The organism is Streptomyces sp. NBC_01381 (assembly GCF_026340305.1).
Taxonomy (GTDB): Bacteria; Actinomycetota; Actinomycetes; order Streptomycetales; family Streptomycetaceae; genus Streptomyces.
Genome location: NZ_JAPEPI010000003.1, coordinates 163916 through 218820, shown reverse-complemented (window position 1 = coordinate 218820; position 54905 = coordinate 163916). Strand labels below are relative to the sequence as shown.

56 protein-coding genes and 2 pseudogenes (1 of these 58 cut by a window edge) are annotated in these 54905 nt (G+C 70.4%); 29 read left to right on the top strand and 29 right to left on the bottom strand.

What is annotated here, in order from left to right:
* Positions 1 to 62: 62 nt before the first annotated feature.
* The 4 genes from OG453_RS39195 to OG453_RS39180 all read left to right on the top strand — a co-directional run bounded on the left by OG453_RS39195 (position 63) and on the right by OG453_RS39180 (position 2682).
* The gene (locus OG453_RS39195) at positions 63 to 398 is read left to right on the top strand and encodes a helix-turn-helix transcriptional regulator (protein ID WP_266873494.1); all 336 of its coding nucleotides are present in this window, start codon (positions 63 to 65) and stop codon (positions 396 to 398) included.
* Positions 398 to 1111, top strand: a complete 714-nt coding sequence (locus OG453_RS39190; RefSeq protein ID WP_266873493.1) for a cation transporter — start codon at positions 398 to 400, stop codon at positions 1109 to 1111. Before OG453_RS39195 ends, OG453_RS39190 begins: the two co-directional genes overlap by 1 nt.
* A 69-nt stretch (positions 1112 to 1180) precedes the next feature.
* Positions 1181 to 1831, top strand: a complete 651-nt coding sequence (locus OG453_RS39185; RefSeq protein ID WP_266873492.1) for a class I SAM-dependent methyltransferase — start codon at positions 1181 to 1183, stop codon at positions 1829 to 1831.
* A gap of 86 nt (positions 1832 to 1917) precedes the next feature.
* Complete coding sequence (locus tag OG453_RS39180) at positions 1918 to 2682, top strand: class I SAM-dependent methyltransferase (RefSeq protein WP_266873491.1); 765 nt, start codon at positions 1918 to 1920, stop codon at positions 2680 to 2682.
* Between the two features lie 35 nt (positions 2683 to 2717).
* Here OG453_RS39180 and OG453_RS39175 read toward each other — a convergent pair whose 3' ends face one another.
* On the bottom strand, positions 2718 to 3539 hold the full coding sequence (locus OG453_RS39175) for an inositol monophosphatase family protein (protein WP_266873490.1): 822 nt from the start codon (positions 3537 to 3539) through the stop codon (positions 2718 to 2720).
* Positions 3540 to 3843: 304 nt separating this feature from the next.
* On the opposite strand from OG453_RS39175, the pseudogene OG453_RS39170 reads away from it, so the two are divergent.
* Positions 3844 to 4767: pseudogene (locus OG453_RS39170) on the top strand (PHB depolymerase family esterase); the annotation flags it as partial.
* A gap of 84 nt (positions 4768 to 4851) precedes the next feature.
* On the top strand, positions 4852 to 6303 hold the full coding sequence (locus OG453_RS39165; protein ID WP_266873489.1) for a 3-hydroxybutyrate oligomer hydrolase family protein: 1452 nt from the start codon (positions 4852 to 4854) through the stop codon (positions 6301 to 6303).
* Between the two features lie 31 nt (positions 6304 to 6334).
* Here OG453_RS39165 and OG453_RS39160 read toward each other — a convergent pair whose 3' ends face one another.
* The 3 genes from OG453_RS39160 to OG453_RS39150 form a co-directional block, all read right to left on the bottom strand.
* Entirely contained in the window at positions 6335 to 7114 is a 780-nt protein-coding gene (locus OG453_RS39160) for a hypothetical protein (RefSeq protein WP_266873488.1), read from the bottom strand.
* A gap of 131 nt (positions 7115 to 7245) precedes the next feature.
* On the bottom strand, positions 7246 to 8406 hold the full coding sequence (locus OG453_RS39155) for a serine hydrolase (RefSeq protein ID WP_266873487.1): 1161 nt from the start codon (positions 8404 to 8406) through the stop codon (positions 7246 to 7248).
* A gap of 173 nt (positions 8407 to 8579) precedes the next feature.
* Entirely contained in the window at positions 8580 to 9095 is a 516-nt protein-coding gene (locus tag OG453_RS39150) for a lytic polysaccharide monooxygenase auxiliary activity family 9 protein (RefSeq protein ID WP_266873486.1), read from the bottom strand.
* A gap of 291 nt (positions 9096 to 9386) precedes the next feature.
* Here OG453_RS39150 and OG453_RS39145 point away from each other — a divergent pair, with 291 nt between their 5' ends.
* On the top strand, positions 9387 to 9956 hold the full coding sequence (locus OG453_RS39145) for a DUF4158 domain-containing protein (protein WP_266873485.1): 570 nt from the start codon (positions 9387 to 9389) through the stop codon (positions 9954 to 9956).
* A gap of 301 nt (positions 9957 to 10257) precedes the next feature.
* Positions 10258 to 10437 (top strand): annotated as a pseudogene (locus OG453_RS39140) (aminotransferase); the annotation flags it as partial.
* Positions 10438 to 10506: 69 nt separating this feature from the next.
* Here OG453_RS39140 and OG453_RS39135 read toward each other — a convergent pair.
* The gene (locus OG453_RS39135; protein ID WP_266873484.1) at positions 10507 to 12672 is read right to left on the bottom strand and encodes a hypothetical protein; all 2166 of its coding nucleotides are present in this window, start codon (positions 12670 to 12672) and stop codon (positions 10507 to 10509) included.
* 185 nt (positions 12673 to 12857) lie between these two features.
* On the opposite strand from OG453_RS39135, the gene OG453_RS39130 reads away from it, so the two are divergent.
* A complete protein-coding gene (locus OG453_RS39130) occupies positions 12858 to 13049 on the top strand; it encodes a hypothetical protein (RefSeq protein WP_266873483.1) in 192 nt (63 codons plus the stop codon).
* 234 nt (positions 13050 to 13283) lie between these two features.
* Positions 13284 to 14846, top strand: coding sequence for an MFS transporter (locus tag OG453_RS39125; RefSeq protein ID WP_266873482.1), 1563 nt, complete (start codon positions 13284 to 13286; stop codon positions 14844 to 14846).
* 55 nt (positions 14847 to 14901) lie between these two features.
* Here the strand turns inward: OG453_RS39125 and OG453_RS39120 are convergent, their stop codons facing one another.
* Complete coding sequence (locus OG453_RS39120; protein ID WP_266873481.1) at positions 14902 to 15882, bottom strand: LLM class flavin-dependent oxidoreductase; 981 nt, start codon at positions 15880 to 15882, stop codon at positions 14902 to 14904.
* A gap of 41 nt (positions 15883 to 15923) precedes the next feature.
* Positions 15924 to 16688: a YqjF family protein gene (locus OG453_RS39115; RefSeq protein ID WP_266873480.1), complete on the bottom strand. Its 765-nt coding sequence runs from the start codon at positions 16686 to 16688 to the stop codon at positions 15924 to 15926.
* 185 nt (positions 16689 to 16873) lie between these two features.
* On the opposite strand from OG453_RS39115, the gene OG453_RS39110 reads away from it, so the two are divergent.
* Entirely contained in the window at positions 16874 to 17686 is an 813-nt protein-coding gene (locus tag OG453_RS39110) for an amidohydrolase family protein (RefSeq protein WP_266873479.1), read from the top strand.
* 36 nt (positions 17687 to 17722) lie between these two features.
* Here the strand turns inward: OG453_RS39110 and OG453_RS39105 are convergent, their stop codons facing one another.
* Positions 17723 to 18139, bottom strand: coding sequence for a DUF5997 family protein (locus OG453_RS39105; RefSeq protein WP_266873478.1), 417 nt, complete (start codon positions 18137 to 18139; stop codon positions 17723 to 17725).
* 58 nt (positions 18140 to 18197) lie between these two features.
* Here OG453_RS39105 and OG453_RS39100 point away from each other — a divergent pair, with 58 nt between their 5' ends.
* Complete coding sequence (locus tag OG453_RS39100) at positions 18198 to 18965, top strand: LysR substrate-binding domain-containing protein (protein ID WP_266873477.1); 768 nt, start codon at positions 18198 to 18200, stop codon at positions 18963 to 18965.
* Between the two features lie 14 nt (positions 18966 to 18979).
* Here OG453_RS39100 and OG453_RS39095 read toward each other — a convergent pair whose 3' ends face one another.
* A complete protein-coding gene (locus tag OG453_RS39095; protein WP_266873476.1) occupies positions 18980 to 19321 on the bottom strand; it encodes a hypothetical protein in 342 nt (113 codons plus the stop codon).
* 37 nt (positions 19322 to 19358) lie between these two features.
* Entirely contained in the window at positions 19359 to 20813 is a 1455-nt protein-coding gene (locus tag OG453_RS39090) for a serine/threonine-protein kinase (protein WP_266873475.1), read from the bottom strand.
* Positions 20814 to 20962: 149 nt separating this feature from the next.
* Here OG453_RS39090 and OG453_RS39085 point away from each other — a divergent pair, with 149 nt between their 5' ends.
* The gene (locus OG453_RS39085; protein ID WP_266873474.1) at positions 20963 to 22654 is read left to right on the top strand and encodes a VCBS repeat-containing protein; all 1692 of its coding nucleotides are present in this window, start codon (positions 20963 to 20965) and stop codon (positions 22652 to 22654) included.
* A 3-nt stretch (positions 22655 to 22657) separates the two neighbouring features.
* Here the strand turns inward: OG453_RS39085 and OG453_RS39080 are convergent, their stop codons facing one another.
* Positions 22658 to 23266, bottom strand: coding sequence for a hypothetical protein (locus OG453_RS39080; protein ID WP_266873473.1), 609 nt, complete (start codon positions 23264 to 23266; stop codon positions 22658 to 22660).
* 76 nt (positions 23267 to 23342) lie between these two features.
* Positions 23343 to 24284: an RNA polymerase sigma factor SigJ gene (gene sigJ / locus OG453_RS39075; protein WP_266873472.1), complete on the bottom strand. Its 942-nt coding sequence runs from the start codon at positions 24282 to 24284 to the stop codon at positions 23343 to 23345.
* A 187-nt stretch (positions 24285 to 24471) separates the two neighbouring features.
* On the opposite strand from sigJ, the gene OG453_RS39070 reads away from it, so the two are divergent.
* Positions 24472 to 24945, top strand: a complete 474-nt coding sequence (locus OG453_RS39070) for a carboxymuconolactone decarboxylase family protein (protein WP_266873471.1) — start codon at positions 24472 to 24474, stop codon at positions 24943 to 24945.
* A gap of 51 nt (positions 24946 to 24996) precedes the next feature.
* Here the strand turns inward: OG453_RS39070 and OG453_RS39065 are convergent, their stop codons facing one another.
* Positions 24997 to 25407 (bottom strand): nuclear transport factor 2 family protein, encoded by a 411-nt coding sequence (locus OG453_RS39065; RefSeq protein ID WP_266873470.1) that lies wholly within the window; start codon positions 25405 to 25407, stop codon positions 24997 to 24999.
* A 254-nt stretch (positions 25408 to 25661) separates the two neighbouring features.
* Here OG453_RS39065 and OG453_RS39060 point away from each other — a divergent pair, with 254 nt between their 5' ends.
* A complete protein-coding gene (locus OG453_RS39060; RefSeq protein ID WP_266873469.1) occupies positions 25662 to 26126 on the top strand; it encodes a phospholipase in 465 nt (154 codons plus the stop codon).
* 73 nt (positions 26127 to 26199) lie between these two features.
* Here the strand turns inward: OG453_RS39060 and OG453_RS39055 are convergent, their stop codons facing one another.
* Entirely contained in the window at positions 26200 to 26607 is a 408-nt protein-coding gene (locus OG453_RS39055; protein ID WP_266873468.1) for a RidA family protein, read from the bottom strand.
* Positions 26608 to 26713: 106 nt separating this feature from the next.
* Between OG453_RS39055 and OG453_RS39050 the strand changes: the two genes are divergently transcribed.
* Both OG453_RS39050 and OG453_RS39045 read left to right on the top strand, forming a co-directional pair.
* A complete protein-coding gene (locus OG453_RS39050) occupies positions 26714 to 27094 on the top strand; it encodes a helix-turn-helix domain-containing protein (RefSeq protein ID WP_266873467.1) in 381 nt (126 codons plus the stop codon).
* A 41-nt stretch (positions 27095 to 27135) separates the two neighbouring features.
* Complete coding sequence (locus tag OG453_RS39045; protein WP_266873466.1) at positions 27136 to 27984, top strand: alpha/beta fold hydrolase; 849 nt, start codon at positions 27136 to 27138, stop codon at positions 27982 to 27984.
* A 100-nt stretch (positions 27985 to 28084) separates the two neighbouring features.
* On the opposite strand, the gene OG453_RS39040 is transcribed toward OG453_RS39045, so the two are convergent.
* Both OG453_RS39040 and helR read right to left on the bottom strand, forming a co-directional pair.
* Entirely contained in the window at positions 28085 to 28642 is a 558-nt protein-coding gene (locus tag OG453_RS39040) for a DinB family protein (protein ID WP_266873465.1), read from the bottom strand.
* Positions 28643 to 28809: 167 nt separating this feature from the next.
* Positions 28810 to 30999: an RNA polymerase recycling motor ATPase HelR gene (gene helR, locus OG453_RS39035; RefSeq protein WP_266873464.1), complete on the bottom strand. Its 2190-nt coding sequence runs from the start codon at positions 30997 to 30999 to the stop codon at positions 28810 to 28812.
* A 250-nt stretch (positions 31000 to 31249) separates the two neighbouring features.
* Here helR and OG453_RS39030 point away from each other — a divergent pair, with 250 nt between their 5' ends.
* Both OG453_RS39030 and OG453_RS39025 read left to right on the top strand, forming a co-directional pair.
* Complete coding sequence (locus OG453_RS39030) at positions 31250 to 32221, top strand: ATP-binding cassette domain-containing protein (protein WP_266873463.1); 972 nt, start codon at positions 31250 to 31252, stop codon at positions 32219 to 32221.
* Complete coding sequence (locus OG453_RS39025; RefSeq protein WP_266873462.1) at positions 32218 to 33009, top strand: ABC transporter permease; 792 nt, start codon at positions 32218 to 32220, stop codon at positions 33007 to 33009. Before OG453_RS39030 ends, OG453_RS39025 begins: the two co-directional genes overlap by 4 nt.
* On the opposite strand, the gene OG453_RS39020 is transcribed toward OG453_RS39025, so the two are convergent.
* Together OG453_RS39020 and OG453_RS39015 are read right to left on the bottom strand one after the other, a co-directional pair.
* Complete coding sequence (locus tag OG453_RS39020) at positions 32990 to 36154, bottom strand: BTAD domain-containing putative transcriptional regulator (protein ID WP_266873461.1); 3165 nt, start codon at positions 36152 to 36154, stop codon at positions 32990 to 32992. The genes OG453_RS39025 and OG453_RS39020 overlap by 20 nt on opposite strands.
* Before the next feature lie 24 nt (positions 36155 to 36178).
* Entirely contained in the window at positions 36179 to 36652 is a 474-nt protein-coding gene (locus tag OG453_RS39015) for a Rid family hydrolase (RefSeq protein ID WP_266873460.1), read from the bottom strand.
* A 96-nt stretch (positions 36653 to 36748) separates the two neighbouring features.
* Between OG453_RS39015 and OG453_RS39010 the strand changes: the two genes are divergently transcribed.
* The 3 genes from OG453_RS39010 (at position 36749) to OG453_RS39000 (ending at position 39567) form a co-directional block, all read left to right on the top strand.
* Positions 36749 to 37939, top strand: a complete 1191-nt coding sequence (locus OG453_RS39010) for a GlxA family transcriptional regulator (RefSeq protein WP_266873459.1) — start codon at positions 36749 to 36751, stop codon at positions 37937 to 37939.
* A gap of 63 nt (positions 37940 to 38002) precedes the next feature.
* The gene (locus tag OG453_RS39005; RefSeq protein ID WP_266873458.1) at positions 38003 to 38410 is read left to right on the top strand and encodes a YciI family protein; all 408 of its coding nucleotides are present in this window, start codon (positions 38003 to 38005) and stop codon (positions 38408 to 38410) included.
* A gap of 17 nt (positions 38411 to 38427) precedes the next feature.
* Positions 38428 to 39567 (top strand): RNA polymerase sigma factor, encoded by a 1140-nt coding sequence (locus OG453_RS39000; RefSeq protein WP_266873869.1) that lies wholly within the window; start codon positions 38428 to 38430, stop codon positions 39565 to 39567.
* Between the two features lie 61 nt (positions 39568 to 39628).
* On the opposite strand, the gene OG453_RS38995 is transcribed toward OG453_RS39000, so the two are convergent.
* Together OG453_RS38995 and OG453_RS38990 are read right to left on the bottom strand one after the other, a co-directional pair.
* Positions 39629 to 40006, bottom strand: a complete 378-nt coding sequence (locus OG453_RS38995; RefSeq protein ID WP_266873457.1) for a toxin Doc — start codon at positions 40004 to 40006, stop codon at positions 39629 to 39631.
* Complete coding sequence (locus OG453_RS38990) at positions 40006 to 40245, bottom strand: hypothetical protein (RefSeq protein ID WP_135331575.1); 240 nt, start codon at positions 40243 to 40245, stop codon at positions 40006 to 40008. The genes OG453_RS38995 and OG453_RS38990 overlap by 1 nt, the downstream gene beginning before the upstream one ends.
* A gap of 56 nt (positions 40246 to 40301) precedes the next feature.
* Here OG453_RS38990 and OG453_RS38985 point away from each other — a divergent pair, with 56 nt between their 5' ends.
* Positions 40302 to 40745 (top strand): hypothetical protein, encoded by a 444-nt coding sequence (locus OG453_RS38985; protein ID WP_266873456.1) that lies wholly within the window; start codon positions 40302 to 40304, stop codon positions 40743 to 40745.
* Between the two features lie 44 nt (positions 40746 to 40789).
* Here the strand turns inward: OG453_RS38985 and OG453_RS38980 are convergent, their stop codons facing one another.
* From OG453_RS38980 to OG453_RS38960, 5 genes are all read right to left on the bottom strand, one after another.
* On the bottom strand, positions 40790 to 41359 hold the full coding sequence (locus OG453_RS38980; RefSeq protein WP_266873455.1) for a DUF664 domain-containing protein: 570 nt from the start codon (positions 41357 to 41359) through the stop codon (positions 40790 to 40792).
* Positions 41360 to 41629: 270 nt separating this feature from the next.
* Positions 41630 to 42289, bottom strand: coding sequence for an MSMEG_1061 family FMN-dependent PPOX-type flavoprotein (locus tag OG453_RS38975; RefSeq protein ID WP_266873454.1), 660 nt, complete (start codon positions 42287 to 42289; stop codon positions 41630 to 41632).
* A 130-nt stretch (positions 42290 to 42419) separates the two neighbouring features.
* A complete protein-coding gene (locus OG453_RS38970) occupies positions 42420 to 43826 on the bottom strand; it encodes a carboxyl transferase domain-containing protein (RefSeq protein WP_266873453.1) in 1407 nt (468 codons plus the stop codon).
* A complete protein-coding gene (locus OG453_RS38965) occupies positions 43819 to 45303 on the bottom strand; it encodes an acyl-CoA synthetase (protein WP_266873452.1) in 1485 nt (494 codons plus the stop codon). Before OG453_RS38965 ends, OG453_RS38970 begins: the two co-directional genes overlap by 8 nt.
* Before the next feature lie 119 nt (positions 45304 to 45422).
* Entirely contained in the window at positions 45423 to 46715 is a 1293-nt protein-coding gene (locus OG453_RS38960) for an SLC13 family permease (protein ID WP_266873451.1), read from the bottom strand.
* A 313-nt stretch (positions 46716 to 47028) separates the two neighbouring features.
* On the opposite strand from OG453_RS38960, the gene OG453_RS38955 reads away from it, so the two are divergent.
* Positions 47029 to 47742, top strand: coding sequence for a FadR/GntR family transcriptional regulator (locus tag OG453_RS38955; RefSeq protein WP_266873450.1), 714 nt, complete (start codon positions 47029 to 47031; stop codon positions 47740 to 47742).
* Positions 47743 to 47875: 133 nt separating this feature from the next.
* The gene (locus tag OG453_RS38950; protein ID WP_266873449.1) at positions 47876 to 48337 is read left to right on the top strand and encodes a pyridoxamine 5'-phosphate oxidase family protein; all 462 of its coding nucleotides are present in this window, start codon (positions 47876 to 47878) and stop codon (positions 48335 to 48337) included.
* Positions 48338 to 48380: 43 nt separating this feature from the next.
* Here OG453_RS38950 and OG453_RS38945 read toward each other — a convergent pair whose 3' ends face one another.
* Complete coding sequence (locus tag OG453_RS38945; protein WP_266873448.1) at positions 48381 to 49028, bottom strand: dihydrofolate reductase family protein; 648 nt, start codon at positions 49026 to 49028, stop codon at positions 48381 to 48383.
* Between the two features lie 317 nt (positions 49029 to 49345).
* On the opposite strand from OG453_RS38945, the gene OG453_RS38940 reads away from it, so the two are divergent.
* Positions 49346 to 49504: a hypothetical protein gene (locus OG453_RS38940; protein ID WP_266873868.1), complete on the top strand. Its 159-nt coding sequence runs from the start codon at positions 49346 to 49348 to the stop codon at positions 49502 to 49504.
* A 45-nt stretch (positions 49505 to 49549) separates the two neighbouring features.
* Here OG453_RS38940 and OG453_RS38935 read toward each other — a convergent pair whose 3' ends face one another.
* Both OG453_RS38935 and OG453_RS38930 read right to left on the bottom strand, forming a co-directional pair.
* Positions 49550 to 49846, bottom strand: coding sequence for a hypothetical protein (locus tag OG453_RS38935; RefSeq protein ID WP_266873447.1), 297 nt, complete (start codon positions 49844 to 49846; stop codon positions 49550 to 49552).
* Between the two features lie 177 nt (positions 49847 to 50023).
* Positions 50024 to 50455 (bottom strand): PPOX class F420-dependent oxidoreductase, encoded by a 432-nt coding sequence (locus OG453_RS38930; RefSeq protein WP_266873446.1) that lies wholly within the window; start codon positions 50453 to 50455, stop codon positions 50024 to 50026.
* 285 nt (positions 50456 to 50740) lie between these two features.
* Here OG453_RS38930 and OG453_RS38925 point away from each other — a divergent pair, with 285 nt between their 5' ends.
* The 3 genes from OG453_RS38925 to OG453_RS38915 all read left to right on the top strand — a co-directional run bounded on the left by OG453_RS38925 (position 50741) and on the right by OG453_RS38915 (position 54052).
* Positions 50741 to 51070, top strand: coding sequence for a hypothetical protein (locus tag OG453_RS38925; protein ID WP_266873445.1), 330 nt, complete (start codon positions 50741 to 50743; stop codon positions 51068 to 51070).
* Positions 51071 to 51567: 497 nt separating this feature from the next.
* Entirely contained in the window at positions 51568 to 53667 is a 2100-nt protein-coding gene (locus tag OG453_RS38920; RefSeq protein ID WP_266873444.1) for a SpoIIE family protein phosphatase, read from the top strand.
* A 196-nt stretch (positions 53668 to 53863) separates the two neighbouring features.
* Complete coding sequence (locus OG453_RS38915; RefSeq protein WP_266873443.1) at positions 53864 to 54052, top strand: DUF1272 domain-containing protein; 189 nt, start codon at positions 53864 to 53866, stop codon at positions 54050 to 54052.
* Between the two features lie 254 nt (positions 54053 to 54306).
* On the opposite strand, the gene OG453_RS38910 is transcribed toward OG453_RS38915, so the two are convergent.
* A protein-coding gene (locus OG453_RS38910; RefSeq protein ID WP_266873442.1) for a helix-turn-helix transcriptional regulator crosses the window boundary here: on the bottom strand, positions 54307 to 54905 show its 3' portion. The gene runs 208 nt beyond the window's last position; only the last 599 of its 807 coding nucleotides appear in the window; its start codon lies off the right edge, out of view; it ends in the stop codon at positions 54307 to 54309.

Sequence of the window (54905 nt, the reverse complement as noted above, 5' to 3'; positions counted from 1 at the left end):
CTGGGTGGGCCGATGTGAGTACACGATTGGCTGAATTCAGCAAACTGTGTACTGTCGAGGGTGTGCTGACTGTTGCCTCCGACATCGAGGTCCTTGCCAGGTTCGGCCGCGCGCTCGCCGATCCGATCCGCTGCCGCATCCTGCTCGCCCTGCGTGAAGCGCCCGCCTACCCCGCCGACCTCGCCGATGCTCTGGGTGTCTCGCGCACCCGGCTCTCCAACCATCTGGCATGCCTGCGCGACTGCGGCCTTGTCGTCACCGTTCCGCACGGCCGCCGGACCCGATACGAGCTCGCCGACGCGCGCCTCGGTCATGCCCTGGACGCGCTGCGCACCGCCGTGGTCGCCGTCGAGAGTGACCGAACGTGCCCCGATGCCGACGAGAAGGGCTGCTGCTGATGGCCGCGACATCCCTCGGCCCATCCCCGGTCCGTCGCCAGGCGCTGACTCGGCGGATACGCCTGCTGGTCGGCGCGACCATCACGTACAACGTCATCGAGGCGATCGTCGCCATCACGGCAGGCTCGATCGCCTCCTCCACGGCCCTGATCGGCTTCGGTCTGGACTCGGTCATCGAGGTCTCATCCGCCGCCGCGGTCGCCTGGCAGTTCTCCGCTCGCGAGCACTCCGTACGCGAGGCCCGTGAGAAGACCACCTTGCGCATCATCGCCCTCTCCTTCTTCGCGCTCGCGGCCTATGTCGGCGTCGATGCCATCCGTGCGCTGACCGGCACGGGCGAGGCCGAGCGTTCCGTCCCGGGCATCGTGATCGCCGCACTGTCGCTCGCGGTCATGCCGTTCCTGTCCGCCGCGCAGCGCAAGGCCGGGCGTGAGCTCGGTTCCGCGAGCGCGGTGGCCGACTCCAAACAGACGCTGCTGTGTACGTACTTGTCCGCGGTGCTCCTGCTCGGCCTGGTCCTCAACGCCACCCTGGGCTGGCGCTGGGCCGACCCGATCGCCGGTCTGGTCATCGCCGCCATGGCTCTCAAGGAGGGCCGCGAAGCATGGCTGGGCAGAGGCTGCTGCGTCGCCCCGACGGCCGCGGTGCTCCCGTCCGCCGATGGCGAGACCGGCGCCTGCGGGTGCCGTGCCGGATGCGGCTGCGATACCTGACTCGGGCGAAGCCGGCACAGGAGGGGCGGCCACCGGACCGATCGGGCAGGCCCCCTAGGATCCGCGCTTGTGACTCAACCTTCCTCCTACCTCAGTGCAACAGCGGACGCCTACGACGCCATGGCCTTGATCTACGCGGAGTTCGCCCGCAACTCGCTGGACGCGCTTCCGCTGGATCGCGCGGTGCTGACCGCGTTCGCCGACCTTGTGCGGAGCTCCGATGCGGGGCTCGTCGCCGAGCTGGGCTGCGGTCCGGGACAGACGACCGCGTATCTGCGGGACTTGGGGCTCGACGTCTTCGGCGTCGACCTCTCGCCGGTGATGATCGATCTCGCCCGCGCGGCCTACCAGGACCTGCGCTTCGAGGTCGGTTCCATGGACGCCTTGGACCTCGCCGACGGTGGTCTTGGCGGCATCGTGTCCTGGTACTCGGTCATTCACACCCCACCGCAGGAACTGCCCCCGTACTTCGCCGAGTTCCAGCGCGTACTCGCACCCGGAGGACACCTCCTGCTCGGCTTCTTCGAGTCGGAGGGGGAGCCGGTCGCGCCGTTCGACCACAAGGTGGCGACTGCCTACCGGTGGCCGATCGATGAGCTCGCGGGGCTGGCAGATGCGGCCGGATTCGTAGAGGTCGGCCGGATGTTGCGTGAGCCGGGCGAGGGGGAGCGGTTCCGCCGGGGTCATCTGCTGATGCGTAAGGCTGACGCGCAGGGCTGAGGTGTAAGGCTGAGGCGTAAGGCCGCGCGTACTTGAACGCGCGGGCGGTCTTGCCCTGCAATGTCAGAGCCGTAAGCATGATCGGCATGGGCAGGGTCTATGACGATGAGCGGCTGGCGGGCGTATATCAGGGCGGCAACGAGATGCCCGATGCGTCTCTCCACGACTGGACACACTTGATCGGTTCCTTCGTGGGCCGGCCTTCGCCTGCGGTGGTGGAAATCGGGGCGGGCACAGGTATGTTCTGCGCTTCGATGGCGCGGCGGCTCGACCCCTCGCGCGTGGTCGGGGTCGACGCCTCCGTGCCCATGCTCGCTGAAGCTCAGCGGCACAACTCCCATGCCGCGGTCCAGTACTTGGCCGGCACTGCCGAAGCCGTGCCCACCCGCTCCGACCTGTTCGACCTGGCCCTGCTGTCGCGCGTGATCCACCATCTGCCGGACCGCGTGCGGGTCGCCCACGAGCTGGCCCGTATCCTCCGGCCCGGCGGAACGACCGTCATCCGCACGACATTTCGCGAGCGGCTCGACGCCCTGGTCTACGACTACTGGCCCGACCTCCGCGAGTTGGACGAGCAGCGCTTTCCCTCCAGGTCCGATGTGCTCGAGGACTTCGCCCTGGCCGGGTTCACGGTCCGGACCGTCATCTCCTTCGCCCGCCCGGTCACCACCAGCCTCCGCGACTACCACGCCCGCATGGCCTCGCGGCCCCAGTCGAAGTTCGCCCAGCTCACCGCCGCGGAGTTCGAGGAGGGGCTTGGGCGGCTGCGGGCCGACGCCGAGAACGAGCCGACGACCCGACCGGTTCCTGTGCGGGAGCGGTACGACGTGGCCGTGCTGTCCCTCGACTGAGCACGGGCAACGGGCAACGGGCGACTGCCGCCGAGCTAGCGATCCGACGGCTCCTGGCGGCCGATCATGTCCAGTAGCGCGGCATGGGTCTGCCGATCGGCTGCCACGATCAGGCCGCCCGCGCCCGCGCCCGTGTGCAGCGGCCGGCCGTCGATGCCGGTCACCGTGCAGCCGGCGGCTCGGCACAGGGCGATGCCGGCGGAGAAGTGCACGCTGTCGCGGAGATCTCCGTCGGTGATGTAGGCGGCCCGGCGGCCGGCCGCGACCCAGGCCACCGCCAGAGTGGTGGAGACGACGCGGGGCCGGAACTCCTGGACGAAGTCCGGGTCGGCGAGCAGCCGAACCGCCCGGAAGGAAGGGGCGTTCGGGAACGGCGGGTCCAGGTTGACGTCCACAAGGCGGGAATCGGGGGAGGGCGCCAGTTCCTCGTCCACGCCACCTCGGCGCAGGCAGGCGCGTTCCCCGTCGGTCCAGAACACCTCTTCGGTGAACGGATCGGCTGACGCGGCGGCCGTGATGTCCGTTCGGACGCGCAGGGCGACGTTCACCGCGACCAGCATGGTGTGCGCGGCGTAGTTGAGCGTGCCGCACAGGGGATCGACCAGCCATCGGCGCGCAGCGTCGCCCGCGCCCTGCTGACCGCCCTCCTCGCCGGTGACGGCATCATCGGGCCTGGCCGTACGCAGGACGTCGCAGATGGCCTTCTCCGCCGCGAGGTCCGCGGCCGTCGCGAAGTCGCCGGCCGTCTTCTCGAACCGGGGCAGTGAATCCCCGTACATGGTGCGCACGACAGCGGCTCCGGCTTGGGCCGCCTCCACCGCCAGTTCGGCATCGGATTCTGTCTTCAGTGTCAGCACGCTCGCACAGTAGTCAAGGAAGACGCTCACGACTTCACCCGGCCTGCCGCTTGTGATTGCACAACAGGGCGAACGCCCCTTCCGCACACGGTGGTTGTGGCGTCCGTAGCCATGTCGCGGCGACCGGGCCGCCTCCTAGGGTGACCGGCACCTCGGCTGCCCTTAGGAGGCTTCCATGCCGGACGGAACCGCCCAACCCCCCACCCCGACAGCCCTGTTGGCCCGTCGCGCGGCACCGCTAAGACGCCGGCTGCGCAGGATCGGCCTGCCCGCCGCCGCGCTCGCCCTCGCCGCCGGGGTCTCCCTGTTCGCCCCGGCGCCCCAGGCCCGCGCGGCGGTCGCCCTGGAGCGGGTTACCGACTTCGGGGCCAACCCGGGCGCCCTGAACATGTACGTGTACCGGCCGCAGTCGCTGCCCGCCCATCCGGCGGTCGTGGTGGCCCTGCACGGCTGCACGCAGAGCGCCCAGATCTATGCCGACAACTCGGGGCTGACGAAGTTCGCCGATCAGTACGGATTCCTGTTGGTCTTCGCCGAGACGACCTCGTCGAACAACATCAACAAGTGCTTCAACTGGTTCCAGGCCGGGGACACACAGCGCGGTCAGGGCGAGGCCGCGTCGATCCGGCAGATGGTCGCCAAGGCCGGATCCGCCTACGGCGGCGATCCCGCCCGGACGTACGTGACGGGCCTCTCGGCGGGCGGTGCGATGACCGCGGCCATGCTCGCCACCTACCCGGACGTCTTCCAGGCCGGGGCGGTGGTCGCGGGCGTGCCCTACCGTTGCGCCACCGACGTCGTCTCCGCGTACACCTGTATGAACCCCGGAGTGAACCGGACCCCCGCGGCCTGGGCGAAGAACGTGACGGACGCCGCCCCCGGCCACACCGGCCCCTGGCCGAGGGTGGCCATCTGGCACGGCGACCGGGACGCCACCGTCGTACCCAAGAATGCGGACGCCCTGCGCGATCAGTGGACGGCCGTGCACGGCCTGGGGCAGAGCCCGGACCGTACGTCCACCATCGGGCCGAACGGCACGCGACGGGAGCAGTATCTGGCCGCCGACGGCAGTGTCGCGGTCGAGGTCGACCGGGTGCCGAACATCGGCCATGGCACACCCGTGGAACCCGGCACCGCTGCCCAGCAATGCGGCGCCACCGGGACCGCCCACTTCATCGGCTCGATCTGCTCCAGCCACTGGATCACCGACTTCTTCGGGCTCGACGGCTGACCACCGGCCATCCGCGTCCGGCAGGTCGTCGCCCCCCCCCGCTCGTCCCTTCCGTTCCCGTACACGGAGTCAGACATCCGCATGCGCCCGCATAGAGCCCACGCCAACACACCACCTGGACAGGGCAGTTCACGCCGCCTCCGCATCCGCCCGCTGCGCCGCATCGCCACCGGAGCGGCCCTGCTCCTCGCGCTCACCGCCGCCCCGAGCGTGGCCGTCCCAACCACGGCAGCGGAGGGGAGCTGCGCCCGCATCGGCCACCTGGACGTGCCGGGTGCGACACGCCAACAGGCCGCCTGTCTCAATGAGTTGACCACCGCCGGAACCGTCGGCTCGGGTCATACCGACCCGGCCGACTGGGCGGGCCTGACCCCCAAGGACCTGTCCACGCCCGCCGGCGTACCGGGCATCCAGATCGACGGCCACTTCCCCGACACCTCCACCACCAACACCCACCACGGCTGGAACCACGACGCCCAGTTCGTCATCCGGCTGCCCGACCGGTGGAACGGCGGCCTGGTGATCGCCGGCACTCCGGGCAACCGGGCGCAGTACGCCAACGACCGGGCCATCGGCGACTGGGTGCTGGCTCGCGGGTACGCCTACGCCGCCACCGACAAGGGCAACACCGGACCCCACTTCCACCGCGACGGCCGGCGGCCGGGCGACGCCGTCGCCGAATGGAACCGGCGCGTCACCCAACTCACCAGGGCCACCCGCACGGTGGTCGCCCAGCGCTACGGCAGGCAGCCCACCCGCACCCTGGCCACGGGCATCTCCAACGGCGGCTATCTGGTGCGCTGGCAGCTGGAGAACCATCCCGAGCTCTATGACGCCGGTGTGGACTGGGAAGGCACCCTCTGGCGCGCGGACGGACCGAACCTGCTGACCTTCCTGCCGACCGCCCTGGCTGCGTACCCCACCTACGCGGCGGGCGGCGCGGGTGCCGCCCGCGCCCACCGGCAGCTGCTCGCGGCCGGCTTCCCCGCGGGCTCGGAGTTCCTGTGGCCCTACCACCACCGCTCGTACTGGGACTTGACCCAGCGTGTGTACCGCGAGGAGTTCGACCCCGCCTTCGACGGCTCCACGGAGGCAGGCACTCCCTACTGCGCACCCGGCACGCCCGCCTGCGACGCGGACTACGACTACGCGTCCCGTCCGGCGGAGGTCCACCGAGCCGTGCAGCGGGTCGCGCTGACCGGCAGGATCGGAAAACCGCTGATCACGGTGCAGGGCACCCTCGATGTGCTGCTGCCCATCAGCCGCGACGCGGACGTGTACGCCCGCATGGTCCACGACGCGGGCCGCGGCGACCTGTTCCGCTCCTACCGCATCGAGGGCGGCACACACACCGACTCGCTGTACGACACCTTCCCGGACAGGATCCGCCCGCTGGTGCCCTGCCACCGCTCGGCGTTCACCGCCACCGAACACTGGCTCCGCACCGGCCACGCCCCACCGCCAAGCCGCACGATCCCGCGCCCCACTGAGGCGGACCCGACCACCTTGCTGACCGGCTGCCCGCTGTCCTGACGACTGCGTACGTCCCCGGGGCTCGGCCGCCTCAGCCGTTCGGAAAGGCCTCGTCCTCCCTCACGAGCTTCTCGCGCAGGACCGCCCACTGCGCGGCCATGTCGTGCACCAGGTACAGATCGCGGCGGCGCGTCCAGGGCTGGCCGGACTCGGTGTCGTAGGTGCCGGGCATGTCGACGCCGTGGGGTGCGTACGCGGTCATGCCGCGGTCGCGTGTGGTCTGTACGCAGCGCTTCACGTGGTCGCGGAAGCCGATCACGCCTGCGGTGCCGATGCCGCCGGGCAGGTTCTCACGGAGCCCGGCCACCTGGGCGGCGACGCCGTCGGTGCTGAGATAGGTGATCGTGCCGTCGGGTGCGACGACCGGTTCGATCGACGTCACGTCCGTCATCTGGTGCTTCGACTCGAGGAAATGGGCGATTTCCCACTGGGCGTACACGGGAAGGTCCCGCCGGCCGCGGACGCGGGCCACGGTGTCGGCAAGCTCCTCGTTGACCGGGCCCGGCTCGGGGCGGACCTTGGTGGGGTCGCCGCCGTCGGCCGGGGGCCGGTTGCCGAAGCCGTACGCGACGATGAAGTCCAGGTCCTGCAACGCGGCGGTCTCCGGGTGCCAGTCGAAGCCCACGTCGTGCAGGTGCGGGACGAGCGCGCGGGCGGCGCCCCGGTCGTCGAGCTCCGCGGTGAGCGCCGCGTGCATGTGCCGGGCGAGCCCGCCGCCCGAGCGGTCGGCCGCGGCGGCCGGTGCCGCGCCGATGACGGCCGGGCTGGCGAGCGCGGCGGTCAGGGCGGCTGCGAAGTCACGTCGTTGCACGGGAGGGCCTCTCTGCTGCGGGCGGTACCCGGCGCATGATCGACGCCGTGCGGAAATGCCACCCGAACACGGAGGGGCCGGCCGGCGGCACGGGCATGGCGGGGGAGCGGCTCCGCCGCCGTGGCGGCCCGTCACACGTCCGCGGCGTACCGCCAGAAGTCCCGCATCAGCTCGGGGAAGCTCGGCCCGCCCATCTGCAGCTGGCTGAGCATGATGGTGACCGTGCCGGTGGCCGGAATGATGTGCGCGGTCGTGCCGGTGCCGCCGACCCAGCCATAGCGCCCCGGCACGCTCCACGGCTCCGCACGCTCGACGTCGACCGCGGCGCCGAAGCCCCAGCCCATGCCTTCGAGGAACAGACCGCCAGCTTTCCGCTCGGCCACGGTCAGCTGATTGGTCGTCATCTGCCGCACTGACGTGGGGGAGAGCAACTGCCGCCCGCCTGCCGCCCCTTGGGACACACCTTGGGCCAGCAGCATCCGGCCGAAGGCGAGCCAGTCGTCGGCGGTGGAGACCAGGCCGCCGGCGCCGGAGGGAAACGCGGGCGGCCGGCTCCACTGCCCGTCGGCGGCGTCGAGGCGGGCGAGGCCTCCCTCGGGGGCGGCCCCGTAATAGGCGGTGAACCGGTCGAGCTTGGCGGGCGGCACGGCGAAGGCGGTGTCGGTCATCCCGAGCGGTTCGAAGATCCGCTCGGCGAGGAAGTCGGGCAGCGGTCGGCCCGTGACCCGGGAGATGAGCACGCCCTGCAGGTCGGAGCTGAGGTTGTACAGCCAGCCGTCGCCCGGCTGGTGCAGCAGCGGAATCCGCCCCAGGGCGGCCATCCAGTCGTCGGGCGCCGGCACGGCCTGTGGCGCGGTAGGGCCCTGCTTTAGCGCGGTGGCCAGCGCCGCGACCGCGGGCAGCGAGAAGTCGGAGGCGAAGCCGTATCCGGTGCGGGAGCTCAGCAGATGGAAGACGGTGATGGGCCGCACCGCGGGGACCACGTCGTCCACCGGCGAGGCCGGCGTGCGGACGACGCTCGGTGACGCCAGCTCGGGCAGCCACCGGGCGACCGGGTCGTCCAGCGCGATCCGCCCGTCCTCGACCAGCATCATGACGGCCGCGGCGACGACGGGTTTGGTGATCGAGGCGATACGGAAGATGGAGTCCCTGGCCATCGGGGCGCTGCCCTCGACGTCGACGGACCCGACGGCCGCCACCTCGATGCGGTCACCGCGCGCCACCAGGCCCACCGCTCCGGGCACGGAGCCCTTGTCCACGTGTGCTTCCAGCGTTTCGCGCAGATCGGCCATGCGTCCACCTTCGCAGCCGGTGACGGGGATGTGCTCGAAGGTGGGACTCCCGCCGCGCCTCGAAGTCATCGGAATCGTCAAAAGTCATCGGTGCCGGTTGCGGCTGCGGCTGCGGCGGCCCGGCGGACCGCGCGGGATGGTGTGGGGGAACCACCCCGCGCGGATTGGCCTCCTCAGCCCGTGATGTTCACATCGATGCAGGCGTAGAAGGCGTTGGAGGTGTCGGCGATGTTCCACACCGCGAGCACCTTCTGCTTGCCGCTGAGCCCGCCGAAGTCGACGGTGTGGGTGACGGTGTCGCCCGGCTTGGCGCCGCCGTCGTCGACCTCGGCGATCTTGTTGCCGCCGACGAAGTACTGCCAGGTGCTGGTGGCGTGAGCCGCCGTCAGCTTCCAGCTGAACTCCTGGGACGAGCCGACGTCGGTCGTCTGCCAGCCCTTGCCGTCGTCGTCCAGCTCGGCGAACCGCGCATTGCCGCCGCTGCACGTCGTCTGCCCCTTGGGGCCTTCGACGCTCTGCGGCTCGTGGGTGATCTCGCCGCAGCTCACCGTGCCGGCCGCGCACTGGGCCTGCCGGCTCGGGGGCGCGTTGACATATCCGTGCGCGCCGGCCGGGGTGACGGAGGCCAGCACGATTACGGGCGCGAAGGCAGCGCCCAGGGCGGCCGCCAGCTTCTGCTTCTTGTTCATCTCTGCTCCCTCGGAGGTGGGGGGATGAGGGGGACGGAGACAACCGGGCGCCTCGGTCGACTCATTGGCCTAGACCATACTGATTGTCAGGCTCCCGTCAACCCTTCAACTGTTCCTCCAGGGACGGAAGTTGCCGCCGACCTGCGTCGTCCCACGCGGCGTGATCCCCCTGCGGAGGAGACGAGCCTCATCGGCCGCCGTCACGAGCTGTCTGTGCTGCGCAAGGCTCGAACCCGTTCCCGGCTGGTAACCCTCACGGGGACCGGAGGGGTCGGCAAGACCCGTATCGCCGTGCGCTCAGCCACAGAAGCGGCGAACGAGTTCGACGACGGGGTGTGCTTCATCGACCTTTCAGAACCCATCTTTGAACCTTGCATCGGGCACACCTCAAGGGCTCCGTCGCCGGCCGCCGCGGTGGAGTATGTCGCCCAGCAGGTCGATGTGCCTGCGGAGGCGTGGGCGGACTACGACTGGCAGAGCAAGGCGATCCAGCGGCATCGGGGCGAGATCCGGGCGGCGTACGGCTTCCGGGCGAACACCGAGGAGGACCAGGACCGGCTGGCCGGGTGGCCGGCGACTGAGCTGTGCCCGGTGGAGTTGTCGCGTGACCGGCTTGCGGCCGCGGTCGTGGCTCGGTGCCGCAACGACCAAATCGAGCCACCGGCGCCCGGGCAGGTGCGGCGGCTGGTGGGCAAGGCGGTCAAGGACTTCGAGAAGCGGTTCTGTCGCAGCACTGTGGACCGGCTCAGCCACGCGACCCGCTCGCGGCTGGAGGACCTGATCGGGGGCGACGGAACCGAGCAGGGCACCGACAGCGACGGCGTGGCGGCCGGGGCGGTCGGTCGCACTTCACCGAGCTGAAGACCGACCCCGGCGCTCCGGGCCTGGAGAGCCTGCTGGCCGAGGTGAACAAGCTGGAGCGCTACATGTCCGTTCGCCGTAGTCATACGAGAACAGGGCCGGCTCCATGGTGGTGACCTTCGTGGCCCAGGCGCGGCGACGCGGGTAGCCGGTCGTGTGCCATTCCTTGATCGGACCACCGAGCAGGCGTAGCGCAGCAAGATCGAGGAGGTGCATCAGCCTGTCGACCGCGGGCAGGCCGTCGGCTTCCACCGCAGTGCGCGGCCGGTGCGGGTCGGGTGCCAGTTCCGGCTGTTCGTCCGCGGCCGCCGTACGCCGGCATCTGCGCGACCTCGGTTTCGCGGTGCGGCGCGGGGACACGTTCCCGGGGCTCGACGAGGAGTTGCTGCGACTGGCGGTGCGGAACCGGGCGACGGTCAACACGTTCCTCCAGGTGCTGGATCAGGCGCTGGATCAGGCGCTGGTCCTGGCGAGCCGGTGAGGGCGGCCGGGGCCTGAGAGAGCACGGTCGGCGTGGTGTCGTGCCCGCCGACCGTGCTCTCCCTGGATGTCAGCTGCTCGGCAGACCGTCCGAGGCGGCCCGTACCGAACTCACCACCGAGGGCAGGACGTTGCGGGCGTCCAGGGTGTCGGCCACGGCGTTGGTCAGGCGGACGGCCTCCTGGGTAGTCCGGTCCCCGGTCGCGGCGAGGGCGATCGCCACCTGTTCGACCTGTTGGGCCAGCCCGATGTGGCCGAGGGTGTCGGCTGCGGCGCCCGGGTCGCCGTACGCCTTCTCGATCAGGGGCAGGGCCTGCTCCGGATCGGGGGCGACGGTCCTGAACTCCTTGATGTGCGGGTCCTCGGGGTCCTCGAAGAGAATCTGGCCCGGCACGGTCGCCGTGCAGCTGAGGGCCGCGGCGGCGTGGACGGCCAGGGCGCTGTCCGGGAGTCGCGCCACGGTCTCGCGCAGGACATCGTTGGCGTGGTCGAGGGCGGGTGTGTTGCCTCGGCTGCCGCCGAAGGCGAGCACCCGGCCGACCTCGTCCGTGTACACGTCCGGGGCCAGCAACTCCTCGTCGCGGCTCCTGGGTGGCCTGACGTCGATGTGCAGGGGTGCGGAGAGGATCTCGCCGGACTCGGTGTCGAGCATCACGCGGATCCGGTACCGCCCGGGCTCGGCCAGGTCGAACCCGTTGAGTCCGGCGCTGAGGAACAGCGGCGCGTAGAGCGATTCGCCGGGCTGCAGGACGTACGGGTCGGCCAGATAGCAGTGCCGGGCGTACGGCAGCCACTGGCGGGCGTCCCGGCCGTCGGCCGCGATGATCACGGTCAGCCGTTCGCCGAGCAGGGCGTTGCGGTCCACCGCGACCGGCGCGATCGAGGTGTTCGTGAGTTTCACCTCGGCGACCACGGGCTCCAGTGCCTCGAAGCGCGGAGCATCCCTGTGGACCCGCACGGTGAGCTCCAGGACGTTCGGCCTGGCCTGCCGCACCTGCTCGAAGCCGTGCTCGTCGAACCAGGGAGCGGCGCCCTGCTTGACCACCCGTTCCGGTGCGTGGCGCAGGAAGAGGAGTTCGTTCTCGCTGAACCCGTAGCGGAATCCGGCGAAGAAGGCGGGCTCCCCGCCGGGGTACGTGAACGGGTAGTTCATGTAACTGAAGGCGAGGGGCTCGTTCGCCAACGAGACCCACGGGGAGCCGGAGCTGTGGTCCTTCTGCCAGGAGTGCGCGAGGTTGAAGGTGTGCCCGATCTCGTGCACGGCCGTCCAGAAGCGCAGTCGCCGCACGGCCTGGTCCGACTGCGGGTCGCCCGGGCGCGGGGTGGAGATGAAGGAGTTGCTGAAGACCGCGCAGCCCTGGCGCTGGGCCGTGCCGATGGCGTCGAACATGATCCCGCCGAGGCCGGAGCCCCGAATGTGCCGGCCGGCGAACAGCGTCCACACCTGCCACTGGGGTGTGTCGGCCCACTTGGACCAGTGCGCCTGCATGGCGTCGTGCATCTCGATGTCGGTCCACAGGCTGTCGGCGCCCGCCTTGATGACCGGGACCACGTCGTCGCCGCCCGTCTTGGTGACGGCGATACCCAGCCGGGTGAAGGCGTCCTGGACGGTCAGGGTGGCGTTCGGCAGGTCGGCGGGCCGGTTCGGGTGCGCGTGCAGGGGGTAGTCGATGACCGCGGTGGCGTCGTCGACGCGGTCGTACTCGATGCCCACCTGCCGGAAGGCGGCCCGTCGGAAGACGTAGGTGCGGGTCGCGTCGGGATGGCCGCCGCCGGTGAACTTCACCCGTGCCTTGCGCTGCCCGCCGAACGGCAGGCCGCCCGACAGTTTCACCAGTACGTGCGTGTGCGGTTCCAGGGACGCGTTGCCGTCGCGGTAGCTGATCGTTCCCGTGTACCCCTGCTGTACGGCGCTCCAGCTCACCCGTGCGATCCAGGTGATCCTGCCGCCGAAGAGCTGGGCCCTGGCGCCGCTGACGGTCATGGTCGGCATCAGGCCGTCCACGTCGACACGGAGCTCCTCCACCACCAGCGCCGCGTCGGCGTCGGCGTCGGCGGACGCGACCTCGCCGTTCTCGGACGCGGTCGGGTCGCTGTCCGCCGCCGACGGCTCCGAGTCCGAGGCGGTCCCGAACAGTTGGAGTGCGTAGAGCCCGCTGCGTCGCAGGAGCGGGAACGCGGCCGCGGAGGGCTCCGTCTCGGCCGACGGAACGCGCTCCAGGTCGTCGATGCTCATGTGGTCCTCCCCCGAGGGTCCTGGTCTCCGGGCACGCCCCGGAGTCCGGATGCGCTCACCGTCCTGCCGCCCTGAGTGTCCGTCAATGCGCAGATTGACGCATTGCGCGTCTGAGCAGTAGGAACAGACACAACCCATGCAACCGCACGGTTGATCAGGTTGCAGTGCGGCACAGCGAGTTGTTGGTGCACGCGGTTGCCGCGGCGACCGGTGTCACCGACCACACGACACGGTCCCAGGAGGAGGCACTGGCCGATCGCCTGGAGGACAAACGCCTGCTGCTGGTCCTCGACAGCATGGCCTTCACCCGCGGCACCCAGCTCAGCGTCGACCAAGCCGTCGCCTTGGCACTGGACCCGGCGCCGAAGCCGCTCTGAGCCATGCCAGTGGAGGGCATGAAATCCGCTCAGTCGCAACTCTCCGGGACATGAAATCCCTCAACTCGCAAATCCGCCAGGGGCACAAAATTGTTCAGCCCGCAAATCCGGCGGAGGGCATATCGTCCGTTCCGTCGCAACGGTATTGGCAATAAATTCTAAGCTTGACGGCGTCGTGGAGTTTGCTTATCGTCCAGTCGTTCAGTTCCCGCCGATCGACATCCGAAGGTGTTCATGACCGCGCCTCCAACGTTGCCGAAGTCCAGGCAGCAGTTGATTCTTGCCGTTCTTATGCTTTGTTCGCTGCTGATTTGGCTAGAGAATACCGTCCTGAGTACTACGCTCGAGACCCTTGCAGACCCGGTCCATGGACTGGGGGCCGATCCCGGTCAGCTGCAATGGGCGACCGGTTCGTACACCCTTGCCTTCGCCACATTGATGTTTACTGCAGGCGCATTGGGTGATCGGTTCGGTCACCGGACCGTTTTTTCCAGTGGCATGGTGATCTTCACCGGGTCCTCGCTGTGGGCGGCGTACGCAAGCGATACGGGCCAGCTCATTGCGGCTCGAGCCGCGATGGGTGTGGGCAGCGCGCTGATCACGCCCGCCATGATGGCCATCCTCATGTGGACCTTCACCGGCCCCGCGCGGGCCGCCGCGATCGGCATTTTCTCGACGTCGGCCGGTGTCGGAATGGCTGCCGGCCCGGTCCTTGCGGGGTTCCTGCTCGACCATTTCTGGTGGGGCTCGGTATTTCTCATCAATGTCCCGGTCGCGGCATTGGCGTTGGTCGGGCTCGCCGTGCTGGTTCCGAATTTCCGCAGCCCCACTCCGCGGCCACTGGACCCCGCTGGAATGTTGCTGTCGATCAGTGGGCTCGTGGCGTTGGCCTACGGGCTGATCCGGGCGGGGCAGGTGGCGGCGTGGAGTCGTACCGACGTCTGGGCGCCGATCGTTGTCGGTCTCATTCTGCTGGCCGTTTTCGTACTCGTCGAACTGCGTGTCAAGGTGCCCAGCTTTGATCCCCGACTGTTCGCGCAACGCACATTCGGTGGCGGCAATGTGGCGCTCGGATTGCTGCTCTTCGGTGTGGCCGCCATCACCTTCTATAACGCGTTTTACCTGCAAGGTGCGCTCGGATTTTCACCGATGAAGGCGGGGCTGGCCAATATCCCGACCGCTTTCGGCGCGCTCGTCGGAGCGCCCCTTGCCTCGCGCCTGGTTCGCCGCCTTCCACTACGCCTTGTCACGGTGCCGGCGCTAACCGTGGCTGCGCTCACCATGGGCGGGTACGGCTTTCTCGGACTCCAAACTCCACTCGTCTGGATCGAGATCTTGCTGCTGATTCAGGGTCTGTCGATCGGCATGGTGATCGGCCCCGTTACGGCCGCATTGATCAGCGACCTTCCGTTGGAACAGGCCGGTGCGGGATCGGCCGTCACCAACACCGTGCGACAGACCGGCAGCGTGATCGGAATCGCCGTAGGCGGCACGATCATGTCGATCATGTACCGACGTGCGATCGAACCTTCGCTGGAGGGTGCACCCGGTCCGGTGCAGGATCAGGCGCGAGTCTCCGCCGAACAGGCCCGCCACGTCGCCGCCACCATCCACCGGCCCACTCTTGCTCAGGCTGCTGACGATGCGTTCATCCATGCCATGCACGTCGGCGCGGGCTGGATCGCGGTCATCGCACTCCTCGGAGCAGCCGTGCTGCTGATCACCTTGCCTGCTGCCGGAAAGAAGAAGGGTCCGATACCGGAGCCTGACTACGAAGAGGCCCGCAGCTCCGTCTGAGAGTGTGCTGGCAGGCCCCCAGTCCCCGGCTCACGTACCAAGCGGAGTCGCGAGTTCACGTACCAAGCGGAGTCGCGAGTTCGCGTACCAACTGGAAGGACCGGACGCGGTCGGCGAGGTCGTAGACGGGCGTCACCAGCATCAGCTCGTCGGCCTCGGTGGTCTCCGCGAGACGCGTCAGGCGCTTCTCGACCAACTCCGGTGTCCCATGGGCCTGGTGGGAGGCGAACGCGGCCAGCGCCGCCTCCTCCCGGGCGTCGAACCGGTGCGCCGCCGCCGTCGCCGGGCTGGGGAAGGGGACATCGCTGTGCCCCTGGAGCAGGCCCGCCTTCACCACGGCCATGGGGCGCGTCAGCTCCTCGGCCCGCTCCTGGGTGTCCGCGCAGACCACCTCCACGCACACCAGGACGCGCGGCTTCTCGCACCAGGCGGAGGGCCGGAACGCCTCCCGGTAGTGCGCGAGCGCCTCGACGGTGTTCTCGGGGCGGATGTGGTGGGCGAACGCGACCGGCAGGCCCAGTTCGGCGGCAAGTGCCGCCCCCGCGCGGCTCGATGCCAGCAACCAGGGCTCGGGCAGTTCGCCGAGGCCGACCTCGGTGAGGAACTCCAGCGTCGCGGCGACATCGCGGCCGTACTCCTCGTCCGTGGCCGGATCCGCCCCACGGCGCAGCGCACGCGCCGTCCCCTCGTCGAAGGTCCCGGGCCCGCGCCCGATCCCGAGGTCGATCCGGTCGGGATGCAGCGCGGCCAGCGTCGCGAACTGCTCGGCCACAGTGAAGGGCGCGTGATTGGGGGCGAGTACGCCGCCCGAGCCGACCCGCAGGCGCGACGTCGTGGCGGCGATGCGTGCCGTCATGATCGGCGGCGGGAAGGCGCCGATGGCGGGGGAGCGGTGATGCTCGGCGAACCACAGCCGGTGGTAGCCGAGACGGTCGAGTTCCTGGGCGGCACCGTCGCAGTTGCGCAGCGCGTCGGCGGCCGACGTACCGGCCTCGACCATGGCAACTTCCAGTGCGGAGAGGGGGAGTTCGATCATGCGCCCAGCATAGGACCGGCCGGGTCGAGGCTTCCGGCCGGTCAGGGAGTGGGGATGCCGCCGGGGCGTGCGGGACGTCCGAAGCGCACCGGGACACCCGGCGAATAGAGCACGCTCACCGGGTCGCCCACCGGCCGGGGAAGCCCCGCCGCGACGACCAAGTCCTCGTCGCAGGCCAGCAGTTCAGCGCGGTGCAGCGGCCAGCGCGGGTGCACGTTCGGCAGGAACATCTGCCGCCCGAAGAAAGTGTTGTGCATGCCCCACCGCGCCGTCAGGAAATGCTCGAACTCGGTGGGCTCCGCCACCCGTTCGCCCACCCGCACCGCGATCCGGCTCTGCGCGCCGCGCGGACCCGGCCAGCGCCTGCTGCTCGTGTACGTGACGATGTCGCCGCTGTGCCGGATGCTCATCCGGGACCACTGGTAGGGCAGCCGGAAGGCGCCGCGCGCGACCGCCACCGGTATCAGTCGCGAGGCGTCGAGGGAACGGAAGACGACGCCGCGGCGGCCGTGGCCGTCCACCGAGTACAGCCGCACATTCGTCTCGGGGAACGTGCCCAGGTACGGAATGCCGGGGAGCCGGAACCAGCCGACCCGGTGCATCCGAAACGCGACGAGCCCCACATAGGTGACCCCTTCATGCACATCGGGCACAGTCCCGGCGGGCAGCAGCGGCGCCACGTCGGCCGGATCCACGGCCCAGTGCAGAAACGCCAGATCCAGCCACGACTGCGTGAGCAGCGGGTTCACGGTGCAGGAGGGCGGATCGGCGGTGATGGGTTCCGGGGCGGAGGAGGTGAGGGCCACGGGATCAGAATTGCAGGGGCCTTGCACCGGCAGATCGGTGGGGTGGCTTCGGAGCGGACCAGGGGGAGTGCGGTTTCCGAGGGTGGCCCTCCGGCGGGCCGTGGGACTAGGGTCTCCCCTAAGCGGACGCTTAGCGCCTCCCTGCAGGACGGCAGGCCGCGTCACGAGAGAGAGGCAGGCAGCCCGTGCCGGTCATCGACGCGTGGATGCAGCACCCCACGCTCCGCCACTCCAACCACGAGATGTTCGAGTCGCTGCGCCGCTGGACGGGGCAGGAGCTCCTCGAGGAACCACTGCCGGTCAAGACCACGGTCGCCGCGCTGGCCGCCGCCGACGTCGAGATCGGGCTCGCGGCTGCCTGGTACGGCCCTCAGGGGCCGCTGATCAGCAACGATGAGGTCGCGGACTTCGTCGCCCAGTCCCACGGACGGCTGCGCGGAGTCGCGGGAGCCGACCTCACCCGGCCGGTCGAGGCCGTGCGCGAACTGCGCCGCGCGGTGCGGGAACTCGACTTCGTGGCCCTGCGGATCGTGCCCTGGCTGTGGCAGCTCCCGCCCACCGACCGGCTCTACTACCCGCTGTACGCGGCCTGCGTCGACCTCGGCATCCCCTTCTGCACCCAGGTCGGGCACACCGGCCCGCTGCGCCCGTCCGAGACCGGCCGCCCCATCCCGTACATCGACCAGGTCGCCCTCGATTTCCCCGAGCTGACCATCGTGTGCGGACACATCGGCTACCCGTGGACGACAGAGATGATCGCCGTGGCCGACAAGCACGCCAACGTCTACATCGACACCAGCGCCTACACCGCGCGCCGCTACCCGCGCGAACTCGTCGACTACGTACGCGGTCGGGGCCGCGGGAAGGTGCTGTTCGGCTCGAACTACCCCATGATCACGCCCAGCCAGGCCCTTGAGCACCTGGGTGATCTTGATCTGGACGAGGAGGCCACCGACCTGTTCCTGTCCGGCAACGCCCGGCGGGTCTTCAGGCTCTGACCGCGCCGGGAGCGTCTGACCTCACTGGGCCAGGGGTCAGGAACGCGGGCCGCGGGACTGGTCGGCCCGCTGCGCTTCCTTCTCCTTCTGCTTCTCCTTGATCCGCACCGTTTCCTTGCGGACCTCGGCCTGCGTGGCGCGCTCCTTCTGCAGCCACTCCGGGTTCTCCGTCTTCAGCGCCTCGATCTGCTCCGTGGTGAGCGCCTCGGTGACCCCGCCGCGCGCGAGACCGGCGATGGAGACGCCCAGCTTCGACGCGACCACCGGCCGGGGGTGCGGGCCGTTGGCGCGCAGCTCCTGCAGCCACGCGGGCGGATCGGTCTGCAGGGAGGTCAGCTCGGTGCGCGAGACGACACCCTCCTGGAACTCGGCGGGGGTGGCCTCGAGGTACACACCCAGCTTCTTCGCCGCGGTCGCGGGCTTCATGGTCTGGGCGGTCTGGTGCGACGTCATGGTGCCAAGGGTATCGAGCATGTGAGCTACCGCTGACCACGCCGGGTAATCTGGCGGAGTGACAGACTCGCAGGTAGCCCCTTCCTTCAGGCTCGCGTACGTCCCGGGGGTGACGCCCACCAAGTGGGTGCGGATCTGGAACGAGCGGCTTCCCGACATCCCGCTGACCCTCGTCGCGGTGTCCGCCGCCGAAGCGTTCGACCTGCTGCGCGGCCCTGACGCCGACGCCGGTTTCGTACGTCTGCCCGTCGACCGCACGGACCTCAGCGCGATCCCCCTCTACACCGAGACGACCGTGGTCGTGATCCCCAAGGACCACGTCGTGGCAGCCGTCGAGGAGGCGTCCTGCGAGGACCTCGCCGACGAGATCGTGCTGCACCCTCTCGACGACACCCTCGACTGGGAGCAGCTGCCGGGACGGCCCGCCGATGAGCGCCCGGCCACCACCGCCGACGCCATCGAACTGGTCGCGGCCGGCGTGGGCGTCCTTGTCGTCCCGCAGTCCCTGGCCCGCCTGCACCACCGCAAGGACCTCACCTACCGGCCGCTGACCGGCGCCCCCGAGTCACGCATCGCCCTGTCCTGGCCGGAGGAGGAGACCACCGATCTGGTGGAGGACTTCATCGGCATCGTGCGCGGACGGACGGTCAACAGCTCCCGCGGCCGTACGCAGCCGGCCCCGGCCAAGCAGACCAAGACCAAGCGCCCCGACACGGGCGGCGCCCGCCGCAAGCCCACGGCGGGCAAGCCGGCCGGCAAGGGTTCCCGCGGCGGCTCAGGCGCCGCCAAGGGCGGCAAGCGCGGAAAGCCGCGCCGCGGCAAGTAGCGGCCCCGGCGGTGTCAGGGGCGCCGGCCCTCCGGGTCCGCCCCGTTCAGCGCCAGGACCCCGGACCGCAAGCTGCCTCCGTCGAAGCGCTCGACGGCGTACGACACCCAGGTCGCCGACCGGGTGACGTAGAGATGGGGAATCCGGACGGCCACCGCCCCGCCCACCCACGTGCCCGCGATCCGCAGCCGCGACTCCCAGCGATGGCTCCACGTCACCCAGCTAACGGTGACGACGTCGTTGGCGGCCATGCCGGAATACGCGCCGACCCGGACGGTGGCGGGCCCCACGAAGTCCATTTCCAGATAGCCGTCGACGGCCTCGTCGACGCTCGGCGGCGCAAGGAGCACGCCCATCACATCCCCCCGGGTCAGGCCCACCCCGCCGATGCCGTCAGCGGGCGTCGTCGAAGCCGAGGTGCGTGATGCTGGCGGCTATGCCCGCCACCTTCACGTCGACCACGACCTTGCCCCTCGTCCATTTCGTCGTCGAGCCGTCGGGCGCGCCCATCGTCGTCAGCACGGCCACTGGCAGCCTCTCCCGGTCCTCGGCCTCGGGGTAGAAGACCACCAGATACAGCCGGCCGCGGGCGTTGAAGCCGTACTGCGTATTCATCACGACGTCGCAGAACGTCTCCGGGCCTTGGCCCGTGACCCACCACTCGCCGTTCTCCTGCGTGGCGGCGGAGAACCGCGCCCGGAAATCGGCGACCGTCGCACCCCACGGCAGACCGTTCCAGCCCCATTCGACCGAGCCGGGCTCCGCGACGGCAGGCGAGGTGCCGGCCGCCGCCCGCCGACGGCCCGGCACGAACCGGGAGAGACCGCGGCGGGGTGGGGAGTCCGGGGCGGTCGTGTCGCGGCGGGTCGCACCGTCACGGCTCGCGCGAGCACCGAGACCGCCGAGACCGTCGAGATCGCCGTCTTCGATCGAGCCGCCTTCAGCGTCATAGAAGTCGTCACCGTCATCGGCGTCATTGCCGATCTCGGCCTCGACGTCGCCGATCAAGGTGGTGACCCGCTGCGGCAGCCAGTCGTCGCTCGCGTCGGCGCCCGCGAAGGCGCGCAGTATCTCGGCCATCTCCGGCCGGGCGGCCGGATCCTTGGCCAGGCAGGCGGCCACAAGACCGCGCAACTCGTTGTCGACCAGCGACAGATCGGGCTCCTCCTGGACGATCCGGTAGAGCACGGCCGCCGGATGCCCGACGCCGAAGGGAGAGGCGCCGGTCGAGGCGAAGGCCAGCACGGAGCCGAGCGAGAAGACGTCGCTGGCGGGAGTGATGTCGGTGTCGCCGCGGGCCTGCTCCGGCGACATGTAGGCGGGCGTGCCGGAGATGACGCCGGTCGCCGTGTGGGTGGTGGCCTCCAGGGCGCGGGCGATCCCGAAGTCGATGACGCGCGGCCCGTCGGAGGCCAGGATGACGTTGCCCGGCTTCAGATCGCGGTGCACCAGGGCGCAGTTGTGTACGGCGCCGAGCCCTTCGGCAAGTCCCGCCGCCAGTACGCGCAGTGTCTTGGCCGGCAGCGTGCCGTGCTCGGAGACCGCCGTCTGCAGCGAAGGCCCCGGTACGTACGCGCTGACGAGCCAGGGGCGCTCCGCGTGCGGATCGGCGTCGATGACCTGGGCGGTGTAGAAGCCGCCCACCCGCCGGGCCGCCTCCACCTCCCGGGCGAAGCTGCGACGGAACCCCGCGTCGGTCCCGTACTCCGGGCGGACCAGCTTGACCGCCACCGGGCGGCCGCCCGCGGAACGGCCGAGGAAGACCTGCCCCATGCCGCCTGCGCCAAGCCGCCCCACCAGCCGGTAGCCGCCCACCCGGTCCGGGTCACCCGCCTGCAGAGCTTCCATCGACACTCCCCGTCTTCGGCCAACTGCCCCTGGAGGCAGATCTTTTCAGAGGCGGACGCGTGGTGTGGGGAATCAGGGGTGGCAGTGATGGAAGTGATGGGGGTGATTGAGGTGCAACCTTTGGTGCCGCTGAACGGTCAGTCAAGCCTGTGAGCACACCTTCGCCGCACGGCCTCCGTCCCAAGGCGCCGACTCGGGCCGGGGCCGGGGCCGGGGCCGGGGCCGGGGCCGGGGCCGGGGCCGGGGCCGGTCGCCGTATCGCCGTCATCGCCCTCGTCGTCCTTGCGCTGACTCTCGCGAGCGTGGTGGCGTACGTCCATTTCTCCGGTTCCTCCAGTGGGCACAGCAACCCGGGCGTACCGCAGCCCACGCCGCCCGTCGAGTCGGACGGCAAGGCGCCGGCCGTCGCCCCGGCCGAGTGCGCCGCACCGCCCGCCGCCTCGGAGCGCACCGCACCGGCAGCCCCGCGACAGCAGGCCAATCGCGCGGACTTCAACGGCGACGGCTTCCCCGACCTCCACCTCAACGCCTGGTACCGCCCCAAGGAAGGCGGCGGCTGGCTGCACCACCGCGCCCTCGTGGCCGGCTCGGCGCGAGGCATCGCACCGGCCGCCGCCGTCCCGCTGAGCCTTCCCGGACTCGACCCGGCCACCAGCACCCGCCCGCTGGTCATGAACAGCGCCGCCCACCTCATGGGGGACCTGGACGGCGACGGCCTTGCGGACCTCGTCGTCCAGAACCTGTTCCGCAACCGCGAACACAACTGGACCGGACAGAGCATCGTCTGGGGCACCAAGAAAGGCACCCCGCGTGCGGCGCGACTCCCCGCCGACGACCCGCTGTTCGCGTCGGCCGGCGACTTCGACGGAGACGAGGCCCTTGACCTGATCGGGCTGCCGGAGGGCCGCGACATGGAGCCCGCAGGTTTCCACGTGCCGCGTCCAACGGCCTGCCTCACCATCCTCTACGGGCCGTTCACCCGCGCCGGCGCACCCCGAAGGACCGCAGCCGTCGAGGCCACCCAGGGTGGATACGTGGGTGTGTCCACCTTCGTCACCGGCGACTTCGACGGAGACGGCCGCGACGACGTGGTCACCCGCGGCGGGCTGCCCCTGCCGGCGGAGGACCAGGACGTGTCCGACTGGTACGACGAGGACCGCCTGCCCCGCGGCCTCACCGACACCCGCTTCTACCGTGGTACGCCCGCAGGTCCAGCCGTCGCCGCCCTGCCCGCCGACGTGGGGAGCACTCTGCCGCTGCCGGACCGCGACGGGACGAGCACGCCGCTGCTCACCGTCGGACAACTGGACGGCGACCGGTTCACGGACATCCTCCAGACCGACGGGACGATCCTGCACGGAGGACCGCACGGCCCCGGCGCCCGCACCAGCCGCCTTCCCGCCCCCTACGACACCGGGGGCGAGGACCCGCCCGGAACGTTGCGGACCGTCGGCTACACCGGAGGCCCCGCCCGCGCCGACCTGAACGGCGACGGCCAGGACGACCTGGTGTACCGGGACTCCCGCAACAAACCGGCGGGCAACGTGACCATCCTGCTCTCGCGGCCCGACGGCGGCTACGCGGACCCGCTCACCATCGATCGCCTCCGGCTCGACCTGCCGAGCCGTCCCTCGCACAGTGCGGACGCCGACAACTTCGGCTGGGACGTCGCCGCCGCCGACCTCGACCGCGACGGCGCCGCCGAACTCCTCATCGGCTACCGGGGCTTCTTCAAGCCCCGTGAGGAACACGGCTATTGGGTCTTCCCCGGAACGTCCGACGGCCCGGACATCAAGAAGGCGCGGCTCCTGCCCGTACGGGAATTGGTCGCAGGAAGGTGAACTTCAGGCCTGGCCCTCGGGATCCTCGCTGAGGAACTCCGCAACCAGCTCTGGCGGGTTGGCGGCCCGGGTGAGGGCGAACATCTCGTCAGGGGCGAACATGTCGTAGAGGATCACCGGCAGCGGCCGCCCCAGAGCGCGGACGAGGTGGCCCTCCGCGTGGAGCTCGCGGGCCACGTCGACGCAGAGCGCGTTGAACTCCTCCGCGAGCCGCTCGTCGCGTTCCTCCTGCTCCTCCTCGGAGAGGCCTTCCGCTGCGGCCTGGTCATCCTCGTACCAAAGGCCTTGTTCCATCGCCTCGTGGCGGTGCAACTCGGCGCCGGCCGGGTCGTGTTGGGGATCGTGGCCGGTGATGCGTACGCCTTCGAGGCCCGAGGGCGGGAAATAGGCGTAGTTCCAGCGGGCCTCCCACGCCTCGCGGGGACCCAGTTCGGCGAGCAGCCGGGCCACCTCGGTCTCGGTGTTGTAGCCGATCGCCAGATACGGGAACCGAGGATCCTGGTCGACGCTGTCGATCCGGAACGTGACGGCATAGATCTCGGACGCCACCTCTTCGGGGAACTCGGCCAGGGTGCGCGCGGCAACCTGACCCAGGTGCAGGCGGAAAGTCATCGACAGCTCTTCTCCTCGGTGGCGTCGCGGCGATCGCCGGTGCGGATTCTAGGCAGGGGCGGCGCGGCGGCCTGCGTCAGACCCTTCTCCACGGGCGGAGCTTCTCGGGGTTCCGTACCGCCCAGAGGTGCTTGATCCGGTCGCCCGCGATGTCGAAGGCGATCACCCCAGTGGTGATGCCGTCCTGCTGGATGACCAGGCCGGGCTGGCCGTTGACCGTGCGCTCCAGGAGCGTCCGGTCGAGGTCCGATGTCGCACTGGTGAGGGCGATCAGGTAGCGCGCGAGCTGTTCGCCGCCCTGGATGGGATCGAGTGCGGCCCTGACCACGCCGCCGCCGTCGGAAAGTCCCGTGGCGTCGGGGTCGAGCAGGCTGATGAGGGCGGCGATGTCTCTGGCTTCCCAGGCCTGCTTGAAGTCTCTGACGATGTCGGCCCGCCGGGAAGCGGACGTGGCGGGTGCCTCGGAGGCCCGGATGCGACGGCGGGCGGAGGTGGCCAGCTGGCGGCATGCGGCGGGCGTCCGGCCGACGATCTCGGCGACGTCCGCGAAGGGGTACTGGAAGACGTCGTGGAGGATGAACGCGACACGCTCGGCGGGGGTCATGGTTTCGAGCACGACGAGGAAGGCCATGTTGATCGACTCGGCCAGGGTGACGCGGTCGGCGGGGTCGGCCGCAGTGCCGCCCGGCCGCCCGTTGACCCAGTCCGCGTGGTGGGGCAGGGGCTCGGGAATCCATTCGCCCACATAGCGTTCGCGGCGGGCGCGTGCCGAGCCGAGCAGATCGAGGCAGACGCGGCTCGCGACCTTGGTCAGCCAGGCGCCGGGCGATGCGATGACCGCGCGCTGGTGAGGGGACATCGCGTACCAGCGGGTGTACGTCTCCTGGACGACGTCCTCGGCGTCGGCCAGCGAGCCCAGGAGCCGGTAGGCGAGGCCGGTCAGCTGACGCCGCTCGCTCATGATCGTGCTCAGGGCCGGATCGAGCCTGCCGTCTCCCGGCGCGGATGGGGTCCTCATCGTGTCGCCGCTCCCTTGGCTGTGCCGGTGGTCACCAGTACGACGAGGCGGCCCCGCGAAATGTGACGTCGGCGCGCCGCCTCACAATCCGCGGGGCCGCCTCGTCGGTAGTGCTGGGACCAAGACGATCCCGCGAACAGCCGTTCCGTCCACGGGCGGAACGGCCGGGCACGAAAGGGAGATCACCATGCAGACGCGACTCGACCACCTCACCAACCCGGTGGCGGCCAAGGCCGTGCAGGGCCTCGTCTCGGCGGCCAAGGCGGTCGCCGAGACGACGCTGCCGGCCGCGACGGGGGAGCTGGTGCTGCTGCGTGTCAGCCAGATCAACGGCTGCGGCTTCTGCATCGACATGCACACCAAGGAGGCCACAGCCGCCGGTGAGGCCCCGGCGCGGCTCCATCTGGTCGCCGCCTGGCGCGACGCCACGGTGTTCACGGATGCCGAACGGGCCGCCCTGGCCCTGGCGGAGGAGGGCACCCGCATCGCCGACGCGGCCGAAGGTGTCTCCGACGAGGTATGGGCGAACGCCGCCAAGCACTACGACGAGGAGCAGCTCGGCGCCTTGGTGTCGGTCATCGCCATCATCAACGCCTTCAACCGCCTGAACGTCATCACGCAGCGGCCCGGCGGCGACTACCGGCCCGGCCAGTTCGGCTGACCGGCGACCTCACCGGGCGGCGAGTTCAAGCGGTGAGTTCAGACTGCGAATTCACTTCGTTCGCCCGCTCAGCGGCACCCGCCGCGCGACGACCTTGCGGTGGCTGATGCGCCAGCCCCGATCGGTGGGCACCAGGGTGTCCTCGTAGGTGACGGTGCCGCTCGTGCCGTCCGCGTTGACGCCGATGCCCTTGGAGCGGGCGAGCACCTGGCCGCCGGCTCCCTCGCCGAGCACGATGTTCGTGACGTGATGACCCACGGGATTCGCCTCGCCCAGGGCGAATGCCGCCGCGCGGATGGCCTCCACTCCCTCCAGCGGGTCCATCCCGAAGTCGGAGACGTCGTACACGACATCGTCGGTGAACAACTCGTCAAGCCGGTCGAGCTCTCCGTCGTCGCACAAGTGGCCGTGCATCGAGATCAACTCGGAGATGGCGATGCGGTCCTCGATGTTCAGTGCCATGGAAGTCCTCACGTCGCGCACCGGCCCCAAATGACCGGGCGATGCCTCCCGGTGTTGGTCTGCATGCCACGTGACAGCGGTGGAGCGGTGCGAATCTTTCGGCGCCGGCAGGGCCGATGCCAAGATCCTGTGCTTGAACTCCGTTCGGACGCAAGTTGTCTGAGGGGGGATCAGAAACGGGTATGAGCCATGTGGCGTGCGCGCCCGTGCCGGCGCACGTACCAGTCCGCGTCTCGTACCCACTGGAGGAACCCGTGCGCCGCAAGCTCCTTGCCACATCCGTGACAGCCGCCGCCTTCGCCCTCAGCGTGGCGGTCGCCGCTCCGGCCGGGGCCGTCCCCGCCGACAAGGGCCAGGTACTCAGCAACTGGACCCAGACCAGCGCCGGCAGCTACGACGCGTGGGCCGCGGCCCGGGCGAACCAGGGCGCCTGGAGCGCCTACGCCTTCAACTGGTCCACCGACTACTGCTCGTCGTCCCCCGACAACCCCTTCGGCTTCCCCTTCCAGATGTCATGTGCACGGCATGACTTCGGCTACCGCAACTACAAGGAGGCGGGCGCCTTCGACGCCAACAAGGCGCGCGTCGACAGCGCCTTCTACGCCGACCTCAAGAGAGTCTGCTCCGCCTACAGCGGAGCCAAGCTGGCCTCCTGCAACGCGACGGCCTGGACGTACTACCAGGCCGTCGACAAGTTCGGCTTCGCGCCCGCGGCCTGATGCCCACTCAGAGCCCTGGTCGCCGCAGGCTCGGCGACCGGGGCTCGCCCGGTTTCCGTCGTGAGCGAGCCGCTCAGTCGATGACCGCGGTCGCTTCGACCTCGACCAGGTGGTCGGGGACATCCAGCGTCGCTACGCCGATCAGCGTGGCCGGCGGGACCGGTGCGCTCCCCAGCTTCTCGGCTGCCCGGGCCATGCCGTCCATGAGCAGCGGCATCTTGTCGGGGGTCCAGTCGACGACGTACACCGTCAGTTTCGCCACGTCGTCGAAGGTCGCGCCGACCTCGGTCAGGGCGGTGGCGATATTGAGGTAGCACTGCTCGACCTGGGCGGCGAGGTCACCCTCGCCGACCGTGACCCCGTCGGCGGTCCAGGCGACCTGCCCGGCGATGAAGACCAGCTTCGACCCGGTCGCGATCGACACCTGCCGGTAGGCGTCGATCTCCGGCAGTCCGGCGGGGTTCACCAGGGTGATGGCCATGTGTGTGCCTCCTCAGTCATGACGCGCTCTCTTGTGGTTACTCGGGAACTGTAGGAGAGTGACCGCTGACCTGGAAGAACGCACTTTTCGGTGACTGAGGAACCTCATGGTGACCAAGCAGTTCAGCGGCTCCCCCGAGGACGCGGACCTGACGCGCGCGGACTCGTTGGCGCGGGAGATCTTCTCGGACGTGGCCAACAAGTGGGCGCTCCTGATCATCGACGCGCTGGGTGAGAGCACCCTGCGCTTCGGCGAGGTGCGCAAGGGCGTCGAGGGCATCAGCCACAAGATGCTCACCCAGAACCTGCGGATGATGGAGCGCAACGGCCTGGTCGAGCGGACCGTGTACCCCACCGTGCCGCCGAAGGTCGAGTACACCCTCACCGAACCGGGCCTCGCCCTGCGCGAGATGGTCCACCGCATGTGCGACTGGACCCACCAGCACATCGGCCACATCGAAGCCTCCCGCCAGAGCTTCGACGCCTGACGGGCCTTGTCTCGAAGATCGTTTCGGTGGAAGCTGCGGGAATGCAGAATCTTCCGACATTCGTACTCGTTCATGGCGCCTTCGCGAACTCGTTCTCGTTCGCTCCGCTGCAGGCCGAACTCGCCCTGCTCGGGCACCGGTCGGCCGCGGTCGACCTTGTGGGGCACGGGTTCGAGGCGACGTTTCCCGTCGCCTACCAGGCTCCCCAGGATCTCGCCGCGCTCGCCGCGGCACCGGGGAGCATCAAGGGCGTCACCCTCGCCGACAACGTCGCCCGCGTGATCGAAGTCCTCGAACGCGCGAAGCGGAACGGGCCGACCATCCTCGTCGGCCACAGCAGGGGCGGCGTCACGATCACCGCCGCCGCCAACGCCCGGCCCGACCTGATCGACCGGATCGTGTACGCGTCCGCCTGGTGCCCCGTCGACCTCACCGACTACTACGGCGAGCCGGAGATGGCGGATGTGGACCCCGCTGCCTTCGCTCCGGCGATGGCGGGCAACCCCGCCGAACTCGGTCTGATCCGTATCAACTTCCGCACCGCCGACCCCGGGGTGCTGGCCGCGATGCGGCAGGCCTTCGCCGCCGATCTCACCGACGACGAGTTCCACACGTTCCTGAACACTTTCCAGCCCGACGAGAACCTCGACTTCGGCGCGGCCGGCGACCGGGCACAGGCCGCGACGTGGGGGAAGGTTCCCAAGACCTTCGTGCGTCTTACCGGCGATGCCAGCATTCCGCTCGCCATGCAGGACCGCATGATCCGCGAGGCCGACACGCTCACCCCGGACAACCCCTTCGACGTCCGGACGCTCCAGGGCAGCCACCTGCAGTGGCTCGTCCGCCCGAAGCCGGCCGCCGAACTCCTCGCGAACCTCGCGGCGAGCTGACAACTGCCGCAGCGGCAGCGTCCTTTCACGTCATAGCCGTACGTACGTGAAGCGGTCCGGCGCGGCACCCGCGCCGGACCATCGCCCGGCTCGCCGGCGGTCAGCTCATGCTCGTGGCGCCGTCGAGGGACTCACGGATGATGTCGGCGTGCCCGGAGTGCTGAGCGGTCTCGCTGATGATGTGCATCAACACCTGGCGGACCGACCACTGCGCACCGGGTTCCGTCCACGGGGCCTTCGGCAGTGGCCACGTGGCGTCCAGGTCGGGCACCGTGGTGACCAGTTCGTCGGTACGACGCGCCACCTCGGCGTAGTTGTCCAGGACGCCGGCGAGCGTCTCACCGGGCAGCATCCGGAAGCTGTCGGCCCGGCTGGCCCAGTCGGCCTCGGTCATGGCCGTGTAATCAGGCATCGCCGCCGGGCCGCCGAGGATGAAGTCCCCCCAGCTCTGCTCGACTTCGGCGACGTGCTTGATCAGCCCGCCGAGGCACAGCTTGCTGGCGGTGGTCCGCAGCCCGGCCTGCTCGTCGGTGAGCTCACGGGTGGTGAAGCGCAGAAAATGCCGGTTCTTGGCCAGCGCCGCCAACCATTGCGCACGCTCACCGCTGACGGCGGGCGCCTCGTCCGGGTCGCGGGTGGTCGGCTCGTCTGCAGTCATGGTCTCTGCCTTCCGGTGTTCTCGCTCCGTCGGTCAAGGAACACGGTAGGAGCCATAGAGGTCAGATCCTGGCCTATATGCGTCCTGCCCACCGGGTGGCAGCGGCGGCAGCGGTCTGAAGCCCCCGCTGCCGCCGCTGCCGCCGTTCCGTCAACCGCCCGTCGGTGTCACTCGCTTGTGAGCACGACGAGCTGCTGGGTCGCCCGGGTCATCGCCACATAGCGGTCGACCGCTCCCTCGATCCCCTCGCCGAACGACTCCGGGTCGATGACGACGACCAGGTCGAACTCAAGACCCTTCGACAGCCCCGGGGTCAGCGAGCGGATGCGGGACGTCTCCCGGAACGTGGGATCGCCGATGACGCAGGCGATTCCCTCGGCGTTCGCGGCGAGCCAGGTGTCCAGGGTCGAGTGCAGCTCCGTGACGGAACCGTGGGTGACCGGGATTCCGCTGCTGCGGATGGACGTCGGCACATTGGCGTCCGGGAGCGCCGCCCGGATGGCCGGCTCGGCCTCCTTCATGACCTCTTCCGGCGTCCGGTAGTTGATGCTCAGGGAGGCCACGTCGATCCGGTCGAGGCCGATCCGCTCAAGGCGTTCCTGCCACGACTCCGTGAACCCGTGCCTGGCCTGCGCGCGGTCGCCGACAATGGTGAAGCTCCGGGACGGGGAGCGCAGCAGCAGCATCTGCCACTCCGCGTCGGTCAGCTCCTGGGCCTCGTCCACGACGATGTGCGCGAACGGTCCCGCCAGCAAGTCCGGGTCGGCAGTGGGCAGTTCGGACTCGTCGACCAGGCTGACCTGTGCGTCCTTGCCGCGCAACATGGTCACCAGGCCTTCGCCGTCGTCACCGTCCGCGCCGGAGTCGGCCGCGGCCACGATCAGGTTGTCCACGACCTGCGCCATGCTCTCGCGCTGGGCGGCGAGGATGGCCTCCTGCCGACGCCGCCGACGTGCCGCTTCCGGGTCGCCGAGCCGCTGCCGTGCCGCGTCCAGGAGCGGCAGGTCGGCCACCGTCCAGGCCTCGCCCTCCGGGCGGCGCAGCTTCTTGACGTCGTCGGGGCCGAGGTGGGGAGCGCACATCCGCAGATAGGCGGGCACCGACCACAAGTCCGATACGAGATCGGTCGCCTCGATCAGCGGCCACGCACGGTTGAGGGTCGTGACCAGCTCTTCGTCGTGCCGCAGCGACTTTCGGAACAGGTCGATCGGCACATCGCCGTCGGCCTTGTCCAGCAAGATCGCGACCAGCTCCTCCCAGATCTCCTCGCGCGCTTCATTGTGCGGAGTGCCCGCCCCCGGTGTTTCGAACGCCTCGGCCCAGTCGTCGGCGCTCAGCCAGATGTCGGCCCAGTCGGTCGAGACCGTCATCCCCTTGGTGGGCGGCTCCTCGTAGAACCTGACGGCCTTCTCTATCGCCTTCACCATGGCGGCGGACGACTTCAGAAGCGCCACGTCCGGATCGCTTTCCTGTACGGCTCCCGCGCCCTCGGTCACGAGATCCCGCACGGTGCAGGTCTGCACGCCCTCCTCTCCGAGGCTGGGGAGGACGTCTTCGACGTACCTCAGATAGGGCTGGTGCGGACCGACGAACAGCACGCCGCCCCGACGGTGACCGAGACGGGGGTCGGAGTAGAGGAGGTGGGCGGTGCGGTGCAGCGCCACGACGGTCTTGCCCGTGCCAGGACCGCCGTCGACGACGAGGGCGCCGCGGGACCCGGCCCGGATGATGGCGTCCTGGTCGGCCTGGATGGTGGAGAGCACATCCCGCATCCGGTCCGAGCGGTTGCTGCCGAGGCTTGCGATGAACGCGGACTGGTCGTCGAGCGCGGCGTGCCCGTCGAGCCCGTCGGCGGTGAACACCTCGTCCCAGTAGTCGCTGATCCGGCCGCGGGTCCAGCGGTAGCGGCGGCGGCTCGCCAGGCCCATCGAGTTGGCGTGGGTCGCCGCGAAGAACGGCTCGGCCGCGGGGGAGCGCCAGTCGAGCAGCAGCCGGCGACCCTCGCTGTCGGTGAGGCCGAGCCGTCCTATGTACACGGGATCGGGGCTGTCCTCGCTGACGACACGTCCGAGGCACAGGTCAAGACCGAAGCGGCGCAGGGCACGCAGTCGGCCGGTCAGCCGGTGGATCTCCAGGTCCCGGTCCATGGCCTCACGGCCGATGCCGCCGGGCGCCCTGCGCTCGGCGTCGAGGCGGTCGGACACCTCGGCGATCGCCTGCTCGAGGCTCTCCGCGATGGCCGCGAAGTGCCGCTCGTCGCCGTCGATCAGCGTCGGGTCGGCCTTGGGGGAGAGGGTGTCGGGAAGGTCGAACGCGCTGTCCTCGCATGACCCGTTGACCGACAACAATGCACGCACTTCGTGAATCACCTATTTCCTCAGGTCCTGGCTTAGGCGAGTGATTGTGCGGCACCACCGGGGCCTTGCCGCAAGCCCCCCTGTGCGCTATAAATTAAGAGTGGCAAGGAGCGAGTTCTCTCCTTGCCTTTTTTCGTTTCGTGCGGACGGACCCTCTGCGGCCCCCTGTGGACACCCTCTGCGGCCCCCCTGCGGACGCTGAAACCATCGTGAAACCGCGCTGAATGCGCGCTGCCGCACGCTCTGCGGCATGACGACCACGACATCGCCCCCACTCGCCATCGCGGCCATGGGGCTGCGCAAGGCCTACGGGGACAAGACGGTCCTCGACGGCATCGACCTGGCAGTGCCGCAGGGCACGATCTTCTCCCTCCTCGGTCCCAATGGCGCGGGCAAGACCACCGCCGTGAAGATCCTCTCCACCCTCATCACGGCGGACGCCGGTGATCTGCACGTCGGTGGCCACGACCTGGCCACCGACCCGCAGGCCGTGCGGGCCGCGATCGGTGTCACCGGGCAGTTCTCCGCAGTGGACGGGCTGATCACCGGCGAGGAGAACATGCTCCTCATGGCGGATCTGCACCACCTGTCCAAGCGCGAGGGGCGGCGGGTCGCCGCCGAACTCCTTGAGCGATTCGACCTGGCGGAGGCCGCGACCAAGCCCGCCGCCACCTATTCCGGCGGCATGAGACGGCGTCTGGACATCGCCATGACGCTGGTGGGCAGGCCGCGGATCATCTTTCTCGACGAGCCGACCACCGGCCTCGACCCGCGCAGCCGGCACAACATGTGGGGCATCATCCGCGAGCTGGTCTCCGACGGCGTCACCGTCTTCCTCACCACTCAGTACCTCGAAGAGGCCGACGAACTCGCCGACCGCATCGCGGTGTTGAACGACGGGAAGATCGCCGCCGAGGGCAGCGCCGATGAACTGAAGCGGCTCATCCCCGGCGGACACGTGCGGCTGCGGTTCTCCGATCCGGTCGCGTACCGATGCGCCGCCGATGCCCTGCGCGATGCCACCCGGAACGACGAGGCACTGTCGTTGCAGATCCCGAGCGACGGCAGCCAGCGCGAGCTGCGCGCCGTCCTCGACTGGCTGGACGCCGCCGGCATCGAGGCCGACGAGCTGACCGTGCACACCCCCGACCTCGACGACGTCTTCTTCGCCCTGACCGGCAGCACCGACAAGAGCAACCAGGCCAAGGAGGCCGTCCGATGAGCTCCCTCTCCCTCGCCGCGCGCGATTCCTCCACGATGCTGCGGCGCAACCTCCTGCACGCCCGGCGCTATCCGTCCCTCACCCTGAACATCCTGCTGACGCCGATCGTCCTGCTGCTGCTCTTCGTGTACGTCTTCGGCGACGTGATGAGCGCGGGTATCGGTGGCGGCGGCGCCGACCGTTCCGCCTACATCGCCTATCTCGTCCCGGGCATCCTGCTGATGACCCTCGGCGCCACCCCGGCAGGGACGGCGGTGTCCGTCTCCATGGACATGACCGAGGGCATCATCGCCCGCTTCCGTACGATGGCGATCCACCGCGGCTCGGTGCTCATCGGGCACGTCGTCGGCAGCGTGCTGCAGGCGATCCTCAGCGTGGTCCTCGTCGGTGCCGTCGCCGTGGCCATCGGCTTCCGGTCCACCGACGCCACGGCCTTGGAGTGGCTGGCGGCGTTGGGCCTGCTCGCGCTCGTCGCCACGGCCTTCACCTGGATCGCGGTCGGGATGGGAATGGCCAGCCCGAACGCCGAGGCGGCCAGCAACAACGCGCTGCCGCTGATGATCCTGCCGCTCATCTCCAGCGCCTTCGTGCCGGTCGACGCGATGCCGGGCTGGTTCCGGCCGTTCGCCGAGTACCAGCCGTTCACGCCGGCCATCGAGACCCTGCGCGGACTGCTCCTCGGCAGCGAGATCGGCAACAACGGGTGGATGGCCGTCGTCTGGTGCGTAGGCCTGGCCGCGCTCGGCTACCGCTGGTCCACGTCGCTGTTCAGCCGCGACCCGAAGTAACCGCGCGGGCCGCCTCCCACAGTTCGTCCCGCTCCAGGGCGGCGTACTCCGACACCGCGTCGGCGTACGCCGCCCGGTCGGAGTGCTCGGCCGCCTGACGGGCGCGGGCCGCCGACATGGTGGGCTGGAACTCGCGCAGTACGCGCAGCCGTTCGGCCAGCGCGATCATCCGTACCGCCCCGGCACCGGTGTCGGTTTCGCCAGCGGCGTCGGCGGACGCGAGCCCCGCCATGCCAAGGGCGTGCAGCACCGTCCCGAACACAGGGAGCTCCATCGGCGTACGGGGCGGGCCGGCAAGCAGCGTTCGCAGCCGTTGCCGCAGCCGGTCGACCGGCTCCGCTACGAGCCCGAGACGGCCGGCGTGCGCGTGCGCCGTCACCGCCGCCGACTGGATCTGCAGCGCCCACGGGTCGAGCCAGGGGTCGTCGCTGTGCATCGAGCCGGTCTCGGGCAGGCGTTCCACGGCACTGCGCCACAGGCCGAGGCCGAGTTCCGTCAGCCCGCGGGCGAGCGCGATCTCGGCGTGCCCGCCGAGGTCGGGGCTGTAAAAGGTGTCCTCCTGCGGGGTGTTGGCCGTGTTGGCACCCTCCGCCTGCCGCAGCCAGTGCTCGGCCTCGTCCGGGTCGCCGCGCTGCAGGCAGGCGAGGACAAGAGCCGAGCGGATGCCGATGTAGTCGTCCTCGTGGCCGAGCCCCGGCAGCGCGTCGAGCGCCGCCTTGAGATGCCCGTACGCGGCCTCGCCCTGCCCCGTCCGCAGGCACAGTTCGCTCAGCCGGGAATGGCCCATGAGCCGAAGGGACGGATTGTCCACCGGGGTCAGCGCGGCGATCATCCTGCGGCCCGATGCGATCGCTCGCTCGATGTCGTGCTCGTACTCCCAGATGTAGGTGGCCACGCACTCGGCGATGCCGGCGACCAGCGGCTGCCCGCCGGCGCAGAGTTCGAGCAGTACCGCGTAATCGGGAGGCAGCATCTCCGGAACCGCGCTCAGCACCGCCGCAGTGGCGCGCAGCGGCGTGTCCGGTGGGGCCGGGGGCAGCCGCCGGAGTGTCACGAGGTGGCGCGCGCCATGCGGCCCGTAGTTCATGAACTGGGCCGCCGCGCACAACACGGCCGCGGCGCGGGCGACTTCGACGTACGCGGGCGCCGGGCGGTAGTGCGACAGAGGCGGGCCGGTGTCCGCGGCGAGCGCGGTGAGGCGGGGGTAGTTGGAGTCGGTGAACCACAGAGCGGCGAGGACGGAGGTGACGGCTGCCGTGGTTGCGCCGTCCGTACGGGCCAGGGCGTGCCGCAGCGCCGGCACGAGGTTGTCCTGCTCGGCCCTGATCCGCTCCCGGGCGGCGACGGAATGTTCTGTGCCGACGAGCACGTCGTGGTACGCGACCCCGAAGTCCCGTGCCCAGGTGAGGAATCGGCCGATCGCCTCGTCCTCCTCACCGGCCTCCGCACGCCGAGCCGCGCTGAACTCCCGTACGGACTCCAGCATCCGGAACCGCACACCCGCCGGGGTGTCGGTGACCGTGAGCAGCGACTGATCGGTCAACTCCTCGAGCAGCGGCAGCGCTTCATCGCCGAGGACCTGCTCCGCCGCGTCGCCCACGAAACCGCCGGGGAACGCGGACAGCGTGCGCAGCGCCGCCCTGGCGTCCTCCGTGAGCAGGTTCCAGCTCCACTCCACGACCGCGTGCAGTGTGCGATGGCGTTCCGGTACGTCCCGTGCCCCGCCGCGCAGCAGCGCGAACCGGTCACCGATGCGGCGGGCGATCTCCGGCACCGAGAGCACCCGCACCCGCGCCGCGGCCAACTCCACGGCGAGCGGCAGCCCGTCGAGGTGGCGGCACAGCTCTGCCACCGCGTCCGGCGGCAGCTCCACACCGGCCCTGGCCGCCCGTGCCCGCTGCGTGAACAGCTCGACCGCGGTGTCGGGGCCGAGCTCCGGCAGCGCGTACACCGCCTCCGACGTGAGGCTCAGCGGGGCCCGGCTGGTGGCAAGGACCCGCAGGTCCTTCGAGGACGAGACCAGGGCCTGTACGAGGTCGGCGACGCCCCGGACGACCTGCTCGCAGTTGTCCAGGACCAGCAGCGCGGGCCCGGAGCCGAGCACGCCGATGATGCCGGACACCGGGTCGGCCGCGGCGTGGCCGCTCAGGGCGCCGTGCCGCCCCTCGCCCGCGCCGAGCGCGGAGGCCACCTCCGTGGCCACGTCCGCGTCCGCGGTGAGCGCGGCGAGCGGCACGAAGTGCACCACCCGCTGCTCGGCCGCACGGCCGACGGCGTGCGCGAGCCGGGTCTTGCCGAGGCCGCCGGGGCCGACAACGGTGACGGCGCGTGAGGCGCGCAGCAGACTCCGCACCGCCGCGATGTCCGCGTCCCGGCCGAGGAGTTGGTTTGGCTCGTGCGGCACACCGTGCCTGACGACAGGCGCCTCGCCGAGCAGCAACTCCTCTTGTACGGCCTTGAGCCCGGCGCCCGGATCCGTGCCGAGCGTCTCGCGCAGCTCGCGGCGGTAGGCCTCGTACCGTGTCAGGGCGGCGGACGGGCCAGCCGTCACCGCCTCGCCGCGCAGCAACTCGGCGAGTACCTCTTCGTCGCGGGGATGCTCCGACGCGGCCACGGCCAGCGGCACGGCCGCCTCCGCGTGCCGCCCGATGCGGGCAAGCGCGAGCGCCCGCGCGCGGACGAGTGCACCGCGGACGGGGGCGAGTTCGGCGCGCAACGCGGCCAAGGGGTCGTCCGTATCGCCCACCCCGGCAGGGGCTCCTTCCCACAGGGCGAGCCCGGCCTCGGCCGCGGCCAGCGCCCCCGCGTGGTCACCGGCCCTCCCCCGCTCCGCGCTCGCGGCGGCGTGCAGCAACAGGGCGGAGCTGTCGACCTGTTCCTCGGCGAGGGCGAGCCGGTATCCGGTCGGCGTGCCCGCGATGACATCGGCGCCCAGCTGCGACCGCGCCCTGGACACGAGCACCTGCACCGCCTTGGCCGGCCGCTCCGGCAACGCGTCCGGCCACAGCCCCGCCACCAGGCGTTCGGTGCTGCAGCCGGTGCGCAACTCGCCCGCGAGCAGCGCGAGAAGGGCCCGGAGCCGGGGTGCGGTGACCTCCTGCCCGCAATAGGCGACACGTTCCAGCAGGGTCAGGTCGGTGGTCACCTGTGCAGGTTAGCCAAGGCCGCTTCAGACGCGGGCGACGAACCTGACCTCGACCAGCAGCTCGGGGAAGGCCAGCCGTGGGGTGCCGATCATCGTGCTCGCCACCTGAGGGTCCGGCCGACCGTAGGCCGCCTTGCGAACCGGCCCCGCCGCGGCGTCTCCTGCGTCGGCGTCGACCACGTAAATGACTTCTTCGACGACGTCATCCAGCGAGGCACCGAAACGCCGCAGCAGCTCCGCCGCGTTGGCATAGCACTGGCGCAGTTGCTCGCCCATGTTGGCGAAATCAGTGACCAGTCCGCCGTCGTCGACCGGAGCGGGGGCCACGAGTTCCGTTCCGTCGTGGGCCACCTGACCGGAGAGATAGATGGTGTCGCCGCGCCTGACGGCTTGAACGTACCCGTAATTGTCTTCCCAAGGGACTCCGAAGCTTTCGACCTGATGTGCGCTGCTCATGGCGATCCGTTCATCAAAAGTGAGTTCCGTCAGGGATGCCACGACGCTATGGGGCCAGGTCGGGGCGGGCCAGAGTCGGCTGTGCCACTTACGGAAAGCATCGTGCCGGCGCGGCCGGGCAGCAGCTCCGATGACCGCGTGCGTACGCTGAAGGGAAGAGCGCAGCCAAGGGGGGCGTCATTGCGATCCGGCCAGGACAGGACACTGCGGTCCGAGTCCGAGTCCGAGTCCGAATCCGAATCTGAATCCGAGTCCGAATCTGAATCCGAAGACGGCAAGAAGGTCGTCGCGATTCTTGCCGTGCCGCGGCTGTTTGTGCTGGACGTCAGCATCCCGGCGCATGTGTTTGGTCAGCATCCGGGCTATCGGGTCTTCGTGTGCGGAGACCATGAACTCGACACGGTCGGCGATTCGAGCGGCAGCTCGTCACACGTCGAGATGGCCGCGGGCATCAGACCGACTCACTCGCTCACCGACATGAAATGCGCCGATATCGTCGTCGTTCCAGGCTACGAAGATCCGCATCTCCCCATCCCGGAGGACTATCTCAAGGCATTGCGGATTGCTCACGAACGAGGTGCCCGCATCGTCGCCGTCTGTACGGGCGTATTCGCGCTCGCGGCCGGCGGCATGCTGGCGGGGAAGGCGGTGACGACGCATTGGCGCCATGTCGATCAGCTTCGGGCGCTGTGCCCGGAAGCCGAAGTGGTCGAGAACCGGCTGCTCGTCGAGGACGGGGACATCCTTACGTCCGCGGGCGCGAGCGCGGGAATTGACGCATGTCTCCATGTCGTCCAGAGCGATTTCGGGATCGCGGCGGCAGGCGAGGTGGCCAAGGACGTCGTCTCTTCCCCTGCGCGCGGTGCGAATGAACCGCAGTACGCCGATGTGCTCACCCCGCCCCGCGCCGACCTGCGTACGACTCGGGAATGGGTGATCCAGAACATCGGTGCACCGATCACCGTGCAGCGGATGGCGGACCACAGCCTGCTTTCCCGCAGGACCTTCATCCGGCGATTCGTACGCGAGACGGGGACGCCTCCCATGCGGTGGGTCGTCCTGCAGAGGATCCTCGGCGCGCGTCGGCTCCTCGAAGCCTCCGACTGGTCCGTCGAGCGGATCGCCGCGGAGACGGGCTTCGGCACGGCTGCGAATTTCCGGAGCATCTTCCGACGAGAGGTGGGAGTGACGCCGAGCGCCTATCGGCAGGCGTACGGCGCCTCCCCGCCGCCGGACGCCGGCGAACCGATCAGCTTCGAGAACCAGCCCGGGTCTGCTCCTTCGGCGAGTGCCAAAAATTCTTCGGACGGCAATGTCGAGATCCGGTGACTGGCTCCGTCCCTGCTATGAACGCGACCACAATGGGTCGCATCAGCACCAAGGAGAAGCGTCATGGCCAAGTACCTGCTGCTCAAGCACTACCGAGGCGCCCCGGCCGCGGTCAACGACGTGCCCATGGACCAGTGGACGCCGGGGGAGATCTCGGCCCACGTCCAGTACATGCAGGACTTCGCGGACCGGCTCGAGAAGACCGGTGAGTTCGTCGACAGCCAGGCGCTGGCCCCCGAGGGGACGTTCGTCCGGTACGACGGCGAGGGACGCCCTCCGGTCACCGACGGGCCGTTCGCCGAGACCAAGGACGTCATCGCCGGCTGGATGGTGATCGACGTCGACAGCTACGAGCGCGCCGTCGAGCTGGCCGGGGAGCTGTCGGCCGCCCCCGGGGCGGGCGGCAAGCCGATCCACGAGTGGCTGGAGCTGCGCCCGTTCTACGGCGAGCAGCCCACCATCACGGAGTGACCTCTCAAGTGACTCAGCTGAACGAGGCCCTGCTCAGGAGCCTCACGCCGAGCGTGCTCGCCGTCCTCGTCCGCCGCGGAGCCGACTTCGCGGCGGCCGAGGACGCCGTGCAGGAGGCGCTGGTCGAGGCGGTCCGCGGCTGGCCGTCCGACCAGCCGCGCGACCCCAAGGGCTGGCTGGTCACCGTGGCCTGGCGCAAGTTCCTCGACGCGACCCGCGCGGACACTGCCCGCCGCCGACGCGAGGATCGCGTCGAGGAGGAGCCGGCGCCCGGGCCCGCGCCCGCGGTCGACGACACGCTCCAGCTCTACTTCCTGTGCGCTCACCCGTCACTGACGCCGTCGTCGGCGGTCGCGCTCACGCTGCGTGCCGTCGGCGGGCTCACCACCCGCCAGATCGCCCAGGCCTACCTGGTGCCCGAGGCGACCATGGCGCAGCGGATCAGCCGGGCCAAGCGCACCGTCTCCGGCGTGCGCTTCGAGCAGCCCGGCGACGTCGCCACCGTGCTGCGCGTCCTCTACCTGGTCTTCAACGAGGGCTACTCCGGCGACGTCGACCTCGCCGCCGAGGCCATCCGGCTCACCCGGCAGCTCGCGGCCGCGATCGACCACCCTGAGGTGGCGGGGCTGCTCGCCCTCATGCTGCTCCACCACGCCCGGCGCGCCGCCCGTACCGCGCCCGACGGCAGCCTGGTGCCGCTCGCCGAGCAGGACCGCGGCCGCTGGGACACCGAGTCGATCGCCGAGGGCGTCCAGATCCTGCAGGCGGCCCTCGCCCGTGACCGCCTGGGCGAATTCCAGGCCCAGGCCGCCATCGCCGCCCTCCACGCCGACGCACCCACCGCCGAGGAGACCGACTGGGTGCAGATCGTCGAGTGGTACGACGAGCTCGCGGGCCTGACCGACAGCCCGGTCGTCCTGCTCAACCGCGCCGTGGCCGTCGGCGAGGCCGACGGGCCGCGCGCCGGTCTGACGGCGCTCGCGAAGCTGGACGACATGCTGCCCCGCCACACCGCGGTGGCGGCGTACCTCCACGAACGCGACGGCGACCTGGCGACGGCGGCACGGCTGTACGCGGAGGCGGCCCACAAGGCACCCAACCTCGCCGAGCGCGACCACCTGACCCGCCAGGCCGCCCGGCTCAACGCCCGCCGCTGATGCCCGCCGCTGACGCCGACGGGCCGCGCCCGGACGGGGGACCGCCTGCGCCCCATCACGGTCAGACCTTCCAGGACCTGATCCGGTCGGCGACGGCGTAGACGCTGAGGCGGCTCTCGCGGATGGTGCGTACGAGGTCGGAGAGTGCTCCGTAGGGCGGGTCGATGCCCTCGCCGGACTGGTCCATGTACTGGGCGGCGACGAACGCCGCGTACAGACTGTTGCGATAGGGCAGCGGCTCCAGGCGCACGATGGTGTGCAGCAGCGCGGCGGCGCGCCACGCGGCGTCCGGGTCGGCGGATTCCAGGGTCGGCAGTTTCGTCTTGTGCCGGGCCACGGCGGCGACCAGCGTGGAGTAGTCCGACACGGTCATGTCCTCGGGTGCGACGGCGAACTCCTGGACATCCAAGAGCCAGGCGACGTCTATGTACAGAACCATCAGGCGGCCGTGGACCCCTCATGGCGTTCGGAGGGCGGAATTTCCTGGGGGCGGTCCTCGTCGAACTCGGACCGCAGCTTCTCGGCCCATTCGGAGGCGCCGACGATGAACTGCTTGCGCTCCGCTTCACGGACACCGAGGTCGTGCACGTACTGCTTGAGACTCTTGCCCGCGGCCGCCGCGGCCGCGCGGACTCCCTCGAACTCCTTGTCCGTGAAGGACACGTTCAGCGATGGCATACCACCAAGGTACCAATCAGGTACCTGAGGTGCTCCGGCTGCGCGAAGATCTAGGCATGGACCTGGAAAGCCCGCTGCTGGGCCACTGGAGCAGCCTGCCCTTCTCGTACGGCGTCATGGAGGCCTCTGAGCTGGGCCTTCTCGGCGACGGTCGGGGATGGAGCGCGTGGTTCAACGCCGACGCGCTCTGCGTCACGCGCCTGACGTGGCGGTGCCCACGGCCGGGCGTCGTCGAGCTGCATACGAGATGGAGCGTGCAGGGAACCATCAGTGACGGCCCCGGACCGTTGTCCTTCGCCACGACGGAGCCGGTCGAGCGGCGGGACGAGGTCACGCGCCACCACTACGTCATCGAACCCGCGATCCCGATGCCCGGAGCCGATCCGCTGATGGCGATCAACTTCGAGGAATCGGTGGAATTCTGCAACGAGTACGCCCGGGGCCCAAGGGAGATACGCCCCGAGGACGACCCCTCCCACCTCGTACTTCCGTATCAATAAGGCTGCCCGAGCGCCCGCATCGGGCAGCCACCGGAGCCGAATCGCTACTGGCCCACCCTGCCGTCGACGCACTCGCGCAACAGGTCGGCGTGCCCGCAATGACGCGCGTACTCCTCGATCCGGTGCACCAACAGCTCCCGAATCGCGATCCCGTCCTTGCCCACCCGCTCGCCCAGATCCGGGTGGGCGGCCAGCGCGGCATCGGTCGCGGCCTGCTCGCGCTCCAGCGCGGCGTACGCGGCGTCGACCTCGGCCTGCTCGGCGACGGCCCCGTCGAAGTCCGCGTCACGCTTGCCGTACAGCTTCGGCACCGGATCACCGTCGGTGATCCAGTTGCGCCAGTCCCGCTCCACCTCGACGAGGTGCCGGATGAGGCCGAGCAACGACATGGTCGACGGCGGAACCGACCGACGGGCCATCTGCTCCGCGTCCAGCCCTTCGCACTTCATCCGCAGGGTGATGCGGTAGTTCTTGAGAAAGTCCTCCAGCGTCGCAAGCTCGCCGTCCGGACTGACTCCTTCGCCGTCGCGGGGGTCGTTGTCCGGGTCGGCCCACATGTCGGGGTAGACGGTGGCCTGGCTCCAGCGTGCGGGTTGGTCGCTCATGGGGTGCATGCTCGTGGGTGACGCCCCGGGCCCGCCACTGATTTTCCCCACTCCCTCAGGAGGGCGAAGTCGTCTGGGGCCAGGCCGATTCGGGGGTCGATGCGACGGAGCAGGGCGGTACCCGCCCTTGCCGGAGACCGCCCAGGGGATTTTCGGCGGGCGGTCTCCGGCGTGGGGTGGTTCCTCCGTTGACGGTTTACGGGATGCCCCGCGATTGATCCCGGGCGTGCTGATCTGGGGCTCGGCGGGCTGGTGGTTCAGCAGTCGCTGGTCGGCCCGTTACTCGTACCGGTACTTCAGCGAGTCCGCCTCCGCCTGCTCGATGTCGGCGATCGTCAGTTCCGGCATCCGCAGCTGGGCCAGCGTCACCTCGGCCGAGGCCGGCTGGGCGTCCGACGGCAGCCACTGCTCCGGCTTCCAGGCCCCGCTGCGCAGGAGCGACTTGGGGCAGTGCGGGTAGACCTCCTCGATCCCCACCACCAGCGCACTGGCCGGCGGCTTGCCCACGGCAGTCAGCTGCGAAAGCAGCTCCGGGCGGGTGGAGACGCAGGCCCGGCCGTTCACCCTGAGCGTCGTGGTGCGCCCCGGGATGACGAACAGCAGCCCGGCCCGTCCGGTGGCGATGACGTTCTGCAGGGAGTCCAGACGCTTGTTGCCGGTCGCGTCCGGTATCGCCACCGTTCGTGCGTCCAGGACAGCGACGAACCCGGCGGGGCCGCCGCGCGGGGAAACATCACAGTTGCCCTCGGCGTCCGCGCTGGCGACCAGGACCAGCGACGAGCATCCGATCAACCGCCGGGTCTGCTCGGTGAGTTCGGTCATCTGCTTGCGCACGGCCGCGGCGCTGGGGAGTTCGTAGGCCCGGCGCAGCGTCTCCTGGTCGGGCACGGCGTCGAGGCGGAGCGAGTCGAATGCACTGCTGGCAAGGGATGTCGTCATGCCCCCGACACTAATGGGCCGAACCTGCGATTGATCTTGGCGGCCGCCGCGAGACCTATGGCGAGGCTCACCTCGCCATCGCCGCCCTGGTCTCCGACCGCGCCGCCGAGATCAATCGCGGGTCAGCCCGTCAGGACGGGTCCTTCGTGTCCACGATGCCGCGTACGACGCCGAGGTCCACCAAGTCCTGTGGGCGGATGCGCAGTTGGTCTGCCGTGGCGCGCACCTCGTCCTGTGGTCGTTTGAGGATGGCCGCCGCTGCTTCCGGGGCGATGACCGAGAAGTAGCTGTCAGGTGTTGCCCAGGTGTTGGTGGGAGCGGCGAGTGCCAGTGCGCCGCCCGAGCCGCCCTCGCCGATCAGCAAGGTGGTGATCGGGGTGTCGGCGGCGGCCACTGCGCCGAACAGTTCCGCGATCGCCGCGCCCGCGCCGTGGCCTTCTGCCGCCGCGTCGTTGGCGGCTCCCGGGGTGTCCACCAGCGTCAGTACGGGGATGCGCAGCCGGTCCGCGAGGCGGATCAGCCGTGCGGCGGTGCGGTAGCCGGCGGGGCGGGTGGGTGTGCCGGTCTGGGCCGCGTAGGCGACCGTGTGCGTGCGGCCGGTGGCGTCCGGGCGCTCGCCGAATCCGCACAGCATGCCCTCGTCGGTGCCGCCGCACCGGTCGCCGCTGATCGCCGCGCGGTGTGTGAAGTAGGCGTCCAAGTAGGCCTCGGCTCGCAGCCGTTGGGGGGATCTGGCGTTGCGTACGGCGTCCCAGCCGGTGGCCGGGAGCTCGGTGACGCCCAGGGCGGGGGGAGGCGGGGCGGGCTCGGTCGACGGGTGGCTCAGCAGGTGCAGCCAATGTCCGAGTACCCGTGCCAGTTCCTGCGACGGAACCACCGCGTCGATCGCGCCCGCCGCCAGCTGGGCCTCCGCCGTGTAGGCGGCCGGGTCCGCGTCGGGCGGCCGTACGCGTGAACCGGCGAAACCCACCTCGGCGCCCGGCAGCGCCAGGATCACGTCGGCGCCCGCCCCCAGGGTGGCCCAGCCGCCTCCCGTGGTCGGGTCGAGGAGGACGGCGACCTGGGGCAGTCCGGCCTGTCTGGTGCGCGCGGACTGCCCTGCCACGCGCTGGAGTTGGACCAGCGCGCGCATGCCCTCCTGGACGCGGCTGCCGCCCGTCGCGACGAGCGAGACGAGCGGGACGCGGGCCTCACGCGCGTACGTGTACGCCGCCTCCAGGCGATCACCCGTTCGCTCGCCCAACGACCCGCCCAGGAAGCCGAATTCGAAGGAGATCAGCACGGCGGTGATCCCGCCGACGGTCGCCGTGCCGCAGACGACCGACTCCTCCTCGCCGGTGCGCTCGGCCGCACGCGCGCGCGAGGCGTCGTAGCCCTGCCAGGACAGGGGGCCGTCCGTCCTGTACTCGCCTGCCGGGGCGGGCAGTTCGGTGAAGTCGTCCGTGACGAGGCCGATGGCCTCGCGCGCCGTGCGCCGCCGGACGCCGCCAGCCGCGGGGCGCCCGTCCGCGATCGCCGGTCGTCGGTCGTCAGTCATGGGTCAGCGCCCGCTTCATGATCTTGCCCATGTCGTTGCGGGGCAGGGCGTCGAGATAGTGCACGACCCGGGGCCGCTTGTGAGGGGCCAGGCTGCGTGCCACATGGTCGGCCAACTCCTCGGCCGACGGCGGGGCTTGGGGATCGGCGGGCACGACCCACGCCACGATCCGCTCGCCGAGGTCGGCGTCCGGTTCACCGGTGACCGCGGCCTCCCGCACACCGGCGTGTTCCAGGAGCGCGTTCTCGATCTCGCCCGCCCCGATCTTGTAGCCGCCGCTCTTGATGAGGTCGGTGGCCTTGCGGCCGACGATGCGTACGTAGCCGTCGGGGTCACGCACCGCCATGTCGCCGGTGCGGAACCAGCCGCCCTCGGTGAAAGCCGCCGCCGTCGCGTCGGGCCGGTTGAGGTACTCGGTGAAGAGGTTGGGGCCGCGCACCTGGATCTCGCCCACGGTCTCGCCGTCCCGGGCGGCGACGGCCGTCACCCCGTCCTCCTCCGTCAGACGCAGCTCGACACCCGGCAGCGGCACCCCGACCGCGCCCGCACGCGGCTCGCCGTCCGCGCGCACGCTCGTGTTCATCAGCGTCTCGGTCATCCCGTACCGCTCGATGACGCGCCGCCCCGTCGCCGCCGCGATCCGCTCGTGGTCGTGCACGGGCAGGGCCGCCGACCCCGACACGAGCAGCCGCGCCCGCGCGAGCGCCTTGGCCAGCGCGGGCTCGTCGGGCAGCGCCTCCGCGATCCGGTGGTACATCGTCGGCACCCCGAACAGCATCGTCGCGCCCTCGCTCAACTCCTGGGCCACGCCTGCCGTTTCGAACCTGCCGAGATGCCGTACGGATCCACCGCGGCGCAACGGGCCGAGGATGCCCAGGATCAGGCCGTGCACATGGAAGAGCGGAAGGGCGTGGACGAGTACGTCGTCGCCGGTCCACTGCCAGGCGTCCGCGAGGGCGTCCAGCGTGGCGGCGACGGCCCGCCGCGGAATCACGGCACCTTTCGGCGGGCCTGTGGTGCCGGAGGTGTAGACGACCAGGGCGGGGTCTTCGGCGCCGCGTTCCGCGGGCCCGGTGGGGGAGGGGCGCCCCGCTTCCGTGGCGTTCACGTCGACGTCGATGCGCTCCAACGCGTCCAGCGGAGGGGGCAGTTGATCGCCTCCGGCCGCGAGGATCAGTGTCGGCGCGCTGTCGCCCACGATGTGCCCCAGCTCGCTCTCACCCGACTTCGGGTTGAGCGGCACGGCGGGGACGCCCGCCAGCAGGGCGGCGACCACGGCGACGGCGGTCTCCAGGGTGGGGGTGGCCCACACGGCGACCCGCCCCGCGCCCGAGACGCGCGCGGCGAGCGGTGCCGCCGTGGCCGCGAGCTCGCCATACGTCAGGGAACGGTCGCCGAAGCGCAGGGCGGGCCGGTGCGCGTCGGCGCCGTCCGGTTCTGCCAGTGCCGCCGTCAAGGCCGGGAAGAGAGGGGACACGCGTCGTACTCCTTATGTCGTTCGTCAGCCGACCGTAAGCCGTTGGTCATAAGCGGATGGTCAGCCGTTGGTCATAAGCCGCTGGTCAGCTGTGCGTCGGTCCGGATGGCGCGGCCGTGTCATCCCCAGTCGGGCACCACCAGGGCGAGCCACACCACAGCGGGCACCACGGCCACCACGATTCCTCCGTACACCATCAGCTGCCGGAAGAAACGCTCCCGGTCGACGCCCGGTGCCGCGGCGAGCACCAGCGCGCCGTTGGTCGAGAACGGGCTGACGTCCACCACCGTCGCCGACACCGCGAGCGCCGCCACCATGCCGACCGCCCCGATCTCGCCCTGTGCCAGGAACGGCACGGCCAGCGGAATCAGCGCCCCCACGATGCCGACGGAAGAGGCGAACGCGGAGACCAGCGCGCCGATGTAGCACAGGAGTACGGCGGACAGCAGCGGGACGCCGATATCGCTGACGCCCTCGCCCGCCCAGTCGATCGTGCCCATCTGGTCCAGGACGCCGACGTACGTAAGCACCCCGCAGATCAGCAGGACCGTCGACCAGGCGATCTGGCTGACGGCGTTGCGGCTGTCCTCGGGCCAGCAGGCGGCGAGGAGGACGGCAAGGGTGATGGACGTCAGCCCGGCATCCAGGTCGAAGGCGAGTACGGCGACGACCAGGGCCACGAGGGCGGCGAGGGTGGCGATGCGGGCGGGGGTGAGACGGGCGGCTGCCGCGTCGGTGGCGTGGGTTTCGTCGGCGTCATCGGGGCCTTCCGCTGCTGTTCCTGAGCCGCCGGCGAGCGCATCGGTCTTGGCCAGCTTCAGCCCTCCGAACAGCACGAACACCACACCGGCGATCACGATGTTGACGACCAGTGAGGCGAGAAACAGGGTGATCGCGCTGCCGGGGAGGTTCTCGCGCTCGACGATGCCGTTGACGATCGTCCCGTAGATGCTGATCGGGGAGAAACCGCCGCCCTGCGCGCCGTGCACCACCATCGCCCCCATCAGCAGTGGGCTGATCGCGTACCGCGCGGCGAAGCTCAGGGCGATCGGCGCCACGATGGCGACGGCGGCGGGACTGACCGCGCCGATCGCGGTGAGCGCACCGGTCAGCACGAACATCACCCACGGGATCAGCACCACCCGCCCGCGCACGAGCCGGATCGAGGCGTGCACCAGCCAGTTGGTGGTGCCGTTGGACCGTGCGATCGCGAACAGGTATGTCACGCCGACGAGTACGACGAAGAGATCGCCGGGGAAGCCGGCGAAGATCTTGTCGGCGTCGAGGTCCGCGACGAGTTCGCCGACGCCGAACGCGGCGGCGAAGGCGAGCGCGCCCATGTTGATGGAGCGGGTGGTGGCGATCACGAACACCACGACGAGCACGAGGATCGATATCAATTCGGCGGACATGCGGGCTCCCGTCCTTGGGTCCCCTGTCGAGGTCTGGCGATGGATGAGTGGCTGGGGCGGCGAGTGGCCGAGTGGCCAAGCGGGCTGGCGGTCAAGTGGCTGAGCGGTCAAGTGGACTAGCGGCCGAGTGGCCAAGTGGCTGAACCACATTGGGTGTTGCCCGTGGAGAGCGTCAAGAGACGCGACATGAATTGGATCAGCCACTTATCCACTCGGCCACTTATCCACAGGACCCGGTGAGCCGGCTGCCCCCGGTGTTACGCTGCCGCCGCAGGGGACCAACACCGCGCAAGAGCGGGCAAGGGGGACGGGCATGACCGACGCGCTGCGCCCGGTGGCGGCCAAGCCGCGCCTGTACGAGCAGGTCCTCGACAGCCTGCGCAACTACGTCGCCGACGGCGGTCTGGGAGCGGGCGACCGCCTCCCGCCCGAGCGCGACCTGGCGGCCAGGCTCGGCGTCAGCCGCGCCTCCGTGAAGCAGGCCATCGTCGTACTGGAAGTCCAGGGCCTGGTCGAGGCCCGGCACGGCGGCGGCACCTACCTGGTCCGCGACACCCTCGACGTCGAGCCCGTCGAGCAACTCGTCGAACGCCGCCGCAGGCTCCCCGACGTACTGGACGCGCGCGAGGCCCTGGAGACCAAGCTCGCCGAACTGGCCGCCGAGCGCCGCACCGACGAGGACCTGGCGGCCATCCGCTCGGCCCTGGCCCGGATGGCCACCGAGATCGAGGACGGCGCGCACGGCGTGGAGGGCGACCGCCTCTTCCACGCGGCGGTCACCGCGGCGGCGCACAGCAGCATCCTCGCCGAGTTCATGCGCTCCATCACCGACCAGATCGCCGAGAGCCGCAACGAATCGCTGCGCCAGCCCGGCCGCCCCCCGCGGTCACACGCCCAGCACCTGGCGATCCTCGAGGCGATCGAGGCCCGGCAGCCCAAGAAGGCGGCGGCGGCGATGCGCAGGCATGTCCGCACGGTGGCGAAGGTACGGCTCCTCGACTGGGACCCCGAGCCGGACAACGAGTAGCGGCCCGCAGCTGCCGCCCCCTGCAGCCGAGTTGCCCCACATCCGGGACGATGGGCTGAGCAGCGGATCGGTCGCCGGCAGTAGGACCCCCGCCCCATGCGTGCGACGCGGCTGCTGGCTAAGGTCACCATCCATGCAGACCACGGAAACCACACGACGCAACGTGTCGGAGCGCAAGCGCGACACCCTGGTACGGCTCGAGGCGGAGCGGGACATCTGGCTGGCGACGTCCCACCCGGAGCACGGCCCGCACCAACTACCCCTGTGGTTCCTGTGGGACGGACAAGGCATATGGATGTGCACCGGTGAGTCCTCCGCGACCGCCCGCAACGTACGCAAGGAGCCCCGCGTCCGTCTGTCGCTCCCCGACACCGTCGACGTGGTGCTGTTGCAGGGCGAGGCGGAGAGCTTCCTGGACCGGAACGTGCCGACGAACGCGGCGGACGCGTTCGTCGACAAGTTCGGCTGGGACCCTCGCGCGGAGGAAGCCACATTCCTGTACGTGCACGTGGTCCCGAAGACCGTGCGCGCGTGGCGGGATGAGTCGGAACTGCGCGGCAGGGTCATCATGCGCGACGGAGTATGGCTGGACTAGCGCCCTGCGCACCCTCGTGCTGGCCCACTTTCGCTGTGAGACGTCACTTTCGCCAGAACAGGTGGTGCGTCACGGCACCGCTCGGGCTCGGCACGACGTCGAGGTGGAACCGGTCGAGGAGCTCGTCGGGGGACTCCCAGAGCCGCGCCCCGGATCCGAGCTTCATCGGCGAGACCGCCACATGCAGGGTGTCGACGAGGTCGGCGTCGAGGAACTCCCGGATGGTGGTGGCCCCGCCGCCGAGCCGGACGTCCTTGCCCTGCGCCGCCTCCCGCGCCTTTTCGAGGACCGTGGCCGGGTCGTCGTCGACGAAGTGGAACGTGGTGTCGGAGAGCGTGAAGGAGGGGCGCGGGTGGTGGGTCATGACGAACACCGGGGTGTGGAAGGGCGGTTCGTCACCCCACCAGCCGCGCCAGTCGTAGTTCTCCCAGGGCCCGCGCTGGGGTCCGAACTTGTTGCGGCCCATGATCTCGGCACCGATGTTGCGAGCGAAGTCCCGGGTGAGGTAGTCGTCGAGGCCGCGGCTGCCTCCGGGGTCGGTGCGCATGGGCCAGCTCGCCGTGGCGCCGGCCCAGGAGAACATGTTCCCGGGATCGGCATGCCCGAACGGCCTCTCGAGGCTCTGGCCCTCACCGGCACCGAACCCGTCGCTCGAGACGTTGAAGTTCTGGACCCTCAACAACTGTGGCACGTGCTTCCTCCTGTGTTGGTTGACGGTGATGAGACTGCTGGGGCCGCGAAAACTCATCGCGGCGGCCGGGACCGGTCAGTAAGTGGGCTCATGGAGAACTGAGCTCATCGAGATCTGGGCTCATCGAGTGAACACTCAACCTCCGGTTCAGGGTGAGAGTTACCGCCGCCTCTCGACCCCCACTCACTCCCACCAAGCCTCCCGCACTCGCAGACTCTCCGTGTCCTCGCAGCCGACCCCGTCGGACACTTCCTCGGTGTCCAGGTTTTGCTTCAGCCGACGACGCCGTTGCCCTTGCGGTCACCGACAACGCCCAGGTGCAGCGGGCGGTTCAGGAGGCCGTCAAGACCTTCGGCCGCCTCGACGTGGTGATCAACAATGCCGGCGGCGACGTCGCCTCTGTCGAGGACGTCACTGGGGGCACGTCTGCCAGGCGCACCGCGTCGGAGTCCGCCTCGGATGCCGCCTCCGCCTGACAGGGCGACCGGTTCGTGGGCCGGGCATACGACCGTTCCCGCAGCTCAGGTGAGCGGGGCCGAGGAGCCGGCGGTCAGCCAGCGGCGGACCGCGAGGGCAACCGTGTCGTCGAGGGTGCTGAGCGCGTCGATGGCCTTGGTGTCATCGGGGTGCGGAGGGATCCCGGCCGCGGTGAGCGTGGCGTGCAGGTTCAGCCGGTGCCGGTCACGGGCGGTCAGCACGGACTGGGGATACGGGGACGTTTCCAGGCGCTGCGTCGGGTCGGGCGGAGGCAGCAGGAAGTCGGCCTCGGCGTCCCAGTTCACGGTCGGCAGGATGGCGTCGGTGACGGGTGCGGTCATGGTGGCTTCCTCACGTCGGGCGGGCAGTGCGTGTGCCGGTGAGGAGGCGGTGGGGCAGCGGTCCGGTTGCAGCCATGCCGCCGAGCCACCCGAACGTCGTAACGGCGACGCGGAGTCGGATGACGGAGCGGCCGGTACCGCCGGCCGCTCCGTGCGTGTCCGCGGGGCAGCCGGTCGTCAGCGGATGCTGGCGCCGTACACGTTTTCGACGGTCATCGTGATGAGCACTCTGCGGTCGGAGACCATGACGGCGCGGTACTCGTCCCAGTCCGGGTGCTCGCCGGCGGCGCTGCGGTAGTAGTCCACCAGCGCCTGGACCTCGGGACCATCGGGGTCGGTGCCCGGTCCGATGAGCGTGACCGTGCCTTCGGCGGTGGCCCAGGCCCGGCCGTCCGGACTGGTCACCTCCAATGCGGCACGGGGATCCCGGCGCAGATTGGCGACCTTGGCGGTGCGCTGCGTCGTCGACACGCGGATGACGCCGGCGGCGCGGTCGTACGACGGCATGATCGGAGAGAGCTGCGGGCGGCCGTCGGATTTGATCGTCGCGAGCACGCCGAGGTTGCTTTGGGCGAGCAGTGCGTGCGGGTCGAAAGGCGTCTCTGTCATGTCGGCCCAACTTCTCGTCGGGGGCTGTGTATTCCGGTGTGTGCGGGGCTGATGGACGGCGGGGTGTGGCTCGTGCCGCAGGGGCGAGCGGCCGGTGCGTACGAGGGAAGGGGCGTGCCCTTCGCCGGGCGGTTGGCGGACGTGGAGGAAGGGAGGATCGTGGTGAGTACGCAGAAGAAGGTGCGTACGGAGAGAAAGGTGCGTACGGAGAAGAAGGCGCGTACGGAGAAAAACTTGAGAACTCGGGGAACCGATTCCTGCGGGCTTCGGACCCGAGGAGGAGCGATGCGGCGCGTATCCGCAGCGTTGCCGGGGGCGTGCGCTTTCATCGCGGCCGGTGGTGTGAGCGTACAGATGATTGCTGCTCCGGCAGTCGCGGCGGCTGGCGCCCACGTCGCGGATCGCCAGCCAGCGGCGGCGGCTCCCGGCCCGCCGGAACCCGGCATCGGCGCGACGCTGTCCCTGGAGGGGAACACCCGTGGTGAGCGGCTCGACGTCACCGTCCTGAAGGTCGTCGACCCGGCCCGCACCACGAACCAGATCTTCGCCCCCGATCCCGGCAACCGCTTCGTCGCCGTCCAGTACCGTCCGCGTCGACAAGGACGGCTCCGTTGACCGGGCTGTCCTTGTACGGTGCCTCGCCGGTGTTCTTGAGCTGGTCAGCACTTCGCCGCTGCCCTGTTCGCCAAGACCAGCGCCGGTCCCGCCTTCCCCGCGTCCGTCTCGATCTCGCCCGGTGACACCGCCCGTGGCTTCATCACCTTCGAGCTGCCGGACGCCGCCAAGCCCGTACAGGTCCAGTTCGCCATGAACAGCGGGTTCTCCGACGACGTCGGCGAGTGGACCCTGGTGGCGCCTGTACCGGCCCGATGACCGCGTCGGCCGCGTGCCGCGCGCCGCGTGACACCGAGTGCCATCGGGGTGCCCGCATGCGGGACGGGGCATGAGTCCACCATGGGCCGAGGCGAGTGACCTGCCGCACCGACTGGGCCGGCGGGGCCGATCGGGGGGACGATGGAAGCGGTCCGATCTGCCCGAAGCTCCTCCCGTCGGGGTGGGGTCAAGGCGTCGGAGCCCGTCCGCGGCCGGGCACGGGGAAGGGAGAACCTGCCATGAACGCGTCTGACGCCTTCCAGGCCAGGCCCTGGCCCGACCCGCTCACCCCGCCCACCCCGTCCGCGCCGGGCGGCCTCCTCGACATGCTGGGCGTGGCCGCCGTGGTCCTTGACGCCAAGGGGCGGATCACCCTGTGGAGCCCGCAGGCCGAGACGCTGTTCGGGTGGACCGCCGCGGAGGCGCTCGGCCAGTACGCGGCCACGCTCCTGGTCTCCGAGGAGCACGCCGATGTAGCCCTGGATCTGTTCTCCAAGGTCATGACCGACGGCGGGAGCTGGGCAGGGGTCTTTCCCGTCCACCACCGGGACGGGACCTCGCGCCTCGTGGAGTTCCGCAACATGCGGCTGCTCGATCAGGACGGCTACGGGTACGCGCTGGGGATCGCCGCCGAGGAATCCGTCGTACGCGGGGTCGAGCGGCACCTGGCGCTGTCCGGGAAGCTGGTGACGCAGTCACCGACCGGGGTGGCGGTGGTGGACACCGACCTGCGCTATGTACTGGTCAACCCGGCGCTCGAGCAGATCATCGGGCGGCCCGCCCAGTGGTGCCTGGGCCGCAGCGCCGTCGAGGAACTGCCTTTCGGGGAGCGCGGCGCCATCGAGACCGCGCTGCGTCAGGTCCTGGACAGCGGCACCCCGCTGCTCGACCGCTCCGTCACCGAGCGTGCCCACGTGGGTGTGGAGGGGCGCCGGGCATGGCGGGTGTCGTACTTCCGCCTGGAGGACTCCGTGGGCCAGGTCATCGGCGTCACCATGACGGTCATCGACGTCACCGAGCAGTACCGTGCGGATCTGCACAGCACCCAGGCCCGCAAGCGCCTGGCCCTGATCGCACAGGCATCGGCGCGCATAGGCACCACGCTCGACCTGGACCAGACCGCCCGCGAACTCGCCGACGCCGTGGTCCCCGATCTCGCGGACATCGCCGCGGTCGACGTCCTGGACTCGGCCCTGGCCGAGCAACCCCCGCACCGCACCGCAACCACCGAGCCCGCCGTCTTCCGCGCCCTGGCCGTCAAGGCCGCCTACCCCACCCGCGCCGCCGACGCCGCCGACCCGCCGGGCGAGATCACCCGCTATGAATCCGACCGCCTTGTCACCCGGTGCGTCACCACCGGACGCACCGTCCACGTCGCCCACGTCCGCCCCGACCACCTGCGGCACATCGCCCGCGACGACGAGGCTGCCGCCGTGCTCGCCCGCGCCGGCGTCCACTCCTACCTGGCCGTGCCGCTCATCGCCCGCGGCGAAGTCCTCGGCGCGCTCGACCTCAAACGCGCCCGCAACCCGCTGCCCTTCAACGCCGACGACATCGTGCTCGCCGAGGAACTCGCCGCCCGCGCGGCCGTCTGCATCGACAACGCCCGCCTGTACCGCACCCAGCTCCAGGCCGTCACCACCCTGCAGCGCCACCTGCTGCCCGAGAACCCGCCCGACCCGCCGGGTCTGCGCGTGGCCTGCCGCTACCGGCCCGCCGGATCCGCAGGACACGCGGGCGGCGACTGGTTCGACGTCATTCCCCTCGCCGGTGACACCACGGCCCTGGTCGTGGGCGACGTCATGGGATCCGGCCTCACCGCCGCCGCGACCATGGGCCAACTCCGCACCGCCACCCGCACCTTGGCCCGCCTCGGCCTCGACCCCGCCGAGATCCTGCACCACCTGGACCTGCTCACCCGCGAACTCGACGAGACGATCGCCACCTGCGTCTACGCCCTCTGCGAGCCCCGCGCCCAGCAGTGCCGCATCGCCCTGGCCGGCCACCTGCCGCCCGCGGTCCACCACGCCGGCCGGCCGCCCGCCCTCCTCGACCTGCCCACCGGCGCCCCGTTGGGCGCCGCCGAGGGCGTGGACTTCACCACCACCCGCATCGATCTGCCGCCCCGCGCCCGCCTGGTGCTGTACACCGACGGCCTGGTGGAGACCCGCACCGAATCCCTCGACACACGCATGAACGCCATCCTGCACCTCCTCTCGGGCCCTCGACTGCCCCTGGAGGCCACCTGCGACCAGCTGCTTGCCACACTCCCCGACGCCGACAGCCGCGACGACGTCGCCCTGCTCATCGCCGAAGCCCTGGGCGACGGCCCGTCCTGAGGGGGTACTCGTATACGTACGGCGGGGAGGCATACGTACGCACGCACCAGGGGAGCGCAGAGGTGTCCCGGCGGTGGCCCGGATCCGGTGGAAGCTGTCCCGGTCGATGCTTTCAGGCCAAGATCCTTCCACGGAGAATGGGCGTCGTCCGGCGCTGCTGACCGGGCGACGGAACCCCGAACCCGCCAGGAGAGCCATGGCTTTGGAGATGCGCGACCGCTGCGAACGATGTGCCGACGCGGCGCTGCCGCAGGAGGCGTCCGCCCGGATCTGCTCGTACGAGTGCACGTTCTGCGTGCCCTGCAGCGACGCCATGCAGAACACGTGCCCCAACTGCGGCGGCGAACTCGTGCCGCGCCCTCGCCGCTCTGCGGCCGCACCGTAGACAGGGGTGCGGCTGCCCCGCCGACGAGGGCAGCTGCACTCTCCCGCGCCGCCGAGGGGGAATGGCGGAGTGGCGGCACAGGCATGTCCGTGGCGCGACAGCCATGAGAGCCCGTCCCGTGCCAGGCGGCAGACATGGTGTCCGGCCGATTCGCCGCCCCGTCCCCGGAATCGGCATGCGGGCAGGATACGTATGCGTAGGTGACACGCGCGGCCGTGCGGGAGACATAGGTACGCGGTACGGCGGGGGCGTGGTCACCGTTGCAGCGCCGCCGCGATCTCCGTACGTGAGGTGACGTCGAGCGTGGTGAGGATGTGCTCGACGTGGGTGTCGGCCGTCCGCTTGGAGATGACGAGCCGTTCGGCGACCTCGCGGTTCGAAAGGCCCTGCGCCACGAGTGCGGCGACCTCCCGCTCGCGCGGGGTGAGTTCGCCGCCCCCGCCGCCGTTGCGCGCACCGGGCAGACGCGCTGCCGGCGACACATCGGCGTCGGCCCGCACGGCCTCCAGGATCGCCGTCCCCGACATCCGCGCGCCGACTCCGTGCCAACGCTCGAACTCCTCGCCGCCCAGCGCGATCCGCACCGCCTTCTGTGCCGCCTCCTGCTCCTCGAGCAGGGACGGCAGCATCGCGACCGGATCACCGCTCAGCCGCCGCGCGCTTTCGGCGTACCCCAGCAGCCAGGCCGCCCGCGCGTGCCGCTCCTGCCGGGCCGCGTGCCAGGCGAGGCCGAGGCAGCACAGCGCGGCGACGAGCACGCCCCCGATCTCGCCGACCGCCTCCAGGGCCCGGCGCAGTGGCGCGGCGCGCTGCTCGTGCCGTCCGGCGAGCCACAGGATGACGCCCCGCACCA

What these genes read in the sequence shown, in the direction of transcription:
- OG453_RS39095 (WP_266873476.1), bottom strand. Translation starts at nt 19,321, where the DNA reads ATGGGCGTGCTCCTTGCGCCGCCGAGCGTCGACGAGGCCGTCGACGGC.
- OG453_RS39090 (WP_266873475.1), bottom strand. Translation starts at nt 20,813, where the DNA reads ATGGAAGCTCTGCAGGCGGGTGACCCGGACCGGGTGGGCGGCTACCGG.
- OG453_RS38995 (WP_266873457.1), bottom strand. Translation starts at nt 40,006, where the DNA reads ATGGTTCTGTACATAGACGTCGCCTGGCTCTTGGATGTCCAGGAGTTC.
- OG453_RS39025 (WP_266873462.1), top strand. Translation starts at nt 32,218, where the DNA reads ATGAGCTCCCTCTCCCTCGCCGCGCGCGATTCCTCCACGATGCTGCGG.
- OG453_RS39080 (WP_266873473.1), bottom strand. Translation starts at nt 23,266, where the DNA reads ATGACTTTCCGCCTGCACCTGGGTCAGGTTGCCGCGCGCACCCTGGCC.
- OG453_RS38950 (WP_266873449.1), top strand. Translation starts at nt 47,876, where the DNA reads ATGCAGACCACGGAAACCACACGACGCAACGTGTCGGAGCGCAAGCGC.
- OG453_RS38925 (WP_266873445.1), top strand. Translation starts at nt 50,741, where the DNA reads ATGCGGCGCGTATCCGCAGCGTTGCCGGGGGCGTGCGCTTTCATCGCG.
- OG453_RS38915 (WP_266873443.1), top strand. Translation starts at nt 53,864, where the DNA reads ATGGCTTTGGAGATGCGCGACCGCTGCGAACGATGTGCCGACGCGGCG.
- OG453_RS38985 (WP_266873456.1), top strand. Translation starts at nt 40,302, where the DNA reads ATGGACCTGGAAAGCCCGCTGCTGGGCCACTGGAGCAGCCTGCCCTTC.
- OG453_RS39055 (WP_266873468.1), bottom strand. Translation starts at nt 26,607, where the DNA reads ATGGCCATCACCCTGGTGAACCCCGCCGGACTGCCGGAGATCGACGCC.
- OG453_RS39155 (WP_266873487.1), bottom strand. Translation starts at nt 8,406, where the DNA reads ATGGCCGATCTGCGCGAAACGCTGGAAGCACACGTGGACAAGGGCTCC.
- OG453_RS39125 (WP_266873482.1), top strand. Translation starts at nt 13,284, where the DNA reads ATGACCGCGCCTCCAACGTTGCCGAAGTCCAGGCAGCAGTTGATTCTT.
- OG453_RS39150 (WP_266873486.1), bottom strand. Translation starts at nt 9,095, where the DNA reads ATGAACAAGAAGCAGAAGCTGGCGGCCGCCCTGGGCGCTGCCTTCGCG.
- OG453_RS39030 (WP_266873463.1), top strand. Translation starts at nt 31,250, where the DNA reads ATGACGACCACGACATCGCCCCCACTCGCCATCGCGGCCATGGGGCTG.
- OG453_RS39065 (WP_266873470.1), bottom strand. Translation starts at nt 25,407, where the DNA reads ATGGCACTGAACATCGAGGACCGCATCGCCATCTCCGAGTTGATCTCG.
- OG453_RS39070 (WP_266873471.1), top strand. Translation starts at nt 24,472, where the DNA reads ATGCAGACGCGACTCGACCACCTCACCAACCCGGTGGCGGCCAAGGCC.
- OG453_RS38955 (WP_266873450.1), top strand. Translation starts at nt 47,029, where the DNA reads ATGACCGACGCGCTGCGCCCGGTGGCGGCCAAGCCGCGCCTGTACGAG.
- OG453_RS39105 (WP_266873478.1), bottom strand. Translation starts at nt 18,139, where the DNA reads ATGACGTCGCACCAGACCGCCCAGACCATGAAGCCCGCGACCGCGGCG.
- OG453_RS39120 (WP_266873481.1), bottom strand. Translation starts at nt 15,882, where the DNA reads ATGATCGAACTCCCCCTCTCCGCACTGGAAGTTGCCATGGTCGAGGCC.
- OG453_RS38990 (WP_135331575.1), bottom strand. Translation starts at nt 40,245, where the DNA reads ATGCCATCGCTGAACGTGTCCTTCACGGACAAGGAGTTCGAGGGAGTC.
- OG453_RS39190 (WP_266873493.1), top strand. Translation starts at nt 398, where the DNA reads ATGGCCGCGACATCCCTCGGCCCATCCCCGGTCCGTCGCCAGGCGCTG.
- OG453_RS38930 (WP_266873446.1), bottom strand. Translation starts at nt 50,455, where the DNA reads ATGACAGAGACGCCTTTCGACCCGCACGCACTGCTCGCCCAAAGCAAC.
- OG453_RS39045 (WP_266873466.1), top strand. Translation starts at nt 27,136, where the DNA reads ATGCAGAATCTTCCGACATTCGTACTCGTTCATGGCGCCTTCGCGAAC.
- OG453_RS38975 (WP_266873454.1), bottom strand. Translation starts at nt 42,289, where the DNA reads ATGACGACATCCCTTGCCAGCAGTGCATTCGACTCGCTCCGCCTCGAC.
- OG453_RS39180 (WP_266873491.1), top strand. Translation starts at nt 1,918, where the DNA reads ATGGGCAGGGTCTATGACGATGAGCGGCTGGCGGGCGTATATCAGGGC.
- OG453_RS39040 (WP_266873465.1), bottom strand. Translation starts at nt 28,642, where the DNA reads ATGACTGCAGACGAGCCGACCACCCGCGACCCGGACGAGGCGCCCGCC.
- OG453_RS39165 (WP_266873489.1), top strand. Translation starts at nt 4,852, where the DNA reads ATGCGCCCGCATAGAGCCCACGCCAACACACCACCTGGACAGGGCAGT.
- OG453_RS38970 (WP_266873453.1), bottom strand. Translation starts at nt 43,826, where the DNA reads ATGACTGACGACCGACGACCGGCGATCGCGGACGGGCGCCCCGCGGCT.
- OG453_RS38980 (WP_266873455.1), bottom strand. Translation starts at nt 41,359, where the DNA reads ATGCACCCCATGAGCGACCAACCCGCACGCTGGAGCCAGGCCACCGTC.
- OG453_RS38920 (WP_266873444.1), top strand. Translation starts at nt 51,568, where the DNA reads ATGAACGCGTCTGACGCCTTCCAGGCCAGGCCCTGGCCCGACCCGCTC.
- OG453_RS38960 (WP_266873451.1), bottom strand. Translation starts at nt 46,715, where the DNA reads ATGTCCGCCGAATTGATATCGATCCTCGTGCTCGTCGTGGTGTTCGTG.
- OG453_RS39005 (WP_266873458.1), top strand. Translation starts at nt 38,003, where the DNA reads ATGGCCAAGTACCTGCTGCTCAAGCACTACCGAGGCGCCCCGGCCGCG.
- OG453_RS39050 (WP_266873467.1), top strand. Translation starts at nt 26,714, where the DNA reads ATGGTGACCAAGCAGTTCAGCGGCTCCCCCGAGGACGCGGACCTGACG.
- OG453_RS38935 (WP_266873447.1), bottom strand. Translation starts at nt 49,846, where the DNA reads ATGACCGCACCCGTCACCGACGCCATCCTGCCGACCGTGAACTGGGAC.
- sigJ (WP_266873472.1), bottom strand. Translation starts at nt 24,284, where the DNA reads ATGAGGACCCCATCCGCGCCGGGAGACGGCAGGCTCGATCCGGCCCTG.
- OG453_RS39135 (WP_266873484.1), bottom strand. Translation starts at nt 12,672, where the DNA reads ATGAGCATCGACGACCTGGAGCGCGTTCCGTCGGCCGAGACGGAGCCC.